General features: G+C 64.4%; 56 protein-coding genes (2 of these 56 only partly in view). 27 read left to right on the top strand and 29 right to left on the bottom strand.

Annotation, left to right across the window (positions count from 1 at the left end; translation table 11 throughout):
* Window positions 1-794, bottom strand: partial view of a hypothetical protein gene (locus tag D8896_RS05015; protein WP_121820987.1) — the 5' portion only. It extends 10 nt beyond the left edge of the window; 794 of the gene's 804 nt are visible here — the first part of the coding sequence; its start codon is at window positions 792-794; its stop codon lies beyond the left edge, outside the window.
* Between the two features lie 171 nt (window positions 795-965).
* Window positions 966-1,682 (bottom strand): hypothetical protein, encoded by a 717-nt coding sequence (locus D8896_RS05020; RefSeq protein ID WP_162991447.1) that lies wholly within the window; start codon window positions 1,680-1,682, stop codon window positions 966-968.
* Window positions 1,683-1,959: 277 nt separating this feature from the next.
* On the opposite strand from D8896_RS05020, the gene D8896_RS05025 reads away from it, so the two are divergent.
* Window positions 1,960-2,745 carry a hypothetical protein gene (locus tag D8896_RS05025; protein WP_121820989.1) on the top strand — a complete coding sequence of 262 codons (786 nt, stop codon included), beginning with the start codon at window positions 1,960-1,962 and terminating at the stop codon, window positions 2,743-2,745.
* 290 nt (window positions 2,746-3,035) lie between these two features.
* Here the strand turns inward: D8896_RS05025 and rnz are convergent, their stop codons facing one another.
* Entirely contained in the window at window positions 3,036-3,965 is a 930-nt protein-coding gene (gene rnz / locus D8896_RS05030) for a ribonuclease Z (RefSeq protein WP_121820990.1), read from the bottom strand.
* 109 nt (window positions 3,966-4,074) lie between these two features.
* On the opposite strand from rnz, the gene D8896_RS05035 reads away from it, so the two are divergent.
* Window positions 4,075-5,073, top strand: a complete 999-nt coding sequence (locus D8896_RS05035; RefSeq protein WP_121820991.1) for an AAA family ATPase — start codon at window positions 4,075-4,077, stop codon at window positions 5,071-5,073.
* 192 nt (window positions 5,074-5,265) lie between these two features.
* Here D8896_RS05035 and D8896_RS05040 read toward each other — a convergent pair whose 3' ends face one another.
* A complete protein-coding gene (locus D8896_RS05040; protein WP_121820992.1) occupies window positions 5,266-6,270 on the bottom strand; it encodes a methyltransferase domain-containing protein in 1,005 nt (334 codons plus the stop codon).
* Window positions 6,271-6,417: 147 nt separating this feature from the next.
* On the opposite strand from D8896_RS05040, the gene D8896_RS05045 reads away from it, so the two are divergent.
* Window positions 6,418-6,978: a TATA-box-binding protein gene (locus tag D8896_RS05045; protein WP_121820993.1), complete on the top strand. Its 561-nt coding sequence runs from the start codon at window positions 6,418-6,420 to the stop codon at window positions 6,976-6,978.
* Between the two features lie 11 nt (window positions 6,979-6,989).
* Here the strand turns inward: D8896_RS05045 and D8896_RS05050 are convergent, their stop codons facing one another.
* A complete protein-coding gene (locus D8896_RS05050) occupies window positions 6,990-8,216 on the bottom strand; it encodes an RNA-guided endonuclease InsQ/TnpB family protein (RefSeq protein ID WP_121820994.1) in 1,227 nt (408 codons plus the stop codon).
* Window positions 8,217-8,534: 318 nt separating this feature from the next.
* Between D8896_RS05050 and D8896_RS05055 the strand changes: the two genes are divergently transcribed.
* Both D8896_RS05055 and D8896_RS05060 read left to right on the top strand, forming a co-directional pair.
* Window positions 8,535-8,906: a DUF7473 family protein gene (locus tag D8896_RS05055; protein WP_121820995.1), complete on the top strand. Its 372-nt coding sequence runs from the start codon at window positions 8,535-8,537 to the stop codon at window positions 8,904-8,906.
* Between the two features lie 34 nt (window positions 8,907-8,940).
* On the top strand, window positions 8,941-9,264 hold the full coding sequence (locus tag D8896_RS05060) for a hypothetical protein (protein WP_121820996.1): 324 nt from the start codon (window positions 8,941-8,943) through the stop codon (window positions 9,262-9,264).
* A 28-nt stretch (window positions 9,265-9,292) separates the two neighbouring features.
* Here D8896_RS05060 and hisG read toward each other — a convergent pair whose 3' ends face one another.
* Window positions 9,293-10,150 carry an ATP phosphoribosyltransferase gene (gene hisG / locus D8896_RS05065; protein WP_121820997.1) on the bottom strand — a complete coding sequence of 286 codons (858 nt, stop codon included), beginning with the start codon at window positions 10,148-10,150 and terminating at the stop codon, window positions 9,293-9,295.
* Window positions 10,151-10,192: 42 nt separating this feature from the next.
* Window positions 10,193-10,771: a stage II sporulation protein M gene (locus tag D8896_RS05070; RefSeq protein ID WP_162991448.1), complete on the bottom strand. Its 579-nt coding sequence runs from the start codon at window positions 10,769-10,771 to the stop codon at window positions 10,193-10,195.
* A gap of 82 nt (window positions 10,772-10,853) precedes the next feature.
* Here D8896_RS05070 and D8896_RS05075 point away from each other — a divergent pair, with 82 nt between their 5' ends.
* A complete protein-coding gene (locus D8896_RS05075; RefSeq protein ID WP_121820999.1) occupies window positions 10,854-12,152 on the top strand; it encodes an amidohydrolase in 1,299 nt (432 codons plus the stop codon).
* A gap of 2 nt (window positions 12,153-12,154) precedes the next feature.
* On the opposite strand, the gene D8896_RS05080 is transcribed toward D8896_RS05075, so the two are convergent.
* The gene (locus tag D8896_RS05080) at window positions 12,155-13,117 is read right to left on the bottom strand and encodes an ABC transporter permease (protein WP_162991449.1); all 963 of its coding nucleotides are present in this window, start codon (window positions 13,115-13,117) and stop codon (window positions 12,155-12,157) included.
* A gap of 164 nt (window positions 13,118-13,281) precedes the next feature.
* Between D8896_RS05080 and D8896_RS05085 the strand changes: the two genes are divergently transcribed.
* From D8896_RS05085 to D8896_RS05105, 5 genes are all read left to right on the top strand, one after another.
* On the top strand, window positions 13,282-14,463 hold the full coding sequence (locus D8896_RS05085) for an ABC transporter permease (RefSeq protein ID WP_162991450.1): 1,182 nt from the start codon (window positions 13,282-13,284) through the stop codon (window positions 14,461-14,463).
* Window positions 14,460-15,521 carry an ABC transporter ATP-binding protein gene (locus D8896_RS05090; RefSeq protein WP_121821002.1) on the top strand — a complete coding sequence of 354 codons (1,062 nt, stop codon included), beginning with the start codon at window positions 14,460-14,462 and terminating at the stop codon, window positions 15,519-15,521. The genes D8896_RS05085 and D8896_RS05090 overlap by 4 nt, the downstream gene beginning before the upstream one ends.
* A complete protein-coding gene (locus tag D8896_RS05095; protein ID WP_121821003.1) occupies window positions 15,514-16,809 on the top strand; it encodes an ABC transporter ATP-binding protein in 1,296 nt (431 codons plus the stop codon). Before D8896_RS05090 ends, D8896_RS05095 begins: the two co-directional genes overlap by 8 nt.
* A gap of 151 nt (window positions 16,810-16,960) precedes the next feature.
* Window positions 16,961-17,647 (top strand): hypothetical protein, encoded by a 687-nt coding sequence (locus D8896_RS05100; RefSeq protein WP_121821004.1) that lies wholly within the window; start codon window positions 16,961-16,963, stop codon window positions 17,645-17,647.
* Between the two features lie 134 nt (window positions 17,648-17,781).
* On the top strand, window positions 17,782-19,068 hold the full coding sequence (locus tag D8896_RS05105) for an adenosylhomocysteinase (protein WP_121821005.1): 1,287 nt from the start codon (window positions 17,782-17,784) through the stop codon (window positions 19,066-19,068).
* 34 nt (window positions 19,069-19,102) lie between these two features.
* Here the strand turns inward: D8896_RS05105 and D8896_RS19225 are convergent, their stop codons facing one another.
* Window positions 19,103-19,264, bottom strand: a complete 162-nt coding sequence (locus D8896_RS19225) for a DUF7331 family protein (RefSeq protein ID WP_162991451.1) — start codon at window positions 19,262-19,264, stop codon at window positions 19,103-19,105.
* The gene (locus D8896_RS05110; protein ID WP_121821006.1) at window positions 19,261-19,530 is read right to left on the bottom strand and encodes a HalOD1 output domain-containing protein; all 270 of its coding nucleotides are present in this window, start codon (window positions 19,528-19,530) and stop codon (window positions 19,261-19,263) included. Before D8896_RS05110 ends, D8896_RS19225 begins: the two co-directional genes overlap by 4 nt.
* A 167-nt stretch (window positions 19,531-19,697) precedes the next feature.
* On the opposite strand from D8896_RS05110, the gene D8896_RS05115 reads away from it, so the two are divergent.
* Both D8896_RS05115 and hjc read left to right on the top strand, forming a co-directional pair.
* A complete protein-coding gene (locus D8896_RS05115; RefSeq protein ID WP_121821007.1) occupies window positions 19,698-23,111 on the top strand; it encodes a bacterio-opsin activator domain-containing protein in 3,414 nt (1,137 codons plus the stop codon).
* 74 nt (window positions 23,112-23,185) lie between these two features.
* Window positions 23,186-23,713: a Holliday junction resolvase Hjc gene (gene hjc / locus D8896_RS05120; protein ID WP_121821008.1), complete on the top strand. Its 528-nt coding sequence runs from the start codon at window positions 23,186-23,188 to the stop codon at window positions 23,711-23,713.
* Window positions 23,714-23,729: 16 nt separating this feature from the next.
* On the opposite strand, the gene D8896_RS05125 is transcribed toward hjc, so the two are convergent.
* Together D8896_RS05125 and D8896_RS05130 are read right to left on the bottom strand one after the other, a co-directional pair.
* On the bottom strand, window positions 23,730-25,577 hold the full coding sequence (locus tag D8896_RS05125) for an acyl-CoA dehydrogenase family protein (protein ID WP_121821009.1): 1,848 nt from the start codon (window positions 25,575-25,577) through the stop codon (window positions 23,730-23,732).
* A gap of 40 nt (window positions 25,578-25,617) precedes the next feature.
* A complete protein-coding gene (locus tag D8896_RS05130) occupies window positions 25,618-26,319 on the bottom strand; it encodes an SWIM zinc finger family protein (RefSeq protein ID WP_121821010.1) in 702 nt (233 codons plus the stop codon).
* Window positions 26,320-26,532: 213 nt separating this feature from the next.
* Here D8896_RS05130 and D8896_RS05135 point away from each other — a divergent pair, with 213 nt between their 5' ends.
* The 4 genes from D8896_RS05135 (at window position 26,533) to D8896_RS05150 (ending at window position 28,854) form a co-directional block, all read left to right on the top strand.
* Complete coding sequence (locus D8896_RS05135) at window positions 26,533-26,862, top strand: DUF7471 family protein (protein ID WP_121821011.1); 330 nt, start codon at window positions 26,533-26,535, stop codon at window positions 26,860-26,862.
* Window positions 26,859-27,371: a winged helix-turn-helix transcriptional regulator gene (locus D8896_RS05140; protein ID WP_121821012.1), complete on the top strand. Its 513-nt coding sequence runs from the start codon at window positions 26,859-26,861 to the stop codon at window positions 27,369-27,371. Before D8896_RS05135 ends, D8896_RS05140 begins: the two co-directional genes overlap by 4 nt.
* A 116-nt stretch (window positions 27,372-27,487) precedes the next feature.
* The gene (locus D8896_RS05145) at window positions 27,488-28,537 is read left to right on the top strand and encodes an iron transporter (RefSeq protein WP_121821013.1); all 1,050 of its coding nucleotides are present in this window, start codon (window positions 27,488-27,490) and stop codon (window positions 28,535-28,537) included.
* 68 nt (window positions 28,538-28,605) lie between these two features.
* Complete coding sequence (locus tag D8896_RS05150) at window positions 28,606-28,854, top strand: DUF7472 family protein (protein WP_121821014.1); 249 nt, start codon at window positions 28,606-28,608, stop codon at window positions 28,852-28,854.
* A gap of 20 nt (window positions 28,855-28,874) precedes the next feature.
* On the opposite strand, the gene D8896_RS05155 is transcribed toward D8896_RS05150, so the two are convergent.
* Window positions 28,875-29,888 carry a DNA primase large subunit PriL gene (locus D8896_RS05155; protein WP_121821015.1) on the bottom strand — a complete coding sequence of 338 codons (1,014 nt, stop codon included), beginning with the start codon at window positions 29,886-29,888 and terminating at the stop codon, window positions 28,875-28,877.
* 126 nt (window positions 29,889-30,014) lie between these two features.
* Here D8896_RS05155 and D8896_RS05160 point away from each other — a divergent pair, with 126 nt between their 5' ends.
* On the top strand, window positions 30,015-30,650 hold the full coding sequence (locus tag D8896_RS05160; RefSeq protein WP_121821016.1) for a DUF7474 family protein: 636 nt from the start codon (window positions 30,015-30,017) through the stop codon (window positions 30,648-30,650).
* A 33-nt stretch (window positions 30,651-30,683) separates the two neighbouring features.
* On the opposite strand, the gene D8896_RS05165 is transcribed toward D8896_RS05160, so the two are convergent.
* From D8896_RS05165 to D8896_RS05195, 7 genes are all read right to left on the bottom strand, one after another.
* Window positions 30,684-31,640 (bottom strand): C-terminal binding protein, encoded by a 957-nt coding sequence (locus D8896_RS05165; RefSeq protein WP_121821017.1) that lies wholly within the window; start codon window positions 31,638-31,640, stop codon window positions 30,684-30,686.
* Between the two features lie 74 nt (window positions 31,641-31,714).
* On the bottom strand, window positions 31,715-31,894 hold the full coding sequence (locus D8896_RS05170) for a hypothetical protein (RefSeq protein ID WP_121821018.1): 180 nt from the start codon (window positions 31,892-31,894) through the stop codon (window positions 31,715-31,717).
* A 6-nt stretch (window positions 31,895-31,900) separates the two neighbouring features.
* A complete protein-coding gene (locus tag D8896_RS05175) occupies window positions 31,901-32,644 on the bottom strand; it encodes a DNA polymerase sliding clamp (RefSeq protein WP_121821019.1) in 744 nt (247 codons plus the stop codon).
* 320 nt (window positions 32,645-32,964) lie between these two features.
* Window positions 32,965-33,315, bottom strand: coding sequence for a hypothetical protein (locus D8896_RS05180; RefSeq protein WP_121821020.1), 351 nt, complete (start codon window positions 33,313-33,315; stop codon window positions 32,965-32,967).
* A gap of 98 nt (window positions 33,316-33,413) precedes the next feature.
* A complete protein-coding gene (locus tag D8896_RS05185) occupies window positions 33,414-34,019 on the bottom strand; it encodes a hypothetical protein (RefSeq protein WP_121821021.1) in 606 nt (201 codons plus the stop codon).
* Window positions 34,020-34,118: 99 nt separating this feature from the next.
* On the bottom strand, window positions 34,119-34,298 hold the full coding sequence (locus tag D8896_RS05190) for a hypothetical protein (RefSeq protein WP_121821022.1): 180 nt from the start codon (window positions 34,296-34,298) through the stop codon (window positions 34,119-34,121).
* Between the two features lie 57 nt (window positions 34,299-34,355).
* Entirely contained in the window at window positions 34,356-35,090 is a 735-nt protein-coding gene (locus tag D8896_RS05195; RefSeq protein ID WP_121821023.1) for a hypothetical protein, read from the bottom strand.
* Between the two features lie 958 nt (window positions 35,091-36,048).
* Between D8896_RS05195 and D8896_RS05200 the strand changes: the two genes are divergently transcribed.
* A complete protein-coding gene (locus tag D8896_RS05200; protein ID WP_162991452.1) occupies window positions 36,049-36,459 on the top strand; it encodes a hypothetical protein in 411 nt (136 codons plus the stop codon).
* Between the two features lie 199 nt (window positions 36,460-36,658).
* Here D8896_RS05200 and D8896_RS05205 read toward each other — a convergent pair whose 3' ends face one another.
* A complete protein-coding gene (locus D8896_RS05205; protein ID WP_121821025.1) occupies window positions 36,659-37,129 on the bottom strand; it encodes a hypothetical protein in 471 nt (156 codons plus the stop codon).
* A gap of 418 nt (window positions 37,130-37,547) precedes the next feature.
* On the opposite strand from D8896_RS05205, the gene D8896_RS05210 reads away from it, so the two are divergent.
* On the top strand, window positions 37,548-38,213 hold the full coding sequence (locus D8896_RS05210; protein WP_162991453.1) for a hypothetical protein: 666 nt from the start codon (window positions 37,548-37,550) through the stop codon (window positions 38,211-38,213).
* 9 nt (window positions 38,214-38,222) lie between these two features.
* Here the strand turns inward: D8896_RS05210 and D8896_RS05215 are convergent, their stop codons facing one another.
* From D8896_RS05215 to rdfA, 3 genes are all read right to left on the bottom strand, one after another.
* Window positions 38,223-39,080, bottom strand: a complete 858-nt coding sequence (locus D8896_RS05215; RefSeq protein ID WP_121821027.1) for a hypothetical protein — start codon at window positions 39,078-39,080, stop codon at window positions 38,223-38,225.
* A 69-nt stretch (window positions 39,081-39,149) separates the two neighbouring features.
* On the bottom strand, window positions 39,150-39,353 hold the full coding sequence (locus D8896_RS05220) for a hypothetical protein (protein WP_121821028.1): 204 nt from the start codon (window positions 39,351-39,353) through the stop codon (window positions 39,150-39,152).
* 167 nt (window positions 39,354-39,520) lie between these two features.
* A complete protein-coding gene (gene rdfA, locus D8896_RS05225) occupies window positions 39,521-40,183 on the bottom strand; it encodes a rod-determining factor RdfA (protein ID WP_375137051.1) in 663 nt (220 codons plus the stop codon).
* 267 nt (window positions 40,184-40,450) lie between these two features.
* Here rdfA and D8896_RS05230 point away from each other — a divergent pair, with 267 nt between their 5' ends.
* On the top strand, window positions 40,451-40,666 hold the full coding sequence (locus D8896_RS05230) for a hypothetical protein (protein WP_121821030.1): 216 nt from the start codon (window positions 40,451-40,453) through the stop codon (window positions 40,664-40,666).
* A gap of 6 nt (window positions 40,667-40,672) precedes the next feature.
* Here D8896_RS05230 and D8896_RS05235 read toward each other — a convergent pair whose 3' ends face one another.
* The 3 genes from D8896_RS05235 to D8896_RS19230 form a co-directional block, all read right to left on the bottom strand.
* Entirely contained in the window at window positions 40,673-41,569 is an 897-nt protein-coding gene (locus D8896_RS05235) for a hypothetical protein (RefSeq protein WP_121821031.1), read from the bottom strand.
* Window positions 41,554-41,805, bottom strand: a complete 252-nt coding sequence (locus D8896_RS05240; protein WP_162991455.1) for a hypothetical protein — start codon at window positions 41,803-41,805, stop codon at window positions 41,554-41,556. The genes D8896_RS05235 and D8896_RS05240 overlap by 16 nt, the downstream gene beginning before the upstream one ends.
* An 80-nt stretch (window positions 41,806-41,885) precedes the next feature.
* The gene (locus D8896_RS19230; RefSeq protein ID WP_162991456.1) at window positions 41,886-42,050 is read right to left on the bottom strand and encodes a hypothetical protein; all 165 of its coding nucleotides are present in this window, start codon (window positions 42,048-42,050) and stop codon (window positions 41,886-41,888) included.
* A gap of 233 nt (window positions 42,051-42,283) precedes the next feature.
* Here D8896_RS19230 and D8896_RS05245 point away from each other — a divergent pair, with 233 nt between their 5' ends.
* The 5 genes from D8896_RS05245 to D8896_RS19235 are packed head-to-tail and all read left to right on the top strand — an operon-like array spanning window position 42,284 to window position 51,823.
* Window positions 42,284-43,051 (top strand): BrxA family protein, encoded by a 768-nt coding sequence (locus D8896_RS05245; protein WP_121821033.1) that lies wholly within the window; start codon window positions 42,284-42,286, stop codon window positions 43,049-43,051.
* A complete protein-coding gene (locus D8896_RS05250; RefSeq protein ID WP_121821034.1) occupies window positions 43,048-46,761 on the top strand; it encodes a hypothetical protein in 3,714 nt (1,237 codons plus the stop codon). Before D8896_RS05245 ends, D8896_RS05250 begins: the two co-directional genes overlap by 4 nt.
* The gene (locus D8896_RS05255; RefSeq protein WP_121821035.1) at window positions 46,758-47,339 is read left to right on the top strand and encodes a BREX protein BrxB domain-containing protein; all 582 of its coding nucleotides are present in this window, start codon (window positions 46,758-46,760) and stop codon (window positions 47,337-47,339) included. Before D8896_RS05250 ends, D8896_RS05255 begins: the two co-directional genes overlap by 4 nt.
* Window positions 47,336-51,178: a hypothetical protein gene (locus D8896_RS05260; RefSeq protein ID WP_121821036.1), complete on the top strand. Its 3,843-nt coding sequence runs from the start codon at window positions 47,336-47,338 to the stop codon at window positions 51,176-51,178. Before D8896_RS05255 ends, D8896_RS05260 begins: the two co-directional genes overlap by 4 nt.
* Window positions 51,179-51,190: 12 nt before the next feature.
* Complete coding sequence (locus tag D8896_RS19235; protein ID WP_162991457.1) at window positions 51,191-51,823, top strand: hypothetical protein; 633 nt, start codon at window positions 51,191-51,193, stop codon at window positions 51,821-51,823.
* A gap of 73 nt (window positions 51,824-51,896) precedes the next feature.
* On the opposite strand, the gene D8896_RS05265 is transcribed toward D8896_RS19235, so the two are convergent.
* Complete coding sequence (locus D8896_RS05265; protein ID WP_121821037.1) at window positions 51,897-52,907, bottom strand: Kiwa anti-phage protein KwaB-like domain-containing protein; 1,011 nt, start codon at window positions 52,905-52,907, stop codon at window positions 51,897-51,899.
* Window positions 52,907-53,476, bottom strand: a complete 570-nt coding sequence (locus D8896_RS05270; RefSeq protein WP_121821038.1) for a hypothetical protein — start codon at window positions 53,474-53,476, stop codon at window positions 52,907-52,909. Before D8896_RS05270 ends, D8896_RS05265 begins: the two co-directional genes overlap by 1 nt.
* 168 nt (window positions 53,477-53,644) lie before the next feature.
* Here D8896_RS05270 and pglX point away from each other — a divergent pair, with 168 nt between their 5' ends.
* Window positions 53,645-56,118 carry the 5' portion of a BREX-5 system adenine-specific DNA-methyltransferase PglX gene (gene pglX / locus D8896_RS05275; RefSeq protein ID WP_121821039.1) on the top strand. The gene runs 1,852 nt beyond the window's last position, so the window shows 2,474 of its 4,326 coding nt (coding positions 1-2,474); its start codon is at window positions 53,645-53,647; its stop codon lies beyond the right edge, outside the window.

The raw sequence follows: 56,118 nt of genomic DNA on the forward strand, positions 1-56,118 counted from the left end.
GCACTAAGAAGGGTATACAAACCAAACACGATGCTGGACAGTCCCGTGATGATCCAGAACGCGACCATCAGCCCCTGCCTGAGCACCCCCCGTCGTGGGGACGCATCGGCGATGAGAAACGGCGACGATTCCATGGTCCGGGTGATCACCAGCTGGTCATTGTCGTCGATGACCTGATCGGCAGTTGTGTTCAGTGGTGGCCGGAAAAACCGATAGACCGAACGTAACAGCCCGCCGCGGCGGGTCGCACGCCGGTCGTACTCCTCGGACAGAACCGCCTGTCCGAGCACCGTGACGGTCTCCTCGGGTTCGAGTGCGGCTTCGATGCGTTTGTTCCCACTCAACGTGTCACTCCGTGAGTAGTCGGAGTCCAGACTCACGTCGGCAAGTGCCGGATCGACAAGGACTCTTCCGGTCTCGTCTTCCACGTAGAAGGGCACGCAGTTCTGCTCGTTCAGGAGGTCCGGCGCGAACTGCTGTGGAACCGGTAACGTAAAGTTCCGGTCGTCGCCATCGGTTCGACGCGACTCGGTTATCACGGGATCTTCCGCACCTGTATAGAAGCCGCTCCCTGCGTTTTCGGCCGCTTTGCCGGCCGAAACAACCGTTCCCTCTATTTTGACCTGCCCCGGATCGATCGCATTGATAGGCCGTGTGTCCGTGCGGATCATCGTGAGTAACCGAGCGGCCGAACGACGCGCGAACACCGCCAGGACGCCAGCCCCGACCGCGATAAAAACGATGGCGATAAGCGGTCCGACGGACCGGAGTGCGAGCAGCGGAATCGACTCCATTACAGGCCGTCGTTTCCAGTGTGGGGGGTATAGAACAGGTGTCTAGAGACGTAGTGCCGGATACATCTGTACCAGTCGAATCAGCAGTCGCCCGTAAGATGACCGGTGGGCTGGGACCGCCATCACCGTCGTGATCGCTACTGCTCCCCTCCGGTTCGGTGTCGACGCTGCTCACACCGGCTCTTGGCTCTCGGCCAGCCGCCGGTATATTTTTTCGGAGGCAGCCTGACAGGCGATGGTCTCGTTGAGTGTGATAGCGACGCTCATCACGCCGTCGGGATGTTCGAAAACGATGTTCGTCACCAGCGGGATCGCCGAGTCGTCGCCGGCCGTCCGCTCGGAGACGAGGACGACCCCGCCATCCGGGATGTTCTCGTATTGCTCGGTCGCTCTGGACAGGTTCGCGGAGCTGTTCTCCAGCAGAAACGCGACCTCACCGTCAACAGTCGGTTCCTCAAGCCCCTCCTGTTCCGGGTCCGCATCGAACTGTGCGCCGACGTCGAAACTCGTCAGTCCACCGCTCTCCCACTCGAAGATAGCAGTGAAGCCGTTCCCGCTGACCCCCTCACCACGTCCGCGGGTTCGGGCGGATTCGGGTATCTCACACTGTCCGAGATACCCCGTCTGCCCGAACGCGGAGTACTCCTGAGTGACGTAGTTGAAGTCCGTCGGACAACCGGCACCGGAGTCGTTACTGGCGGTCCCCACGTCCGTGTTGTCCCCCGTGGAATCGTTCGCTGGCCCGGAGTCAATCACGTCGTTACTGTCCCCGTCATCACCATCGCCGGAGCTACAGCCCGCGAACCCGGACGCGACACACGCCCCCAGCCCTGCGAGCCACCGTCGACGGGTCCGTCCTTCCTCGACCGTTTTATCGTTTGCTGGCATCGGAACGTTGTTCAGTGAGATGTGTATTCAATCGTGACTCTACTCATCTAGACCGGGTGTTACACGGTAGCAAGCTGCTCGTACACGGTATCGCTGGATAGCAGAGCCGGCTGTTGCGCCGATGGTAAAGGACGACACCGATGCGGACCACGGGGATACGTCCTGACTGCTGCGATAGCCTCACGGGACCGGCGCTGACGTCTCCATCGGCGCGCGTTTGGGCGGCACTAAGCAGCTAGAGCATGGGTATATCGAGGGTGTCGCACTACTGGCCCCCATGCGACAAGATAGCGACGACGACCGAATCGAACGGAACCGAAGCGGCAGACGACGAGTACTCGTCTCGATCGGTACGGCGGCAGCGGTGGGACTGGCTGGGTGTTCGGGCGACGACGGAACGAGCGATGGCGGGCCCGGTGTCGATGCCCTCGGGACAGACGACGGTGGCACCGACTCGGGGTCGTCGGACGGCGACACCCAGTCCTTGGACGGTGGCGACGACGGCGAATCCGCCGAGGGGGTCAGCCCCGCGACCTGTTCCGACCTCACCTCGGGGTACACGGCGCTGAACCCCGGCGACCGACCGCTGACGTTCCGCTGTGAGCGCCCCGAGGCGCTGAGCGACCTGACGTACACCTCGCCGCCGGGATTCAACGTCAAGATGCGCCCGCAGAACGCGAGCGACGCCGACTACCCGAAACTGCTTGAGATCACCCAGACTGCACTTCACCAGGGGCAGAGTGAGGAGCCCTACGAGCCCGGAGCCGACGAGGAGGACGTCACCACCGTCGAGTTCGAGTACGCTGGCGAGACGCTCCAGGCCAGCGTCGGCGCGTTCGAGAACAACACCGTCAGGGCCTTGACCAGATTACCCTACGAGTTCGAGCGGGGCAAGCGATACGTCAACACGCTCATTCTGTTGCGCGTGTTCGTGGAGGCCAACGACGGGTCGCTGGGAGAGGAGTGTGCCCCAAACGCGGAGGAGGCGGTCCGACACGTCATCGGATCACTAGAGCCGAACCCAGAGACGACGGTCCAGTCAGCGACCGAGGAGTACAACTAGGTTACAGGGCCCCGGTGACAGTCCCGGTAACTCCTGTGCCTTTATTACAGTCGGTCGAGAGTCTCTCCCCCGCCGTCTGAGGAGGGTACACAGGAGCTGGGAATGATACGTGTAGTGTTACGTTCCAACACTACCGAATTAAATAGAACACGATCAGAACCAGGAGGTGACATCACTGGAGGAACGAACGCCTGACTCCCCCGACACATCCGGAGCTACACGGGCATCTACGTCACGGATACACGAATATATATCGACAATAAGTGCGACGGGGCCGGTGCCGCGGGGCGCTACGCCGCGTCGGGGAACGGCACCTCGACGACCTGCCCGTCGTCCGGGACGAACGCCTCCCCGTCGAAGACCTCGCGGGCCTCCCGCTCGTGGGCGGCCACGTCGCCGGTGTACCGCGATGAGATGTGGGTCATGGCGAGGCGCTTGGTGTTCGCCCGGCGTGCGATCTCCGCGGCCTCCCGGGCGGTCGAGTGGCCAGTCGCCCCGGCCCGCTCGGCGCGGTCGTCGGCGAACGTCGCGTCGTGGACCAGTAGGTCGGCGTCGGCGGCCACCTCGGCGGTCGTCGCGGTCGGCCGCGTGTCGCCGGTGTAGACGACTTTCCGGCCCGGGCGCGGCTCGCCGACGACCTGCTCGGGCCGGACGACGGTGCCGTCGTCGAGTTCGACCGGGTTGCCCTCGTGCAGTTCGGAGAACTTGGGGCCGACGGGGACGCCGAGTTCCTCCGCGCGCTCGCGGTCGAACCGGCCCTTGCGGTCGTCCTCGACGAGCGCGTAGCCGACCGCGTTGGTTCGGTGGTCCACGTCGAACGCGCGCACCTCGTAGTCGTCGCCCGACAGCGCTACGTCGCCGCCGCCGACCTCGTTGACACGAACCCGGAACGACGGGCGGGTGCTGGCGGCGAACAGCAGGTCCTCGACGTCCGAGCGGGTCCCCTTCGGCGCGTGGACCGCCAGCGGTTCCTCGCGGTCGTTGAAGTCCATCGTCTGGAGCAGTCCCGGGAGGCCGAGCACGTGGTCGCCGTGGAGGTGCGTGACGAACACGTGGGAGACGGCGAAGCCGGTGCCAAAGCGCATCATCTGGCGCTGGGTGCCCTCGCCGGCGTCGAACAGGAGGCGGTCACCCTCGCGGTTGACCATGAGGCTGCTGGGGTTGCGCTCGGTCGTCGGCACGGCCCCGCTGGTCCCGAGAAAGGTGACGCGCAGAGACATATCCACCCCTCGGCCGCCCACCAGTAAACCGCCTTCGGAACGCGCCGGGCCGGCGGCAGGGCCGCCGGAACCGACCGATTCTTACCGCCGCCGCGACTACCGGGTGGTGATGGACGCGCCGCTGTGGACCGACACTCACGCCCCCGACCTCGCCGACATCCCGCAGGACGACGTGCGCGAGTACCTCCAGCGCGCCGTCGACGAGCCGCTGAACCTCGTGATCCACGGGCCGAAGGGGAGCGGCAAGACCGCCGCCGTCCGGGCGCTCGCCCGCGCGGCCCACGACGACCCCGACAACGACCTCGTGGAGATCAACGTCGCGGACTTCTTCGGCCGGACGAAGACGGAGATCAAGAACGACCCGCGCTTCGAGTCCTTCCTTCAGGGCCGCAGCGACATGGCCAAGCGCGACATGATAAACCACGTCCTCAAGGAGTCGGCGAGCTACGCGCCCGTCTCGGGGACGTACAAGACGGTCGTACTCGACAACGCCGAGGACATCCGCGAGGACTTCCAGCAGGCGCTGCGGCGCGTGATGGAGCGCCACCACAAGACGACGCAGTTCGTGATAACGACCCGGCAGCCGACGAAGCTCATCCCGCCGATCCGGTCGCGCTGTTTCCCCGTCCCCATGCGGTCCCCGATGGACGACGAGATAGCGACCGTGCTCGAAGGGATCGTGGAAGAGGAAGGCGTCGAGTACGAGTCCGACGGCCTCGAATACGTCGCGGGCTACGCCGACGGCGACCTCCGCCGGGCGATCCTCGCCGCCCAGACCACGGCCGAAGCCGAGGGCGAGGTGACGATGAACGCCGCCTACGAGACGCTCGGCGAGGTCGGCGCGGACGACCAGATCAAGGAGATGCTCGACGACGCCGAGGCCGGTGAGTTCACCGATGCGCGATCGACGCTCGACGACCTGCTCGTCGACGAGGGGTTCAGCGGCGAGGAGGTGCTCGACGACGTCCTCCGGATCGCCCGGTCGCGGTACGGCGGCGACCGACTCGCCGAACTCCACCATCTCGCCGGCGAGGTGGACCTCGACCTGGCCGAGGGGACGAACGACAGACTGCACGTCTCGCACCTGCTCGCCGAGCTGGGGCGGTAAGCGGTCTGTCGTGAGTGAACGACAGACTGCACGTCTCGCACCTGTTGGCCGAACTGGGGCGGTGAGCAACCCCGAGCCACACGTTTTTATCGGAAGCCGCGGCCAGGGCCGCCATGACCTGACCAGCCGCCGCGGAGCGGTCGAGGCGGGTGTGCGACGACCCGCTCCGCGGAGCAGCCCGTCGCCTGTTCGCTACTCCAGCACCAGCACGTACCGGGTCAGCGACCGGTGGACGCGGCGCTCGAACGACGCCTCGATCTCCCAGCCGGCCTCGCGGGCGACACCGGCCCACGAGCGGTCCGCGACCATCACGGCCCGCGGCGCGACCCGCCGGGCTTCGGCCAGCGCGCCGGCGACGAGGTCGTCGAGGTCGTGACTGGCGATCTTCGACTGGCGACCGTACGGCGCGTCGAACACGACCCCGTCGACGGCGTCGTCGCGGAGCGGAAGCCGCGTCGCGTCGCCGCGGAGCACGGCGTACTCGCCGTCGGGGAGGAACTGGTCGAGGTTCTCACGGGTGCCCCGGACCATCCGTGCCTGCGCGTCGCTGCCGAGCACGCGTGCGCCGGCGAGTCCGGCCTCGATGAGCACGCCGCCGGTGCCACACATCGGGTCCAGTATCGTGCGGCCCGGCGCGGCACCGGCGACGTTCGCCAGCGCCCGGGCGAGCAGTGGGTCCATGCTCCCGGGCTGGAAGAACGCCCGGTCGGTCGGCTTGCGGTCGCCGTAGTCCCGGCGGCTCTCGGCGACTTGCCATCCGAGCACGCAGCTATCGGCGGCCTCCGCGTCGGGGCTTCCGGACGGCTCCCCCCGGGCGAACAGCGCGCGCAGTTCGTGGTCGGGGTCGTCCAGGTCCACCGCGAAGCCGCGGTCGACGAGGACCCCGCCGAGTTCGCGTTCGACGGCCTGCGTGTCGACGCCCGAACTCCCGCGAACGTCGCGCGCCCGGACGGCGACGGTGCCCTCGCGGTCGAGCGACGCGGCCGAAAGCAGCGCGCGGGCGCTCGCCACGCTCGCGTCGGTCCGTCCGACGGCCTCGCTCGCGCGGTGCGTGTAGGCGAGCGTCCGGACGGCCTCGCGGTCGACCGCCGACGCCGTCGCAAGACCGGGCGCGACGACGGTTACGTCGGCCGCGACGCTCTCGGCCTCGCGGGCGGCGAACGCGTCGTCCTCGCCGCCGAGTTCCAGCACGTACACGCGAGAGCGTGCGAGCGGGGCGCAAATCAGCGTGTTGGTCCGGTGCCGTCGGGCCGAAACCCCCGTCTGCCGGTCTGTCTCGGCGGCAACCTGTCCGGAGACGGCACCAACCTTTATAAACCTTAAATACGTCTTTTAAGTCGACTCATGACTGATCCCAAGGAAACTATCAATATCGAAAACGTGGTGGCTTCGACGGGAATCGGGCAGGAACTGGATCTACAGAGCGTGGCGATGGACCTGGAGGGTGCCGACTACGACCCCGAGCAGTTCCCCGGTCTCGTCTACCGCACGCAGGAGCCGAAATCGGCCGCGCTCATCTTCCGGTCGGGCAAGATCGTCTGTACCGGCGCGAAGTCCACCGACGACGTCCACGAGAGTCTACGGATCGTCTTCGACAAGCTCCGCGAACTGGAGATCAACGTCAACGAGGACCCGGAGATCGTCGTCCAGAACATCGTCACCAGCGCGGACCTCGGCCGCAACCTGAACCTGAACGCGATCGCCATCGGCCTCGGCCTGGAGAACATCGAGTACGAGCCCGAGCAGTTCCCCGGCCTCGTCTACCGTCTCGACGAGCCGGAGGTCGTCGCGCTCCTGTTCGGCAGCGGGAAGCTCGTCATCACCGGCGGGAAAAAGCCCGAGGACGCCGAACACGCGGTCGACAAGATCGTCTCGCGGCTGGAGGACCTGGGCCTGCTGGAGTGAACTACCCCACCCTACTCGCTCACGGCTGACGCCGTTCGCTCCTTGAGGGTAGGGCTTCCTGCTTCCACGACGCGCTTTGCAGACACGGAGGTGTCCACAGGGAGCGCAGTCTCCACAGGCGCTAATTCGGAGTGTCCCACTCCTACATCTTCGAGACCGCGAGAAAGGATGTTCCACGCCGCATTCGCGTCCCTGTCCGCCTCGAACCCGCAAGCCGGACACGAGTGTTCGCGCACCCACAGCGGCTTGTCCGTCTTGACACCACAGGACGCACATTTCTTCGTCGTATCTTTCGCGTCAACCGCGACGAAGTGCGTCCCTTCGCGCTTGCACTTGTATTCGAGCATTCGTAGGAACGTCCCCCACGCCGCCCCTGCCCGGTTTCGAGAGTTGCCTGGGAGTTCGACCAACCCTTTCGCGTCGAGGTCTTCGACCGCTACGAGGTCGTATTCTCGGGCGTAGTAGTTCGAGAGTTTGTGTAGGAAGTCGCGGCGCTTGTTCTTCAACTCGGCGTGACGTTCGGCAACAACTCGGCGCTGTTCCTCCCAATTCGCAGAGCCGTGTTCCTTCCGAGAGAGGTCACGCTGTGCGCGTTCCAACCGCTCGCGCTCGTCAGACAGATCAAGCGACCCGACCGCCGTGCCGTCGGTGTCGTGGGCGTACTTGAGAATACCCACGTCGATACCGACGCACAGCTCGGGATTCTCGGGTTTCTTCGGTGGGTTGTTGGGGGTTTCGACGCCGAGGATGGCGTACCACTTGCCGGTGGGTTCGCGTTTGACGGTGACAGTCTTGATTTCGGCGTCGTCAGGTAGGTCGCGGTGGAAGGTGAGTGGAATTTCTCCGAGTTTCGAGAGCCACAATTTTGTCCGATCGCTCGTGTTCTTGAGCTTGAAACCGGATTGACTGTAGGTGAAACTGCGGTACTCGCCCGGTGCCTTCCAGTTGAGCGTGCCGACGCGATAGCCGTTCTCTTTGCGACCCCGGAGCGTCGAGAGGTTGTCGTACAACCGCTGAACGACTTTCTGAAGAACCTTCGAGTGAACACGTTTCAGGTCGTTCCACCACTCCTTGAGACTCGGAAGGAGTTTCTGCTCGGAGTATGCTGAGGTGTCGTCGGTGCGGTTGAGTCGGTGGAGGAAGTGGTTGTAGACCTGTCTACAGGTATCAACAGTCCACGCTAACTGTTCTTCGAGAGCGTCGGACGGTCGAAGTCGATACCTGTAGTTGTAGTTCATCTACGAGCGTTCTTCGATGAGTTCGTCAAGTTTCCCGCGAACGAACGACGAGAGGTTGAGGTGATTCTCCTCGACCCACTCGGCTTGGTCTTCGCGGATGGTGATATTCTTCCGTCTCACGACATGAGCATCATGCGCATTATACATATAGTTATTGCGATTGCATGGGCCTGTGTGCTGAGCGTCGAACGTGTTTGATACTCGTGCAGCGCTGTATCCCCTACTCACTCGCTCTGCTCGTTCGTTGAGGAAGGGGTCTTAGCACCTCAATTCAGGTAAAACCGGCACGTACAACCCGGCCGCGTCCGAACCCCCGCCATGGCACTCGTCGCGCAGCTGGACCCAGCTGGCGGTACACCGATTGCTTATGTTGGGACGTTTCTGGCGTTTTGGATAGGTTACTCTCTCACCGCGCATATCGCTGCACGATACGTATTGGGTGACGTATCTGTGCGCCGGGCGTTACTGGTCGGTCCAGTTCCTGCTGCAGCGTCGATTCTGCTACAGCAGTACGGGCCTGCGATCTCAATCGCCGTCACGCTGTTCGGAGATTACCTCGCTATCCAAAGTGTCTACCGTCTGAACTATCGACTTGCAGGATTAGTTGCGATCGTTCACTACACCGTCACCGTAATTCTCGGTATCACGCTCGCTAACCTCATCGGATTACTGTCGACCGCGCCGACGTAGCTGGTTTTTTCTCCCGCCTGTGCGGAGGCATCGTATGGACCAGTCGCAGCGGACGCGGATCGCGCGAGGGGGGCTGTCGCTCGTGGTCGCGGGCGTGCTGATAGCGGTGGTCGCCGCGCTCGGCCTCAGCGCGTCGACCGAGGTGCTCGCCGCGCTGGTGGTCGGCGGCGTCGGACTCGCGGTCGCGGGGTACGCCGGCGACCGGCCGGCGCTCGCGGCGGTGTGGCCAGCACCGCTGTTTGCCGCCGCCGGGCTGTATCTCTTCGCCGCGGACGGCCGGACCGCGCTGTTCGTGGAGGCGCTCCTGTTCGTCGTCGTCGGCGTCGCACAGCTGATCTTCTCGCAGGTCTGGGACTGAGCGCTCCCCGACGCCGCCCGCGAGCGCATCACTCGACGAGCCGCTCGATCTCGGTGACGAGGATGTCGCTCGCGCCCTCCCGCTTGACCTCGGTGATCGTCTCGAACACGTCGCGCTCGTCGACGACCGCGTGGACCGCGACCTTGCCGTTCCCGTCGTCGTCGGCGATGTCCATCACCGTCGGGCCGCCCATCCCCGGGATCACGTCGCGGACGGCGTCGAGGCTCTCCTGCGGGACGTTCATCATCAGGTAACGCTTCCCGTCGGCCGACAGCACGGATTCGAGCGCCGTCTCGACCTGCTGTGCTTTCGGGTCGTCGACGGCGTCATCACGGGCGAACAGGTAGACGGAGCTCTGGAGCACCTCGTCGATGATACCGAGGTTGTTCACGCGCAGGGTGGTGCCGGTGGAGGTGATGTCGATGATGGCGTCGGCCATGTCGACGTGGGGCGTGAGTTCGGTCGCGCCCGTCACCTCGACGATGTCGGGCGAGACGCCCGTCTCGGCGAAGTAGTTCCGCGCGACGTTGGGGAACTCGGTGGCGACTTTCCCGTCGGCGAGATCCGCGACGGACTCGACCGGGCCGTCGTTGGGTGCGGCGAGGACGAGCCGACAGCGCCCGAATTCGAGGTCGAGGCGCTCGACGACGTTGCCGGGTTCAGCCTCCCGGACCTGGTCGAGCCCGGTGATGCCGAGGTCGGCCGCGCCGTCGCTGACGTACTCCGGGATGTCTGCGGCGCGGGCAAAGAGGAGCGTCACGTCGGGGTCGACGGTGTCGGCGTACAGCTTCCGGTCGGCCCCGTCGACGACGTGGAGCCCGGCGCGTTCGAGCAACTCGATCGCCGGCTCGTGCAGTCGCCCCTTGTTGGGCACGGCAATGCGCATACGCGGCGTTGGACCGCCCGGGGCAACTACCTTTCCCTCCGGCTACCCGTACAGCGCCTCGACCAGCGGGAAGGTGACGTGGATCTCGATGACGGCGGCGACTGCGAGCGCGATCCACGCGGCGGCGACGAAGCCGAGGGTCCGCCGCCACTCCGCACGGGTCTGGACGCTGTCGCGGCGGCCGGCCACGCGGAGCGCGGTCCGGGCGACGACCCGGAACGCCACGGCGCTGGCGACGAACAGCGCCGGGAGTTCGAGCACGCCGTGCGGGGCGATGGCGAGGAGGACGAAGCCGAGGCCCTGTTGGCCCCCCGCTATCGCCCCGACGTAGCCGACCAGGACGCCGTTGACGACGAGGCCGAACGCGGTGAGAAGGCCGAGCGTGAGCGCACCGAGCAGCATGATTGCGAAGGCCCGCGTGTTGTTGGCGAGCAGGGACAGGACGGTCAGCTCGCCGGGGATCACGCCGCGGATCTCGGAGAACCCGAGTTCGGCGAGCAGGTCGACGTCTTGGACGACGAGCCCCACGCCGCCGAGCGTCCCGACGAGGAAGACGCCGAGCGAGAACAGGAGGTACCGCCGGTGTTCGCGGGCGGCGAGGGCGAGCCACTGGAGGTCCATACGAACGGGTCGGCCGCCGGAGAGATAAAGCCGCCCGCTCCGTCCCGGTAGATTGACGCCGCGGGCGGGCCACGGTCCGGCCATGACGACGATGCTCGTCGAGGGCGGGCGGGTGCTCCGCCCGGACATGACGGTAGCGCGCGCCGACGTGCTGGTCGACCGCGACGCCGGCGAGATACGCGCGGTCGGCGGGGACGTCGACGCCGACCCGGACGAACGGCTGGACGCGAGCGGCGGCCTCGTGATCCCGGGGCTTGTCAACGCCCACACGCACGTCGCGATGACGCTCCTGCGTGGCTACGCCGACGACAAGCCGCTGGACGCGTGGCTCCGCGAGGACGTGTGGCCGGTGGAGGGTGCGATGACCGCCGACGACGTGCGGGCCGGCGCGGAACTCGGGCTGGTCGAGATGATCAAGTCCGGAACGACGGCGTTCGCGGACATGTACTTTGACGTGGGGGAGGTCGTTGACGCCGTCGCCGACGCTGGCGTGCGCGCTCGCGTCGGGCACGGCGTCGTCACGGTCGCGAAGGACGAGGACGCCGGCCGTGCGGACTTCGAGGAGAGCCTCCGGGTCGCCCGGGAGTACGACGGCGCGGCCGATGGCCGCGTTGCGACGGCGGTGATGCCCCACAGCCTCACGACGGTCGGCGACGAGTTCCTTCGCGAGTACGTCGCCGAGGCCCGCGAGGCGGGCGTCCCGCTCCACTACCACGCCAACGAGACGGTCGACGAGGTCGACCCCATCGTCTCCGAGCGCGGGGAGCGCCCGCTCGAATACGCCGCCGATCGGGACATGCTCGGCGCGGACGACTTCGTGGCCCACGGCGTCCACGTCGACGGGACGGAGATCGACCTGCTGGCCGAGCGTGGAACCGCCGTCGTCCACTGCCCCGCGTCGAACATGAAACTGGCAAGCGGGATGGCCCCGGTCCAGCGCCTGCGCGAGGCGGGCGTCACGGTCGCGCTCGGGACGGACGGCGCGGCGTCGAACAACGACCTCGACCTGTTCGACGAACTGCGCGACGCCGCGATGCTCGGCAAACTGGCGGCCGACGACGCGAGCGCCGTGCCCGCCGAGGCGGCTGTCGAGATGGCGACCGCCGGCGGCGCGTCGGCACTCGGTATCGACGCCGGTCGGATCGAACCCGGAGCGAGGGCGGACCTCGCGGTGGTCGACCTCGAGGCGGTGCACCTGACACCGCAGCACGACCCCGTGAGCCACCTCGCGTACGCCGCCCGCGGGAGCGACGTGCGCCACACGGTCTGCGACGGCGCGGTGCTGATGCGGGACCGCGAGGTCCTGACGCTGGACGAGGACGCGGTCCGGGAGCGCGCGGAGCGCCGGGCGCGGGACCTGGTCGAGCGCGCGGAGGGGTAGCGTTAGCCGTCGACGCGCGGGTCCAGCGACAGGTGCGCCAGGTCCTGAATCAGACTGCCGACGATGCCGGCCGTGGCGGTGACGATCGCGATCCCGATCACCAGCGGGATGTCCCGGTCGTGGATCGCCTGCAGGCCGACCCGCCCGATCCCCTGGATCGGGAGTATCTGCTCCAGCACGAACACGTTCACGACGAGGACGCCGAGCAGTTCGACGAAAAACAGCGAGAACAGCGGGAGCGCGGCGTTTCGCAGCACGTGGCGGGCGACGCGGCGGTTCGACGCGCCCTTCGCGCGGACCAGTTTCACGAAGTCGGTGTTGACGTACTCGCTGGACTCTGCGCGGGCGTAGCGTAGCTGGCCGGCGATGAGGCTGGTCCCGAGGACGGCCGCCGGCAGGACGACCGTCTTGAAGTTCGGGATCGCCGCGATGAGGTCGGGGACGTGTTCGGCCCCGACGAGCGGGATGACGATCACCCACCAGACGTTCGGGACGCCGTAGCTCACCGAGAACGCCGCGGTCGAGAGCCGTTCGGTCAGGCTCCCGTCGTTCATCGCCGAGAACACGCCGAGCCCGACGCCGCCGATGACCGCAAACGCTATCGCCGGCACGACGTACGCGAGCGTCGCCGGCAGCGTGCGCGAAAGCACCTCGGTTACCGGCGCGTTCTGGCTGTACGACTCCCCCCAGTCCAGCGTCGCGATGCCGACGACCCACCGGAGGTAGCGCTCGTGAATCGGGTCGTCGAGGTTGCGCGACTCCCGGTACTCCCGGATCGCTTCCTCGACGATGGCTTTCCGTTCATCGCGGGGTTCGTCGACGGCGGACATCGCGGCCCCGTGGGCGACGAGGCCCTCGTTGGGGTCCTCGGTCAGCGCGACGAAGGCGAACGTGACCGAGACGACCAGATACAGTGCGAACACCGCGAACAGCACCCGCTTCGTGACGTGCTTCCAGGGCGGCATGGTGGAGGGTTGCCTCGAAGGTGACGGGACGATCATAAAAATTTAATGAACGTTGTCGACACATGTGGCAACGTACCACTGCGGTCCCCGCGGTGATCGCCCAACAATGACCCTCTGCTCTCCCGAGCGGTCACCTCCGCTCACCGAACGAGGTGTACAGCGACGTGAGTAACGACGACGAAACGGCTCCGATAGCCCCGGTTGACTGGGACCGGGTTGAGGGGTCCCGGTCCGTGCCCTGGCGGCTCGTCGCCCTGGTCGCCGGGCTGGGGGTGCTGGCGGCTGCGCGACTCCACTACGGCGAACACGGCGACCTGCTCATCGACTTCCCGTCCCGGCTCACCTGGGTGTACCGCGCGAGCCTCGTGGTGCTTGCGGTCATCGTCGTCCCGCCGCTCGTCCGCAGCCCGGAGCGGACGCGCCGCCGGTGGGAGCGGTTCAAGTCGAACCGCTTTGCCGTCGTCTGTCTCGCGTACCTCGCCGTGTACGTCCTGTTCGTGTTGCTCGGCCCGGTCTACGTCGAGCGTGTCCAGCTCGCGCTCGGGTACGGCCATCAGCCGCCGGCGTTCTTCACTGCGCCGTTTACCGGCGACTGCCTCGGCCCCGTCGTGGAGACGGGCGGGGGGCAGGTGTGCCGCGGGACGCTCAACTTCCCGCTCGGGTCGGCGCATATGGGGTACGACATGCGGGCGATCCTGTTCTGGGGGATGCGGACGACGTTCCAGGTGGCGGCGATCACCACGGTTATCATGGTGCCGCTCGCGACCGCGGTCGGCGTCGTCAGCGGCTACGTCGGCGGCCGGGTCGATACGTTCCTGATGGGCTACGTCGACATTCAGCAGTCCGTCCCTGCGTTTGTCGTCTACATCATCCTCACGTTCGTCTACGGGCCGAACCTCCTGCTGCTGGTCGTCGTGTTCGGCCTGCTCTCCTGGGGGAGCATGGCCCGGCTCGTCCGGAGCGAGACGCTCCAGCGAACCGAGGAGTCGTACGTCGAGGCCGCCCGCGCCGCGGGCGTGAGCCACCTGACCGTCCTGCGGCGGCACGTCCTGCCGAACGTCTCGAACACGGTGCTGGTCGGGGCGACCCAGAAGATCCCGCAGATCGTCCTGATCGAGGCCGGCGTGACGTTCATCGCGCTCGGCGACACCGGGCGGTGGTACCCCTCCTTCGGGCAGACGCTCCGGGCCGGGCTCGACCCGGGCTTCTACTACTCCTCGCCCGGCGTGATGGACATGTGGTGGGTGTGGCTGTTCCCGGCGGTCATCCTGGCGGTGACCGTGATATCGATCAACGTCGTCGGCGACGCGCTGCGGGACGCGATCGACCCGCGGGGTGACGCATGACGCTGCTCTCCGTCTCGGACCTGACGGTGACGTTCGAGTCCGACCGCGGGACGGTCCGCGCCCTCGACGGCGTCGACTTCGAGGTCGAGCGCGGCGAGACGGTGTGTCTCGTCGGCGAGAGCGGATCCGGCAAGACCGTCGCCTGCGAGACGCTGACCCGCCTGCTGCCGTCGACGGCCGAAACCGACGGGACCGTGGCGTTCGACGGGCGGGACCTGCTGTCGGCCTCCGAGCGCGAGATCCGGTCGGTCCGCGGCGACCGGATCGCCCACGTCTTCCAGAACCCGCAGGGGGCGCTCGACCCCGTCTACACCGTCGGCGAACAGATCGCCGAGGCGATCCGGATCCACCGCGACGAATCGAGGTCGGCGGCGCGCAAGCGCGCCGTCTCCCTGCTGGACCGCGTCGGGATCCCCGACCCGGCCGAGCGCGTCGACGAGTACCCCCACGAGTTCTCCGGCGGGATGAAACAGCGGGCCGTCATCGCGATGGCGCTGGCGACCGACCCGGACGTGCTCGTCGCCGACGAGCCGACGACCGCCGTCGACGTGACGACGCAGGCCGGCATTCTGGAACTGCTCCGCGAACTCCAGGCCGAGCGCGGGATGGCCGTCGTGTTCGTCACGCACGACCTCGGCGTCGTCGCGCAGGTGGCCGACCGCGTCGTCGTCCTCTACGCCGGGAAGGTGATGGAACGCGGGTCCGTCGGCGACCTGTTCGACGACCCGGCCCACCCCTACACCGATGCGCTGCTCGACTGCCTCCCGCGCCGCGGTCGGACCCCGGACCCGATCCCGGGCGACTTCCCGGACCCGACGGAGCCGCCGGACGGCTGCCGGTTCCACCCGCGCTGTCCGCACGCCGTCGACGAGTGCCGCGCCGGCGACCAGCCGCCGATCGTCGCCGCGGACGCACCCGATCACGTCGCCTCCTGCGTCCACTACGGCGAGGGTGGCGACCCGAGCGTGCTCGACGGCGACCACACGGCCCCCGCCGGCGACGCACCCGCGGATGGCGACGCACCCGACGCAGCCAGCGGGGTGAGCGACGATGAGTGACCCCCTGCTGTCGGTTCGGAACCTGAAGCGACACTACCCGATCCGGTCCGGGTGGCTGAACCGGGTGACAGGCCACGTCCGGGCTGTCGACGGCGTCGACTTCGACCTCCGGCGCGGCGAGACGCTGGGCGTGGTCGGCGAGTCCGGCTGCGGCAAGTCGACGGTCGCGCGCTCGGTGCTCGGGCTGGAACCGCCGACCGAGGGAACCGTCGCGTTCGACGGACTGGACCTCGCCGACCACTCCCGCGGGGAGCGGTCGGAGTTCCGCCGGCGAGCCGGGATCGTGTTCCAGGACCCCACGTCGAGTTTCGACCCGCGGATGACGGTCGGCGAGTCCGTTGCCGAGCCGATGGCCGCCCACGGCCTCGGCGAGGAGCGACGGGCGGAGCGCGTCGACACGCTGCTCGAAACCGTCGGACTCGCCCCGGCGGACGGCGACCGCTACCCCCACGAACTCTCGGGCGGGCAGAAACAGCGGGCGGCGCTGGCGCGGGCGCTGTCGCTCTCGCCCGACCTGCTCGTGCTGGACGAGCCGGTGAGCGCGCTCGACGTGTCGGTGCAGGCGGAGATCCTCGCGCTCGTCGCGGAACTGCAGGAGGCGTTCGACCTGGCGGTCCTGCTCGTCAGCCACGACATGAGCGTCGTCTCGCAGCTCTGTGACCGCGTCGCGGTGATGTACCTCGGCGAGATCGTCGAGCGCGGCCCGGCCGACGCGCTGTTCGACGACCCGGCCCACCCCTACACCGAGGCGCTGCTGTCGGCCGTCCCCTCGCCGGATCCGAACGACCGGCTCGACGACGCCGCGCTCGACGGCGAGGTCCCCGACCCCTCGGACCCGCCGAGCGGCTGCCGGTTCCACACGCGCTGCCCGTCGGTGATCCCGCCGGACGACGCCGCGGTCGACGACGACGTGTTCCGCGCCGCGTTCTCCCTCCGCGTCGCGCTCCGGGACGGCAACGTCGGCGCGCGGTCGGTCCGGGAGCGCCTCGCCGGCGACGGCGACCCCGACGACGTGGCCGATTCGGCCGTTCGCGAGGCGCTCCGCGAGGCGTACGACCTCCCGCCGGAACTCGACGCTGACCCGGCGGAACGCGCCCTCGCCGAGGCGCTCGACGCGGCGGCCTCCGGCGACGCCGACGCGGCCGCCGAGCGGCTCGCCGACCGGTTCCACAGCGTCTGCGAGCGCGAGTCGCCCGGCCAGCACGACGTCGACGGCCACGCCGTCGCCTGCCACCTCCACCGGGCGGAGCGCGGCGCTGAGCCGGTGTCCGGGAACGCCCGTCACTGACGAGGCCTCCGCGTCTGCACCCTGTTTCGGATTCACGGCCTTAGAACTGCTTTTGAACTTTCTAAGCGAGTTTGAAATCCCGCTAAATCCGGGGCAACCATCTTAAGCACCGGGGCGGTTTATGTATCGAGGGCCCGACCTATCGCCTGTCATGCACCGTAGCAAGCTGTTCGCACTGGTTGGCGTCGCCGTGTTGATACTGTCGGCCGTCGGGCCGGCGGCGGCCGCGACGGGCGGGTCGGCCGATGTCGCGACGACATCCGATGCCGTGTCGGTGTCCACGTTCGCGGACGACAACGAGACGGACGACGACAACGAGACGATCGATGAGAACGAGACGATCGATGGGAACGAAACCGCCGAAGACAACGAGACGGACGACGACAACGAGACCGTCGAGAACGACACCGACGGGAACGTCAGCGAGTCGTTCGGGGCGGAGGTGTCCGCCTTTATCGCGAGCCTCGACGACACCAACTCGTCCGAGCCGCGAGGGCTCCTGATCGCCGAGTTCGTCCTGGCGAACAACCCGGGCAACGCGCCGGACCACGCCGGCCCGCCGCCCCACGCGGGGCCGGGCGGCGATGACGACGGCAACGAGACGGACGACGAACGCGGCCCGCCGGAGCACGCGGGCGGCGACGATGACGAGGAAGAAGAGGAAGAGGAAGCTGACGACGAGGAAGAAGAGGACGAAGAGGAAGAGGAAGAGGAAGAGGAAGAGGAAGAGGAAGCTGACGACGACGAGGAAGAGGAAGAAGAGGAAGAAGACGAGGAGGACGACGATGACGACGACGGCGGACCGGGCAACGGGAACGGCAACGGTCCCGACAACTGACGACGGGTAGCGCGGTAGCGACTCGCTTTTTCGCCCCGTTTCGACGACAGCCACGGCGTCGTCCGCCGCGGGCGGCGTCGTGTCCGGCGGCGCGCTTCGGTAGCGTTTTCCCGCCGGTCGACCACGTGTTCACCATGACAGACGGCTATCCGCCCATCACCGAGCAGCTGTCCGACGCGGACGCTGCCCGGGAGGAGGGCCGCCGGAAGATGGACTGGGCGCGCCAGCACATGCCGATCCTCGCCGAACTGCGCGAGTCGTTCGTCGACGAGCAGCCGCTCGCGGGCCAGCGGATCGGGATGGCGATGCACGTCGAGGCCAAGACCGCCTGCCTCGTCGAACTGCTCGCCGACGGCGGCGCGGAGGTGGCCATCACCGGCTGCAACCCGCTGTCGACCCACGACGACGTGAGCGCGGCGCTGGACGCCCACGACTCGATCACCAGCTACGCGAAGCGGGAGGTCGACGACGAGGAGTACTACGCCGCCATCGAGGCCGTCATCGACCACGAGCCGACGCTGACCGTCGACGACGGGATGGACATGGTCGCGGCGATCCACGACGACTACCCCGAGCTGATCGACTCCATCGTCGGCGGCTGCGAGGAGACGACGACGGGCGTCCACCGGCTGCGCGCGATGGACGAGGACGGGGCGCTGGAGTACCCCGTCTTCGCCGTCAACGACACGCCGATGAAGCGGCTGTTCGACAACGTCCACGGCACCGGCGAGTCGTCGCTGGCGAACATCGCCATGACGACGAACCTCTCGTGGGCCGGCAAGAACGTCGTCGTCGCGGGCTACGGCGACTGCGGCCGCGGCGTCGCCAAGAAGGCGTCGGGCCAGAACGCGAACGTCATCGTCACCGAGGTCGAACCCCGCCGCGCGCTGGAGGCGCACATGGAGGGGTACGACGTGATGCCGATGGCCGAGGCCGCCGAAATCGGGGACGTGTTCCTCACGACGACGGGCAACCGCGACGTGGTCACCGAGGAGCACTTCCCGGAGATGAAAGACGGCGTCCTGCTGGCCAACGCCGGCCACTTCGACGTGGAGGTCGACCTCGATGCGCTGTCGGATCTCGCCGTCGCCGAGCGCGAGGCCCGCGACGGCGTCCGCGAGTACGAGATGGCCGACGGCCGCCGCCTCAACGTGCTCGCCGAGGGTCGCCTCGTCAACCTCGCCGGCCCAATCGCGCTCGGTCACCCCGTCGAAGTGATGGACCAGAGCTTCGGCGTGCAGGCGGTCTGCGTCCGCGAACTGATCGAGAACCCCGACGCCTACGACGCCGGCGTCCACGAGGTGCCCGACGAACTCGACCGCGAGGTCGCCGAGGTGAAACTCGCGGCCGAGGGCGTCGAGTACGACGACCTCACCGACGACCAGCGCGAGTACATGGACTCCTGGCAGCACGGCACGTAGCTCGCCAGAAGTTCGGACGCGCCAGGCCTCGTTTTCACCGCTGCACGTCGACCGTCAGGTCGGACTGCACCCAGGCGTGTTCGTTCTCGGGGTCGGCGATCATGCTGACCCGGGTGTCGTCGAGGTCGTACTCCTCGTAGGTGGCTCTGACGCGCGGCTGGGAGACCGGTGCGGAAGTGGACTCGCCGCCGGTCATGCTTCGATGGCGACCTCGCCGCCGTCGTAGCTGGTCCCGTCGACGGTGACCGTCCCGTCGGCGTGGACGACGATGCGCCGCCCGTCGTGTTCGAACTCGACGTACGTCGTGGCCGTGCTTTCGACGAGCGTGTCGAGCGCCTCCGGGTCGATGACGGTGTACAGCGGCGGGTCGAGCGTCCGTGGGTCGGTCCCCGCGGCCCGTGCGAGCGCCGCGACCACGCGCTTGCTGACGGCCTCGGACTCGGTTGGTGCCTCTGACACCATACGCATACGACGCCGCCGACCGGTATCCGTCTAACCGGTATACTGGTTAATCGGATCATTCATCCGACACAATACGTATAGCCCTCGTCGGTATCCGGTCGGCCGTCCCCGTGGCTTCCGGCCGCGAAACCTTTGTGGATCGGTACCAATGATCAACTAACTAAGCAATGACCGGGGGTGCATCCGGGACCGACCGTGTCCAGCGGGCGCTCGAACGGCTCGCCGACGGGGAGACGGCCGTCGACCTTCCGGACGACGCCGAGGGGGAACGGGGGGAGCTGTTCGCGGCCGTCGACGCGGTCGCGGCCCGACTCCGCGAGGCGGACCGCGCCCGCCGCATCGCAGCGGACCGGGCAGCTGCGCTGTTCGAACGCGGCTCCGACCCCGTAGCGCGCGTGGCCGTCGACGATGGTCCGCGAGTCGCCGCGGGCAACGAGGCGTTCGCCGAGGTGTTCGGCGAGGCGGCCGGCGCGCCGCTCGGCGACTGTCTGGCCGAGCGCGCGGACGACGTCGCGGAGCGCGTCGTCGGGGGTGAGCCGGTCGAACGCGACCTTCAGGTGGCGACTGCGGCCGGCGTCGCCGAGGCCCGGTTCGAGTTCGTGCCGGCCGGCGACGACGAGGGGTACGCCGTCTTCGCTGACCTCGTCGACCCCGGCGAGCGCGCGGGAAGCGAGCGCCGCCGAACGCTGTACGAGGTGACCTCCGACCCGTCGCTGTCGAGCACGGAGAAGATAGACCGCTTGCTGACGCTCGGCTGTGAGTGGTTCGACGTGGACAACGCCTACCTCAGCCGGATCGACGCGGACACCGGGCAGTACCGGGTCGAGCGCGCGGTCGGCGACGAGTTCGTCGACGTGGGCTCCGAGATCAGCCTCTCGAAGACGTTCTGCCGGCGTGCGATCGACTCGGCGGACATCCTCGGTATCTACGACGCCGTCGCGGAGGGGTTCTCGGACGACCGGGGCTACGCCGAGAGCGGCATCGCGTGTTACATCGGCGGCCGCGTGACCGTCGACGACGAGCTGTACGGGACGTTCTGCTTCTTCGACGACGACCCCAAGGGGACGCCGTTCACGGCCGTGGAGCGGACGCTCGTCGACCTGATGGCCCGCTGGGTGAGCTACGAACTGGAGCGCCGGGAGCGCGAGCGCGAACTCGGGCTCCAGGACCGCGCGATGGCGGCGGCACCGGTCGGTATCACCATCGCGGACGCGACCGACCCCGACCACCCCGTCGTGTACGCGAACGAGCGGTTCGAGACCATCACCGGCTACGACGCCGCGGAGATCCGTGAGGAGAGTCAGGACCGGCTCTACGGCCCGGACCCGGACCCCGCCGCGGCGGAACTGCTCGACGCCCGCGGCACGCCGGCGTCGACCGACGCGACGGTGCGACATTACCGGCGGGACGGCGAGGCGTTCTGGGCACACGTCCGGCAGGCGCCGGTTCTGGACGAGGACGGCGCGGTCACGCACGTCGTCACGTTCCGCGAGGACGTGACCGAGCGCGTGCGCGACGAGCGCCGGCTGGAGGCGCTCGTCGAGAACACGGACAACCCCATCTACATCAAGGACCGGGACGGCGTCTACCAGTGGGCCAACGAGGCGACCGCGCGCGTGTTCGGCCTCGACCGGGAGGCGGTGGTCGGGGCGACGGACGCGGACCTGTTCGACGCGGCGAGCGCCGAGACCATCCGCGAGGTCGACCGGCGCGTCGTCGAGACCGGCGAGCACGTCACGCGGGAGACGGAGACGACTATCGACGGCGAGCGCCGGGTCTGGCTGAACAACAAGTACCCCTACCGGAACGAGGCCGGCGAGGTGGTCGGGATTATGGGGATCAGCCAGGACATCACCGAGCGCCACCGGCGGGAGCGCGCGCTCGCGACCCTCCACGACGCCACCCGGGAACTGCTCACCGTCGAGACGGAGTCCGGGGCCGCCGACCTCGTCGTCTCGGCGACCGGCGACGTGCTCGGGGACGCCGCCCTGGCGTTCCACCGGTTCGACCCGGCCGGGAACGAACTCGTCCCGACCGCGGCGACCGACGGCTTCGCGGACGGCGACCCACCGGCGCTCGTCGTCGGGGGCGACGCCGCGCCGTGGTCGTGTTTCCTCGACGGGGACCCCCGAGAGTTCGACGACCCGGCTGCGGTCGCGGCGGGGTGGACGCCGCCGAACGACGCCGACGGGGGGCTGCTCGTGCCGGTCGGGGAGCACGGCCTGTTCGTCGTGGCGACGCCGGACGCCCCGCTCGCCGAATCCCGGCGGCGACTGGTCGAAACCGCGGCGGCCAGCGCGGAGGCCGCCTTCGACCGGCTGGACAGCGAGGCCGACCTCCGCGAGCGCGAGGCGCAACTGGCCGAGCGCAACGAGCGCCTCGAACGGCAGGCGCAGGTGACCGACATCATGCGCACCATCAACCAGTCGCTGGTCGCCGCGGAGAGCCAGGACGCCGTCGAGACCGCCGTCTGCGAGGGGCTGGCGGGGGCGGCCGGCCTTCGCTTTGCCTGGATCGGCGGCTGGGACGCCGACGACGGTCGGCTCGTCCCCCGGACGTGGGCGGGCGACGGCGGGGGCTATCTCGACGCCGTGTCGCTACGCGCCGACCGGCAGGAGCCGGCCGTCGTCACCGCCCGCGAGGCGGAACCGACGGCGGTGGAGACGGTCGCGGACCGCGTCACCGCCGAGGAGTGGCGCGAGCACGCCGCCGGGAGCGGCTTCGCCGCGGCGCTCGCGGTGCCGCTCGCCGTCGACGACCACGGGCACGGCGTCCTCGCGGTGTACGCCGACGACCCCGGCGCGTTCGGGGAGCTCGAGGTGGACGTGTTCCGGGAACTCGGCGAGACCATCGCCGACGCCCTCGAAGCCGTCGCCGTCCGGGAGGCGCTCCACGCCGACACGTACGTCGAACTGGAGCTGTCGGTGACGGCGGACGAGTCGGTCCTCGCGCGACTGCAGGCGGCGACCGGTGGCCGGGTCGCGTACGAGGGGTCGTCCGGCCGCGCCGGCGACGCCTCGGAGCTGTTCGTCTCGGTGGCCGACGCCGAGCCGGACGCCGTCGCGGACGCGCTCGACGACCTCGTGGCGGTCACCGACCACCGACACGTGGCGAGTTCGGAGGCGGGCCACGCGTTCGAGGTGACGGTCGCGGACGACAGCCTCCCGGCGGCGCTCGCCCGGGCCGGCGGTAGCCCGCGGTCGGCCGTCGCCGCCGGCGGCCCGCTCTCGGTCGTCGTCGACGTGCCGGCGGGCACGGACGTCCGGGAGTACGTCGACCGGCTCCGGGAACGGTACGACGCCGTCGAGCTTCGCGGCCGGCGCAACGTCGAACGCGGCGTACACACCCGCGAGGCGGTGATCCGGGACCTGTTCGACGCGCTCACCGAGCGCCAGCTCGAAGTGCTGCGGACGGCGTTTCTCGCCGGCTTCTTCGAGTGGCCCCGCGAGACCACCGGCGAGGGCGTCGCCGAACTGCTGGACGTGTCACAGCCGACCGTGAACCGCCACCTCCGGGTCGCCCAGCAGCGGCTGCTCGCCGAGCTGTTCGCCGTCGAACCGCCGGCGGCCGTCCGGGACTGACTGCGCCGCTGTCGCAAGCCTCCTAATCCCCCGCTCCGTACGCCCGTCCATGACCGCCGGCACGGGGGACGACGATGTCTAACGCGAAGGGCGACCGCCGCGAGCGCGAACTGGTGAACGAACTCGACGACGCCGGCTTCGCGGTGATGCGCGCGCCGGCCAGCGGGAGCGCCACCGAGCGCGAACTACCGGACGTGCTGGCGGGCGACGGCGAGACGTTCTACGCGGTCGAGGCGAAATCGAGCGCCGGCGACCCCATCTACCTCGACGGCGAGGAGGTCGAGGCGCTCGTCTACTTCTCGCGGAACTTCGGCGCGAAACCCCGTGTCGGCGTCCGGTTCGACCGCGAGGACTGGTACTTCTTTCACCCCGGCGACCTCCACCGGACCGACGGCGGCAACTACCGCGTCAAGAAGGAGACGGCGCTGTCCGACGGCACCGACTTCGCGGAGTTCACCGGCCAGTCGGAGAAGGTGACGCTCGACGAGGTGGGCGACGGCGGCGGGGGCGACGGCCCGGACGAGCGCGTCGTGAACGTGCTCGAAGCCGTCGAGCGCGGCGACGTGTCGGTCGAGGAGGCGGCGGCGATGCTCGACGAGTAGCGGACCGGCGGCCAACTCACTCCAGCATTGCCGCGGCTTCGTCGGGGTCGACCGTCGCGTACCGCACGACGCCGTCGAACGCCTCGACGGGGAGGCGGTCGCCGCCGGGGACGCCCCGGCCGTCCCGGTCCCGCAGGTGGCGGTCGACGAACCGCCGGGCGACGAGCGCCCTCCGGGCGTCGTCCCCACCTTCGATGTCCTCGCGGGCCTGCTCCAGCAGCAGCGCGGCGGTGAACACGTCGAAGACGTAGTGCAGGACGCGCTTGGCGGACAGTTCGGCGTACGCCTCGCCCTCCGTCGCCAGCGTCGCCAGCGCGCTCGCCAGGGCGTTCGTCTCGGCCCGGACCGTCTCCACGTCCGCCGACAGGACCCCGCCGTCCGCGGCGTCGAGGCGCTCGGTGACGGTCGACAGCAGCGGCTCGTGGGCCGCCTCGCGGTCCAGCGCCCGGAGCACGTCCAGCGAGAGCACGTTCTCGGTCCCCTCCCAGATCGGCAGCACCTGCGCGTCCCGGAGCAGGCGGTGGGTCGGGAAGTCGCTGACGTAGCCGTTCCCACCCTGTATCTCCATCGCGTAGGAGGCCGTGTCGACGGCCATGCGGCCCGTCCGGGCCTTCGCGATGGGGACGAGCAGGCGCATCAGCCGGTACGCCTCGCCGCTATCGGGGTCCGTCGTCGGCTCGCCCGGCAGGTCGCCGCGGGCGCGCCGGGCCGCGCGCTCGCGCTCCGAGAACAGCCGGGCCGCCTCGAACGTGAAGGCGGTCGCGGCCTCGTGGTCGACGGCCATGTCGACCAGGTCCGCGGCCATCAGGGGGTGCTCGTCGAGGCGCTTGCCGAAGGCCTCGCGGTCGGCGGCGTGGACCTTGCTCTCCAGCAGCGCCCGCCCCATCAGCCCGCAGGCGGCGGCCGCGTTCGACAGGCGTTCGAGGTTCAGCATCTCGGCCATCTGCTTGAAGCCGCGCTCGCGGTCGCCGACGAGATGCGCGCCCGCGCCGTGCAGTTCGACCTCGCCGGTCGGCACCGAGATGGTCCCGAGTTTGTCCTTCAGCCGCCGGTACGTCTGGTCGTTCAGCTCGCCGGTGGCGGGGTCGTCCGCCCCCTTCGTCGCCGGGCCGCCCTCGGGTGTCGTGTGGGGAACGAGAAACAGGGAGAGGCCCTCGGTGCCGTCCGGTGCGCCCTCGGGGCGGCCGAGCGCGAGCGTGCCCTCGGCGTCGATGTTCGAGCAGAACCACTTCTCGCCGTCCAGCCGCCAGCGGCCGGCGTCTGCGTCGTACCGCGCGGTCGTCTCGGTCGCGCCCACGTCGCTGCCGCCCTGACGCTCGGTGAGGAACATCGCGCCCTCGATCAGGTCGTCGTAGTCCCGGCTAACCAGCGCCTCGTAGTACGGCCACGCGGGCCCGTCGCGGTCCGCGAACTTCTCCAGCACCAGCGCGACGCCGGTCGTCATCGCCACCGGGCAGTCGAAGCCGGGGTCGGCGTACGACAGCAGATACTGCATCGCGAGGTTGTGCGTGAACGGCAGCGGCTCGTCCCGCCCCGGCGGCGCGCGAAAGCAGTCGGCGACGATCCCGGACTCGTAGACCAGACGCTCGTTCTCGTGCTGTGCCGGGTGGTAGCGCACGTCGTTCGCGGGGTCGCCGTACGCGTCGTAGGTCCGCAGTTCCGGGCCGTGTTCCTCGACGACCGCCGAGTTCTCGACGACGGTCGTGCCGACGAGGTCGCCGAACTCGGCCAGCCGCGGTGCCGCCCAGTCGAGCGCGTCGTCGTCGTAGACCCGTCGTACGGTCGACTGGAGCGTCCGGTCCACGTCCCAGTAGCTGACGTCCCGGCCGCCGTCGAGGGTAGCGTAATCTATCGGCGTCTCCATACCGGACGTGCGTGACAGGTTCACATAATACGCCGGGGGATCAACGGGTCGCGGGTTGCGCGCGGTTGATCCGGCCGACGCGCGTCCCGCCACCGTGGCCGTCCCCCGCCATCCGCTCCAGCCGGGTGCGCGGGAACGAGTACACGCGGAGCGTCTCCCGCGTCGGGCCGTCCGCGCCGATCCGGACCGACTGCGGGTAGACGACGCCGACGACGGGGTCGTCCGCCGGGTAGTCGCGGTTGGTCGGGTAGTCGGCGACGGTGTGGACGGAGCGGTCGATCGCGACCTCGTCGGCGCGCCGGTCGGAGACGGCGACGACCTGCAGGCGGTCGCCGGTCTCGCGGTCGCGCACGCGGTCGCCGACGCGGATCCGGTGGTCGGCACAGAAGTGCGGGCCGGGGGCGTCCGTCGGCACGAACGTCGTCGCGCCGCAGGTCGCACAGGCCGCGGCGACGGTCCCGGGCGGCGGCACCCGCCCCTCGTTGACCTCGATGGCGACGCGGCGGACGTGCTTGCACCGTGCGCCGCGGAACGCGTGGTCCGGGCAGGTACAGCGCCCGGCGGGCAGGTTCACGTGGTACGTCTCGCCGCTGGCGCTCTCGACCTCGTAGAGGTCGGTGCCGTAGGCAGTCACGGACATCGGTTCGGTGCGCGCGCGGCGCGACCGCTCGTCGAGTTCGGTCCCGCGCGGGACCGGAAGCGTCGTCTTCGATGACGCGGCTGTGAGTTCTGATTGCGTCATAGTGATGCGGGCCGGTCAACCGCCGATATCGGTCGGTTCGACCGTGTCCCCGTACGGATCCTTGGTGCCCGAGACGGGTAAGTCTTGTACGTGGACGGGCCGATATGACGGACCGCTGTCCGGATGTGGGGCCTGCGGCGATCGCCTGGATCCGTTCGCCGTCCTCGGCGGCCGTTCCGACAGTCTAAGATGGCCGGAGCCGCTACTGCGGGTATGAACGCGCTCCACGCATCCCCCGCGGCCGGCGACACGGTGCTGGTCGTCGTCGTCGGTCTCGCCGCCGTCGCCTCCGCCGTGGTTCTGGGACTCGCGCTCGCGGCGCTGCTCCGGCGGCGGTCGCGGTCGTACCTGCTGGTCGCGCTGGCGCTCGCCACGCTCGTCGCCCGAACCGGCATCGTCGCGCTGACGATGGCTGGCGTCGTCGCCGACCCGACCCACCACCTGATCGAACACGTCCTCGACGTGGTCATGGCGGGACTGGTCATCGCCGCCGTGTACGCAGCGCGGGAGCCGACCCCCGAGGTCGCGGAGGGTGACCTATGAGCGACGTCCGGAGCCGGATCGCGGACCGGATCGCCGACGACCCGGGCATCCACTTCAACGAACTCGTCCGGTCGCTCGACCTCGCCCCGGGGCAGGTCCAGCACCACGTGAAGCGCCTGCTCGATACGGACCGCATCGTCCGGGCGCATCTGTACGGCCGGACCCACTACTACCCGCCGGCGGTCGACGAGTGGGAGCGACGGGCGCTGGCGCTGTGTCGACGCGAGACCGCGCGGGACACCCTCGCGGCGCTCGTCGTGGACGGCCCGCAGCGCCCGGCCGACGTGGCGGAGGACCTCGGGATCGCCCGGAGTACGCTGGAGTACCACCTCGACCGCCTCGTCGAGGCGGGGCTCGTTCGGAAGGAGCGCGACGAGCGCGGCCGGGTGACGCTGGTGCTCGACGACCCCGAGCGGACCGTCCACCTGCTGGAGACCGTCGAGCCGTCGGTGTCGGACCGCCTCGTCGACCGCTTTACCCGGCTCGTCGACAACCTGCTCGCCGAGTAGCCGGGGTGTCGGCGGCGGCCTCGTCCCCGTCCCCGCTCCGATTCAGTCCCCGAACCGACCTCCGTTTCGAGGGGTGGACCAGAACGCGTTTTCACGCGGAGTCCCCAGACGACCGTATGCAACGACGCGACGTGTTACGCGCCGGGGGCGCGCTCTCCCTTGCGGGCGTGGCCGGTTGCCTCGGCAGTATCCTCGAAACCGAGTCGACCGGGATGCCGCCCGTGCTCGACGACCGGCCCGACGCCGTCTACCTCCCGACGCACGTGGAGGGGATGAACATGGTCGGGAGCGCCGCGAACGGCGACTACAAGTTCGCGCTCACCTACAGCTACGCCCACCGCTTCTGGACGGTCGCCGGGACGGAGGCGTCGCGCCACGCCATCGATGACGAGGACGACGTGCACCTGATGGCGACCGTGTGGGACCCGGAGACCCGGACCGTCCTCCCCGACACCGGCCTCTCGATCGAGATCCGTGACGCCGACGGGAACCTCGTCACCGAGGAGGTCATCTACCCGATGCTCTCCCAGCGCATGGGCTTTCACTACGGCGCGAACTTCGGCCTCGACGGCGACGGCACATACGAGGTGGAGGTGAGCGTCGGCGGCATGGACACGCGCCGGACGCGCGGGTTCGAGGGGCGCTTTGCCGACCCCACGAGCGTGACGATAGCGTGGGACTACAGCCAGGAGGACCGCGAGTCGATCGGCTACCGCGAACTCGACAACGCCGGCGACCGGAACGCGGTCGCGCCGATGGGGATGTCGTTCCCGAACGCCGTCGCGCCCGACTCGCTTCCCGGCGACTCCCTCGGCAGCGCCGCGAGCGGCGACGTGCAGTTCGCCGCGACGGCGCTCGACGCCGCGCCCTTCGGCGGCGACGGCACCTACCTCGCGCTGTCGGCGCACACGCCGTACAACCGGATGCTGCTCCCGGAGATGGCGGTGTCGGGGACGCTCACTCGCGACGGCGAGACGGTGTACGAGGGCGCGTTCGAGCGGACGCTCGACCCCGAACTCGACTACCACTACGGCGCGGTCGTCGACGGTATCGAGTCCGGCGACGAACTCGAGGTCCGGGTCGACACGCCGTCCCAGACCGCCCGCCACGAGGGGTACGAGACCGCGTTCCTCGACACGCCGCCGGCGACGCTCACGGTCGAGTGAGAGCAACCACTCCCGGGCCCGAGACCCCTTTCGAAGCGCTTTTCGCCGGCGGCGCAGTTGGCCGAGGTATGGACCGACAGACGCTGACCGAGATCGCCGTCTCCGTGGGGGCGGTCGGAACGATGATCGGCGCGATGATGTTCGTCGGGTCGAGTTACACGACGAACAACGAGCTAACGACCGAGGGCGGACAGGTGCTCGTCGGCGTCATCTTCCTGTTCATCCTGCTGATGTTCGCCGTCGGCTTCGCCCTCTCGAAGGCCGACTTCGAGTCCGACGCCGAACAGGCCAGCCACGACGGCGCGAACGGCAGTTAATCCCGCCGACTCGCGTCCAGCTACTCGCGCCAGTCGACCGTCGCCTCGGCCGCGTCCAGTCGCTTCTCGTAGTACTTCAGGGGGTGGGGGACGGTCTCGCAGACCTCGTCCTTGTTCACGCAGAGCCCGTACGCTTCCATCGTCTCACAGGACGGCGGCGGGTACTCCGTCCCCCCGTCGGCCGTCGCGATCCTGTCGGCGCGGTAGTCGTCGCCGTCGGCACAGAACGCGTCGACCTCCGCGTCGTCCATCCCGATCGCCGTCAGGAACGACGTGAGGGCGAACCGGTCGGGTTCCGGTAGCTCGCCGTCGCGCTCGCGCTCGACCAGTTGCTGGAGACAGGGCGGGAACAGGTCGGGCACGACCGCGTCGATGTCGCCGGACAGTTCGAGGTCCGCGAGGAGGTCCTCGACGGCCTCGACCGCGTCCCCCAGTTCGGCAGCGATGGTCTCGGGGACGGCGAGCGGCAGACCGGCGCTCACGCGACGCTCGACGGCCTGCCGGAGCAGCAGGTGGAGCTCCTCCTCGTCGACCGGGACGCCGCCGTCCGCGAGCGACCGGCTCGCCAGCCGCCAGCGGTCGCCCGGCAGGTCGCCGGCGAGCGTCAGGTAGTCGCCGACGGGCACGCGGAACCCGTCGCCGTCGGTCGTCGCGTCGAGGTCGAACTCCCGGAGCAGGCGCTCGCGGCTCATCCGCTCGCCGCTGGCGCTGCGCAGTTCGTCGGCGTCGAAGTCCGCGGTGAACCGCCGGTGGGCGGTGACCGCCTCGGCGCGGGCGTACTTCCGGGTCAACACGGGGTCGTCGACGAGCGAGACGAGGACGCGCGCGACCGGGTAGGAGAGCAGTTCGACCCGGGGCTGGCGGGCCGGGTCGCCGGTGGTGTCCCCCGACAGCGCCGCCTCGACGCGGCCGACGGCGCGCTCGACTGCAGCGGGGTCGTCCCGCGCCACGAGGTCGGCCAGGTCGACGGCCGCCTCGTCGACCGCCTCCCGGGCGGCGTCGAGGAACGGGTACCGGGCGTGGAACCGTTGCATCGCCGATTCGTTACGTCCGACACCCGATAAATAACTCGGTCGACCGGTCAGCCGCGTGGCCGGTTTCGACGGCGCTCGTCACCGACCGGACGAACTAAGTCCGCTCGCTCGCCTACCAGCGTGCGAGTGCCGTACTTCGACTACCCCTGTCCCGACTGCCGGACCACCAACAACCTCCACGAGACGGACTGCCGGTTCGCGGGCACGTCGTGGGCGACGGTCGAGAAGGCGTACGTCGACATCGTCGCGGCGCTGTCGGCCGAGCCGCGGCCGGAGGCCGCGCTCCGCGACGCCGTCGACGGCGACTGGGGCGCACTCCACGCGGCGGCGCTGTCGCTGCTGCGCGACGAGTACCGCGTCTTCGAGGTGGGCAGCGGCGACGAGGCCGACGAGGCCGCCAACCGCGTCCGGGGGTCGGACGGCGACCTGGCGCTGACAAGCCCCGAACAGCGCCGCGAGCACCTGAGCCAGCCCGACCGCGAACCGCTGCGGACCATCTACCGCGAGGGGTCGGTGCCGGGCTGTCACGACAACGCCGTCTTCGCGATGATCGCCTACTACGAGATGGTCGGCTTCTCCTGGCGCGAGACCAAGGAGAAGGTGATCGAGTGGCTCCACGACAGCGGGACGTGGGCACGCGGCGGGTTCGAGGAGGCCTCGCCCGAGGAGCTCGTCGCGAGCAAGCGCCACGTGTACGAGGAGGGGTACGGCTGGAAGGAGAAGGCGACCGCCGCGAAGCGCGTCATCGACCGCCGGGGGTAGCCCCGGCGAGCCGCGACGCACGTCCGCGCTCCCTCAGCGCCAGTCCGCGTCCGGGTCGACGACGTGCTCCGGGTCGTCGCCCGAACGCACCGCCTGCACATCCGCGATCAGCGTCTCGTTCAGCGTCGCCAGCGACCGCTCCGAGTAGAACCCCGCGTGCGGCGTGACGAGGACGTTCTCTAGGTCGAACAGCGGCGACCCGTCGGGCGGCTCCTCGGCGAGCACGTCCAGCCCCGCGGCGGCCAGTTCGCCGCCCGTCAGCGCGTCGTACAGGGCGTCCTCGTCGATGATCCCGCCGCGACCGACGTTGACCAGCACCGCGTCGTCGGCCATCGCCTCGAACGCCTCGGCGTCGAACATGCCGCGCGTCTCGTCGGTCAGCGGCGCGTGGACCGAGACGGCGTCGGCCTCGTCCAGTAGCGTCCCGAAGTCGACGCGGCGCGCGCCGTACTCGGTGACCGTTTCCTCGTCGACGTAGGGGTCGTACACCGCAACGTCGAGGGCCAGCCCCTCCGCGAGTTCGACCAGCCGGCGTGCGATCGCGCCGAAGGAGACGACGCCGAGCGTCGACCCGACGACCGGGGAGAGCGGCCGCCCGGCTTCCCAGGCCCAGTCGCCGTCCCGTACCTCCGCGTCGTACTGCCGCAGGCGGCGCTTGCAGGCGAGCAGGAGCGACAGCGCGTGGGTCGCCACCTCGTCGGTGGAGTAGTCGGGCACGTTCGTCACCGTCACGCCGTGCTCGGCGGCCGCCGCCACGTCCACGTTGTCGACGCCCGTCCCGGCGCGTGCGACCAGTTCGAGCGACTCGCACGCCTCGAACACCGCGGCGGTGACCGGCGTGTTCACGTCGACCACCAGCGCGTCGGCGGTTTCGGCGGCCGCCGAGACGGCCGCCTCGGTGCTCGTGTCCGCGACGGTCACGTCGGCGTCTAACCGCTCGCGGAACAGTTCGTCGTCGACGAACGGGGTGTCGCTGAGGACGACTTCCATTGACGGGTCGACGTTGGCGCGGCGGGCTAAAAGGGATTAGACACCGTTCCCGCGGCACGGGAACGATCGATCGGTCAGCCGCCCGTTCGACGCTTCCCCCACTCGTGGCCGAGCACGGCGACCGCGGCGAACAGCCCGGCGAGCAGTCCGGCGTGGACGGCCGACCCGACGATGCCGGCACCGACCGCGCCGCCGACGCCGCCAGCGACGCCGGCGTACGCGGCACCGCGGTCGGTCTCGGACCCGAACGGCATCCGTCCTCAGTCGCTCTGGATCCGGGGCGCGAGCATGAACGTGACCTGCCCGTTGCCCTCTGCGATGTCGAAGTGGATCTTGACTGGGAACTCCTCGCCCAGTTCGAGGGTCACCTCGGCGTCCTTGTCGATCGCCTTGTTCATGTCCTTCAGGTAGTCGAGGCTAAAGAGGGAGTAGGCGGGGCCTGCCTGCAGGTCGATGAGGTCGTCGCGGTCGAGTTCGAGATGGACGTCGTCCGTGTCGCCCTCCGCGTCGACGTAGAACTGCTCGTCGGTCTCGTCGACGCCCAGCGCGATGTGGTCCGACACCATGTCGGCGGCGGTGACCGCGCGGTCGATGTCCGCGCCCTCGATGACGATCTCCGAGGCCAGGTCCAGATCGGGGATGTCCGGCTCCTGGCGGATCGAGTCGGGGTCGATGAGCGCGAGCGTGTACTCCAGCCCGTCGATCTGGATGTGGAGCTTGCGGGTCTCCTCGTCGAGTTCGAGCTCGACGAGCTGGCCGGAGTCGGCCATGCCGACGATGTCCTCCAGCCGCGAGAGGTTGACGCCGATGAGGCCGCCGTCCGCTTCGTAGGACTCGAACGCGTCGGCCGACAGCGAGAGGTCGACCATGCCGACGTTGGCGGGGTCGACCGCCCGGATCTCGATCCCGTCCTCGTTCAGGTGGATCTTGCACTCGTCGACCAACACGCTCACGGAGTCGAGCGCGGTTCCGAGCGTCTCCGCGCTCACTATCGCCTTGAACATTCTTGCGTCGAGATTTGGCGGCCCCACATAAAAAACCGCGCGTTCCGCGTGCGCGCGGGAACTGCGACGGGCGGTCGCGGGACCGTTCCCCATCCACGGCCGCGTCCCGCTACCCCTATCTGTATCGGACGGGTAGGGTCCGCTAACTGACCATGGGACGCAAGGACCACTACTACAACTAATCCGCTTAGACTGTTATGCCCTGTAACTCGACGCACTCCGATACAACCCCTTTGTTTCGTGTAGAATCTACTCCTGCCGACAGGAAATAGGAACAAAATCGCCGGGGGTTAGAGCCGCCCAATGCCAACTACCCTCCCCTATTCGAGAAGCTCAAAGTCCTCGTACTGGACGTTGAAGTCGTTGCCCGCATCGGCACACGTCACGTGCCACGTCGTCTCGTAGTACTCATCCACCACCCCCTCAACAACGACAGTCACCGCGGAGTTGTCGCCGCTGAACTCGTCCACGTCAACCGTGATAGTCCGATAACCCGACTCGACGTCACCCCGATCAGCCACGACTTCACCCGTCACCTCAAACACCTCATCATCCAACCCGCCAACCAGTTCCTCGTCAATCACATCGCGCTTCTCCCCGTCACTAACTCGTAGATTCAGCCGAACTTCGGCACCTTCCGAGATGTCGGTGAGGAAGGGATCGATGACCATACCAATGCAATCACACGATGACAGGAAAAGAAGAACGATGGGGACGCGCAGCCACCCCACAGGTGGCCGATGAGCTGTGACGTGAGACCGGTCGGGAGTTAAGCCCGCTCCACCCAGTCCACGTCGCCCTGCAACTGATACTCCGTGCCAACGGGATCAGCGGTCATATACGCCGGATGATACACCCCGGACTTCTTCATGTGCCGCTGATTCACGCCGAGGTACTCGAATCCCTCCACGTCAATGCTGATCGTGACCATCTCCACATCTGCGTTGCCCATCTCATCCACCGACTCAACCTCACCCCTGAACTCACGCCGTAAATCAACATCCACGTCAACAGCGTCCTCATCACCGTGGATGTTCCCCACCACAGACTTCACGTCCACCTCGTCACCAACCTCAACACGACTCATCACCTCAAACACATCCTCGTGACCCACCCCCGTGCTGATGATGGAAACATCCGATACATCGCCCATCAGCTCGCCGTCCGCCGGCGCGTGACCGCGCCACAACTTGTGGGCGTCGAAACCGCTGCGAAACTCCATCACATCATCAACGACGGGCGACTCAAGCACCATTACTCCGTCATCTGGCATCACGTCACGAACGCTCGCCTGTAACTCTCTGCCATCTTCCAAAGTAATGTCCGCGACATCTCCACCGTCGGCACTGCCCAGTTCAGAGACGCTCACCGACATACACGGTGGATTATGGAGCCTTCCCAGTTAAAAGTGAATCAACCGACAACGAGGGAGCGCAGCCACCCCAAAGCGCCGCCGAAGCGGCCCGGAGCGAATCTACGCGGTCACGGGACTGGCACGCTTCTCCTCGTCCTCTACAGGTACCCACTCGTCCACCTCGACAACCCCCCGTTCCACGTACATCACCTTGCAGATGCAGCTGAGAACAACCTCACCGTCCACCTCACCGCGGACGACGCGCCCGTGACAGTCGGTACACCGCATATCTGTCTCCATCTTACCTAACAGTACGCTGTCAAAACGTTTAAAACAATCGACAGAAGGAGTGGTGATTCAGTCGAGACTCTTCTCCAACTTCCGAACCATCTCCTCAACCCGCTCCGCATCCTCTCCATCCAGATACGGTATCACACGCTCACCTTTCTCGATCTTATTCCGAAGCGCAACAGAAGACGCATCAACGAGAATCATCTCCTCAACATCCTCTACGTAGCCGTCAACACTCCACCCGTCACGCCGAATCGGAACGATGTTGTCGGGAGGATCAATCGGATCGTTCGAGTACCGATCATCAGCCATCGACTTGTACTTCTTTCTCGTCCTGCTATCGAGCGATCCGAACGCTGTCATTGCACTATCCCAGAACCCCTTCCGCTCCGATGTCCAGCTTCCACACGTCTCGCCGCTTCGATTGAACACATCCCACCGCTGAACAGCCGCAAGCACGTTCACCTTGAAGTTCACGCTCTTGCCGCTGAACTCCTCGTACTCGACGTGCTCCGGGGCGATGGCGGGCTGATCGTACTTCTCCATTACCTTCTCCAACATCGACTTACGAAGAACGAAGTCGTCCTCGTAGTCGTGAGGATCATACAGCTCTTCCTCGTAGCCGTCATCCTCGCCGTCATTACCGATGAGCGACAGTTCACGGCGCTGGAACTCGTTCTCGATGATATCCTCGACGGTGGCCTTGATTTTGCCGTGTCCCTCGTGTGGACTGTCCTCGACGATCTTCCTCAGCTTGGCTTCAGTCTTGTCGTCAAGGTCTGCACGCAGACTGTAAGTCACTCCACCCGATGTTTTACTACTCTGACACTTATACTTTGTTCAAAACAAAATGTATGTGTGCGGTGTGGATTGAATCCCCGGAGACTATTCCGACCATCTTGTTCAAAAACAAAAGAAAAGAACGCGTCTGGTAATACCTTGTCTGACACTTAGCCTATGTCGCTCGCACACGTTGCCGCTGGATTGACGGTTGCTTCGCGTTGTCGGAGTCAGACCGTTGCATCGGACGCACATCTGAAGCGACGTTTTCGACGTGCCTGCTCTGACGGGCGTTGCTCGTGGTGGCCAGAGAGGCTCGGTGGGGACGGCAGCCTAGGCCAACCATCTCATCCTAAACTTTCCCATAATACACACTTTAAATTACTTTTACTAGAAAGAGTATAGTAGGTAGGTAAGGTTGGTGTTGGTTTGTTCAAAGGGATAACATAATGCTCACGCCCCCCGACTCATCTTCACGACGACTGACTCAGACTCCCACCCCCACTCCTCACGTTACACACACATACTTTGTTTTGAACAAAGTTTGGAGGACGTGAGGAACAGCCAACGACTCTCTCCACGGCTGTCGCTCTGGACTGCTGGCCGTCGCACTCGTGTCCGTCGTTTCTGGCGCTTCCGCCATTCCGCACATTTCTCTCGTCCCGCACGTTTGAAACGTCGATCTCGTCTCCAACGTCAACTCGCGGCCGACGCTAACGCGCACAGGCACGTGCAGACGCGCATAGGCGCACCTGTTCGACTCTTTCCACTCCGCGCCCTATCCGTCGCGTCGGAGATTGATTCGAAATTCGGCCTTCTATGACCCTCTCTGAGAGTCGCGTGCTTGTAGTGATGTTCACGAGGGAACAGTATCACTTCGGATCGGGGCCCACGGCAATTTGATATTCCGAACTTTCTAATACCGGAAGGTGGTCAGACGACGGGGTTTTCCGCGGGACGGCCGTACACACGTGTGCAGATGAGCAGTGTAGGCAGGAGGGAGCGTCCGTCGCTCCCCGACTGCATCTCAGCGGTAGAGCAGGATCAGATGGTAGTCGTCGAAACCGATGCGGGAATCGAGTTTCAGGTGTACGTGACCGTGATGGATTGGAATCCCGATCCGTTCGCGTTCCGCGATGGAGTGAGGGAGTGGCGGTTGGATGTTGGCATCGAGGTGTACGACGAGGAATGTGATCTGGGAGCGGTTGAGCACCCTGTTGGTGACATCAGGACGACGTGGGATCACCGTGATGGATGGGGTGATGCGGTGGCTCGTGTTGCCGAGTTGCCTGATGAGTTTGATATCGATGATTTCGAGGATTACGGTGAGTATGAGAGCGAGATGGTTTACGAGGAAGTCGGTGAAGTCGTTGACGTGCGTCGGAGTTGAAGCCAGCGCGGTTTTCCTTTTTATTTTTCACTTCGGTGGAGAGTGCGAGTCGCCGCGCTCAGACGCTTTTCCCGGACGAGTTCAATAGGCATACTGACTAAAGAAACCGGATTATCAACTACCGATAGGATACCAGTCCTTCGCCGAAGCAAATGAACGGGCTAGATCTGTGTTTGAGCGGATGGTTGCGGAGTGAGACCTAGATCCCCAGCTCGGTGATTCCGGCGGCGATGAACGCGGCACCGTAGTTTTTCCCGTCGATGTGTCGGCGGACGATGGCACCTTCCGGCAGACAGTCGTGGATGGTGAACTCGTCGATGCTGTACCTTCCCTTCCCATTCAGCGCCCTGACGCCTCCTTCGAGGATCACTGGAGTGAGCGTGGTTTCGCGCCCTTGCTCGTCACTCGGCCCTGTGGGTGCTTCGAGGTCGCTGAAGTCCTTGTAGTAGTCCGGGACGGCGATCTTGCCCCGGGAGTGTCGCTCGATGAAGTTGTCGACGCGGGTCGGCGGTGACGTCACCAGTCCGATGGTGCGCGGCTTGTCGGTGGCCTCGGTCTCGCCACCGGTGTTCATTCTGACTGTCAGCGCCGGCGTGAGATTGTCCAGCGTTGTCGGTTCTGACCAGTCGATGTTGTCGTGGGGCAGTTCATCGCTCCACGCGGTGTGCATATCCGGGTGCTGTTCCGCGGTTTTGATAGGTTCTGTGCTCCCCTCGGTCGTTGGTAAGTCCTTCACGGGGTGCTGACCCCTTTCCATCACGGGGCCACTCGGCCCGAGACTTTCACTTCGATAACGGGGTGTCTCCCCCGATTGCGAACCCGCTGTGATCCCACCCGGGGGATGTCCTATTGGGCTTCTAGTCGATTCCGCCGCTGGCCGCCAACCCCCCGGCAATAATCCCGTATATTTGTGGCCATAGCCGGCAGTTGCCGAGTGTTCTGCCGAGTGATTTATTCACCGTCGTGAGTGAGTTATTAATGTAGTGCGTGCTACATATTCTGAGCCAGAGAGGTGCGATGATCTCAGTCAGATGGTGCTGTCTGCGCTGCACAAGCGGGGTCGAGCCAGCACCTCGCAGTTGAGGAGGATGACCGGCGGCGACAGCAGTAGCATCAGGTATCGCATCGACGAGTACCTGTCCCCCGCGGGACTCGTCCGCGAGGTTGACCGCAAGGAACACGCCGGCAACGACGTGCGCGTGTTTGAGTTGACGAACGAGGGGCAGATGTACGTCAGCGATATGTGGAGTGACCTGACCCACTACGCACGCCGCCACGAGGTGCTTGACGCCGCCGAGGAGACGCACGACCGTCTTGATCTGCTTCACGACCGCATCGATGATTTCGAGCGACGACTGGACGAGATGGACGAGGACATCGAGGGCATAGCGGACGAGCTGTTCAGCGAGTGGCAGCAGTTCCGGGGCGGGATGGAGGGCAACTTCTCACAGTTGCGCGAGCAGGTCGCCTCGATGGAGGAACAGTTGGAAGCCGAGCAACGCGAGCGCGAGAAGCTCGAAGAGCGCGTGGACGAGTTGGAGCAGCTGGTGGGGAGCGAGACCGATATGGCCACGCGCCGCGACGAGACGCTCGTTGAGGCTGTCGTTCGGAACCGCCGGCTGGTTGAGGAGGCGTGGGCACGCGTGATGGAGTTTGAGATAGAGACCGGTGTAGCGAACTACCTCAGCGTGGGGAAGGCGAAGGAACTCGTGTCGGGGTACGGGCCGCGAGAGCTGCGGGACTGGCGGCGGTGACGTGGTGGTTCAGTTGATTTCTTGAAACAGTGTGATAGCTTCCGCCTTGAAGCGGTTGTACAGTCTTCTTTCGGCCCATTCATCCGCCTCGTGGATACGGTAGTCGTTGCGCCCCGCACGGACGATCACGGCGCTGTTGATGTCGAGCGAGTCGAGTTGATGCAAGGCAACTGTCTGCATTTTCGAGGCGTTAGTAACTCTTTTTGAGGTCTTGATCTCAACGAGAATCACTTCCTCGGTGTCAGGATGTAGGAGCAGCAGATCGATTCGACCGGCATAGCCGGCGTCGCCGTGTTTGTGTTCCTCGTTGAGGAAGTTGGTTGTCTCGGCGTGTTCGCACCTGATGACCTGCATTTTCGCGGCCGCGTACGTTTCGGCATCGATCAGGTCGCAAAGCGCGTCCTTGACCCGGGACGTGATGTCGCGAGCATCCGACTGGGCTTGCTTGGCGAGATCGTCGAAGATGAACCGGTCGGGGTAGTAGTCCTTGAGCGTGGAGACCACCTCGGCCTCTGTGCCGGTGTTGGGGTCGAGAAGTTGGACTTTGATGTCGTCTCGCTTGTGGGTGGATCGGTAGTCGTCTTCCAGACTCTCCTGCAGGTTCAAGTGTGCGGTGCGCCCGACCAGTCCCGCGTATTCCCGGACGCGTTCCGGGTTCTCGACGCTCCGATCGTAGTTTTCCAGCGGGAACAGAGGTTCGTGTAGTTCTCCCTCCATGGGGTGATTGAAAGGCACTCTCTGCACGATCTCGTTGACGCTGGGATAGTATGTCTCGCCCCGCTTGAAGCACCATACACCGTCTTTCTGGACTGCCCGGAGGTCGGAATCCGGAAAGTTCACCTCGCGGTGGAACTCGACGCTGGCCATATCCCGTGGAACGCCCCGGGAAAATATATCATTTTCCTGAACAGAATTCGCCCCCCCACACTTGGTACTTCAGGTATCCACGGTTTGGAGATGACCATCACGGGTCTCGATCTCCACGGTTTGCTCGCCCCGGGTGTCGATTTTGACCGTGGTTTCACTCTCCCGGGCGTGGATTCGGATGTTGAGGTCGTTCGCGCCGAGTGAAAGGAGATCGAGGTCATCGTCCGAGTACCGTCCGCCGTTGGTAATCCGATCGAGCGGGTCGAGGAACATTCTGTCATCGAGTGCGCTGTTCCTGAGTTAAATGGATGTGCCCCGGGCAGCATCCGGGGCAGAAGCAGAGACCAAGTCAAAGGCTGGGGCCGATACCGTCGAGATGAAAACCTCATCCAATAGTATTGTATTTCTCGTTTGTATCACTCGAGTAGGCGCGTGCAGATTCACGGGTTGGACTCTGCTGACTCGGCTTCTTGGCAGGGACAGACGGGGTTTTCGGAGAGAAAATCAAGGACGTTGTGTCTTCGATCGCACTCTCCGCATCGAACGTGAAAGGAGATGCTGGCCCTTGGATCGTCGATGCTGGCCGCTCCATTACGAACAAGTCGTTCCAACGTTCCTTCCACGACGTTGGTAAATCTGGTCTGCATCTTGCTGATCTGCTTCCGGTCGTGGCTGATGTCCGGTGAGTAGTCCCGGCTGGTGTCGATGTCGAGACAGTCCTTGAGGTGGCTCAGCAGAGTCCTGTAGCTGATGAAATCGGTGTTCACGGTGTCAACATCCACGCCCTGTTCACGAAGTTCCGTTTCGGCGCGGCGTCTCTCCGAGTCCAGCACATCATCGTCGGTGAGCAAGCGATAGTAGTTCTCCGCGTCACCATCCAGCACCGTCATCCCTGCTTTCTCCATCGCTCGCTCCAGCACGAGTTGGTTGAACCAGTCTTCGAGGGTTCTGACGCCCTTATCTTCTTCGTTGTACTTGTGGAGGAGTCGTTCGTCGAGATTGTACATCGAGTAATCGTCCCGGACGCGCCCCACCTTGCAGCACGAGGTTTTGGTCATCGTCTTGGGCCCGGTTGCGCAGCCCTGTCCACTTGAAGGCTGCATCGGATTGCTGCGTCTTCTTCAAGTTCTGGCTGAACTCACAGGTATCTCATCCCATTTACGACGAGCAGGGCGAGTTGTACGGGAGTATGGAGACTCGAGGAGCAGGCTCGTCACGCTGTACGATAACAAGTTCGACAGTCTCGGTACGCGGTAGATCAGCCAGTTCCTCTACTCGTCGGAGGTGGTTGAATTGAATGAGATCGAGCAGAAGGTGTAGCAGCTGCGGTTTTACATTTATAAGTAAACGATGAATAATAGGAAGTGCGGATGGTCGAGTACGTCAGAGCGTTGCATCCGAATCCAGAACAGGATGGTATGGCAGACGACATCCCCGACGAGAAGGTGCCGGGTTGCGGCGACACGGTGCTGTTGGAGTATGACGAGGCTCCGCCGGTTGAGGAAGGCGACGTGTTCCGCGACTCATGTCCGTCCTGTAAGCGTCACGACGCCCGGTTGGAAGTTGTCGAGATTCGAGCCGAGTAACCGCGTTCATTCTCCCCCCATCTCGGGGTACGATGTGACCTCGCGATACTCATCAACCCGTTCCTCGTACTCCTCTTCCGCGACTTCGAGCATCGTATCGACGAGGTTCTCGGCAGCCTCGTAGTGACGGTTGACACGATCCATAACGTCGATGTGGTCTCCATCGACTGGCTCGAAGGATGCCTCGGGATCGCCGGGTCTGAAGTCATCCAAGTCATCTATCGGGACGGTTATCGTTATCTCGGTGTCGTCGGTGGTGGGGCCGAGGAAGTGGACGAGTGAGGACGGAAGGGTGAGGTGGTGTTGGCCATAGGTTCGCAGGGCCTTGATGACCTCGTTTTCTCTCTTGAACTTGTTCTTGGCGTCCTCGATGGAGCCATCCGATGGGAGGTGCGGTTCGACGTTCTTCCCGAGTATTTCCTCGAAGCTGTATGCGGCGGCGGTGTAGTTGTGGACGTCCGCTCTCACTCGGCGGTGGAAGTCGCCGTCCTGATCGATGCCCTCGTCCTCGATTGTGTCGTGTGCTTCCTGCAGGCGTTGCTGGTTGTGGTGGAGGATGGCGATGGCGTTGGTGAGTTCGGCTGCGGCGTCGGTGAGCTTACGGACGGGGTGTGACTCCTTTTGCAGGGGCTCCTTTCGGGATGTCTTGGATATGTCTGCCGGTCTTTCAGGTCTGTCTGTGCCGCGCTCGTTCGCGTCGAATAGGAGAGCCAAGTCCCTGTTCTCGACTCGCACGTCGTACTCGATGTTGCAGTTGTCCCCGGGGCAGTCGTGGCGGGCAGTGTAGACCTGTTGAGACTTGCGCTCCAGTTCGTTGGCTTGGATGTCAAGCTCGGTGTTGCAGGAGAAACATTCGACGTCATCGAGGAGTGTGTTTATCAGACGTTTCAGCTCGTCGTCCATATTGGCTGAACCGGCGGTATGACCAAGTTAATTGGGCTGGAGAAGTTGATGCATACAGAGAACGGTGAAGACATCCTCTGGAGCGATTCGAGTGTGACATCTTTGGCGTGCCACGCCAGCCGCGTCACGGCGTCGATGCCGTAGATGGCGCCCTCGTCGTTGAGGAGAGTTGGCCACTTGTCGAGACGCTTCGCAACTCCAGTCTTGCGGATGAGATGGAGGTATTGATCGTCCATCTTGTGCTCGTGATTGCCGACCATGCCGTAGAAAGGATGTCGGCGGTATTGAGTGGCTGGAGAATATCGATACAGCGATTCTAGTCTGGAAGGCGAGGATAGCGAGCTTCGAAGCTGTCATCCACACAGATGACCTCTTCGACATCTTTGTCGATTGCGTACTCGATAGCCTGCTCGAAGGTGTTAGCGAAGTCCTCTCGGCTGTATAGCTCCCATATTGGAATTTCCCGGGGGGTATCGCTCACGTGGAGGAGCCGTGTAGTCCTGTGAGATCGTATGTGATGGTGGCTGACAGACATATCTGGGTCAACCGACGTGAAAGAGGAACAGATTCATACCATGAGTTGGAGAGCAGAAATCTTCACCATATCAAATAAGTGTCCCCGACGGGTCGTATCGTTGTATGAGCACTCGCGGAGATGGGGGTACGAATCTGCTCCCCTCCCTTAATTCGTCCTTTTCGCATGACGATGTCTCGATGGATCTCACGATGTGCGGCCTCCTCGTGGAGAAAGCTGAGGAGATGGCGAAGCTCTACGCTAAACACAGGGATTGGACAACGGTTGAGGATCGTTGGTTCGAGGAGAGACGTGATGGTCGGAGCACTCGTGGGAGTTCGCGCAAGATTTATCGGGTATTGAGTTCCCGTTTCAAAACCGCAGACAGGTCACTGCCAGCGATTTCCCGACTGCCGTCGATCTTCGATCTCTGTGGAGGGAAGCGGGACAAGGCACAGGTACTGTATTTTTATCTCATCGAGGATGACCCGCTCGTCAAATTCGTCGTTCACGAGTACGTCCGCCGACTGCAGGAACGCGGTGTGGGGGGACTTGATTTTGAACAGGATACCGTCGAGTCGCTTCTCAACGAGTTCCACTATTCGGACGGGGAGCAGTTCGACTACGCAGACTCGACCACCGCTCGCTGGGGCGAAGGACTTCGAAGCGTGATGCGAGAGATCGGTGTTATCGAAACGCAGCAAACGTTACAAGGCCAAACTCCGAACATCAGCGAGATTCCGCTCCTCGTCGCGGCGGGCTACTCTTGGGAGAATGCTGGAGACGAGTGGCTTTCCCAACCTCGCGGTTGGCTCTATCTCTTCCAGCCGGAGCAGTACTGGGAATCGCTGGCTGAACGTGTCGGCAACCATCCCGGCTGGGAGGCAAGTGGCATCCACGGAGAGTTGCGCCTTGAGCCGGTTGACGACACGTACGGTTGGGCCGAACCGATGGAGGAGGATATATGACGAACGAATCGTGGTTCACCGCCGATGTCGGCGCCGACTTTGAGGAGTCCGTGCGGATCGACCGGGAAGACGATGGCCGCGACCATCGGCTGGACTCCATTGACACCTACCATGTGACCGACGAGGCCGAGGACTTCATGTCCGACTTCCTCGCACGGTTGCTCGGTCGTTCGGAGGACATGCGGTCGGGAGCAAACTACTGGCTCTACGGATACTACGGTAGCGGGAAGAGTCACCTCCTCAGCGTGCTTCGCGGCCTGATGGACAGCGAGTGGCTTCGCCGGCGAGACGACATCTGGGGACAACTGACTGACGGGCGCGATCTGTCGACGCTGCAGACGACGTGGGACTCCATTCACGACGAGTACGAGGTCATCCCGATCTCGGTGAATCTCCTGAAGCACCAAGGGCAGAAGGAACTCAGCTTCAGTGAAATCGTCCTGCAGGCCGCCCACACGTCGGAACGCCTCACCGGCGTCGAAGGCGGGCTCTCCCCCCAGCTTGACGTGGCATACTTCGAGGACTGGTATCGGACGACCGACGCGTGGCCCGACCGTACGACCCACGCTCGAGCTGCGCTTCGCGATACCGTCGCCAACCCGGACAAGTACGACTGGGAGGACGTCCAGCAGTACAACGCGCTGGCCGACGTGGTTCTGCCGACGCTCTTTGAGAAGGAGACCGGAACGGCTGATGGATTGGACGACCTGACTCCCTCGGATCTCGATCCCGAGGCGATGGTCAGCCGGCTCGAACAGCTGCGAAGCGACCGGGAGGACGAACTCGGGCGGCCAGTCAAGCTCGTCCTGTTGCTCGACGAGGTGAGCCTGTTCATCGGAACCGACTTCGACCGCCTGACCGAACTGCAGACGCTCGCGGAGAGCGTCGACGAGGTCGGCGACGGCGACATCCAGTTGGTGGCGACCGCACAGGCCAAGATCGAGGACGTCCAGCCGCAGTTCGCGGCTCGCGGTGCCGACTTCAGCATCGTCAAGGATCGGTTCCCCCACCGGTTCGGACTCCCGAGCAGACACGTCGGGGAGATCTCGACCCAGCGGCTGCTCAAGAAGACCGAGGACGGCAGACGGGCAACGGAACGCGTCCTCGAACGCACCAGCAACGAGCCGGAGACGCTGCTCGTGTATTCGGGCATCGAGCAGAACACCGAACCGCCGCTGGACGACATCGACCGTGAGCGACTACTCGACTTCTACCCGTTCCTGCCGTATCAGCCAGCGCTCTTCCTCGAGATTCTCTCGAACCTCCGGCAAGAGGCCCGCGATCCCGCCAAGTCGATCTTCTCGGGGACGGCACGGGCCATTCTGGCCCTCGTCCACGGCCTTCTGCAGGAGTGGATGGAGGCCGGCGAGGAGGCACACCTCGTGTCGCTGGTTGATTTCTACGACCTCATCGAACCGGAACTCGAAGACATCACGCCGCAGGATGTCGCGGTCATCGAGGAGATCGAGGAGCAACACCGGCAGGGCGAGCTGGAGAAGATCGACGTGGACGTCGCGAAGGCCGTTCTGCTCCTCCAGCACGTTCCCGAGACGATTCCGATGTCCGAGCGGAACCTCGCGGTGGCCATACTGAGCGACCTCGACGGCCCGACCCAGTTCCAGATGGAGAACCGGGTCGAGGACTCGCTCCAACGTCTCCGGAAGTTCATCCGGCCGACGCACGACGAGACCGGGCCGAAGTACGCCTTCACCCACCCGGAGGAGCGGGAGATCATCGAGGCCGCCGAGCAGAACCTCGACGATCCCGACTGGGATGCCATCATCGAGTCCGTCGACAGCTACCTCTGGGACGATGTCGTCCGCGATCTCTCGCTTCCGACATCTGTCGAGTACGCCGACACCGGCGAGCAGTACCCCGTTCGCTACGAGTTCAGCGTTGACGGCATCGCGTTCGACACGACCGTCGAGGCCGACGACGCACTCGATGTCGAGGTCGCCATCGAGGGGCTGTCACCCGAGGTGTCAGAGGTCGACTATGATGGGAACCCACTCGAATGGACGATCAGCGAGGACGGTCTCAACGATCTCCGCGACACCCTCATCGAGTGGTGGTCGCTCAGGGCCGCCGTCGGCGACCACACGCTCCCGCAGTCCGTGGAGCGCGACCTCTCCGAGCGGGCAACTCGTGTCCGAAGCAAGCTCGTCGAGGCACTCAAGAGCGGCTCGTTTGCCGTCAAGGATCGGACTGACCTTCGTGTACTGGCCTCGGCGGTCGAAGAGTTCGTCGATGTTCGCTATCCCGACGACTTCCACCCCGTGATGCTGCAGATCGGCGATGAACACCTACAGGAACTCCGAGGACTCTCGGCCCAAGACCCGCTGCCCGCGTGGGCCCAACAGATCGAGGTTGCCACCGAGGATCCGGAGACTCACGGCGGTTCCATCCAGAACAACGTGCGGGCATTCACCGGCCAGCAATTGAAGCAGAGCGACGGTAGTCTCGCGATGAGTACTGTCCTTGACGGGATCGTAGAGAAAGAAGAACAGCAACGCGAGAAGACCTCCGAACTCGCAGTGTACGACGATGCCCGCCCAGCGTTGTGCGCCATCATCTGGGGACTTTGTCGCAAGGGCGACTTCCTCCCAGTCGACGAGACTGGAGACTCACTCGAACTCGATACCATCATCGATCTCAGTAAGCTGACGACTACACGTCTTGCTCTTGGAGGTGAGGGTGAAGGTCTACGGCAGATACTTGAGTCAGGTGGGTTCCTCGACTCAACCGAGACAATCCCCGACGGGCTGGTAAGGCTTCAGTCAGCGAACGACACGCTGGCCAGCCGCCTCGGAAGCCTCATCGAGGACGTGCAACTGGTCGCAGAAAGCGACGTCCAGACGCAGCACGTTCAGGGTCTGCTCGACTCGTTCGTCGACGCTCTCGAAGACAAACAACAGGACGCTAACGACCGCCACGAGGCCGTCAAGTCTCGCGACACCGACTGGCAGCGGGTCGTCGAAGCCACCAACGATGCCCAAGAGTGGTACGACGATGCCAAGGAGGTGTGGAATCTCCGCCTGCCGGCACTTGCACAACTCGACGCCCAGCTCACTCTCGCTCGACAGTCCTTCGACTGGCTGACCGACGAGTGCGAAACTGCCAGCCGGAAACTTCGGGATAATATCGCGGAGTACGACGACGAGTGGTGGACACACGACGGATGGGACATGTTCAACGATTCCCGTACTGTCTCGCCGTCCTTGGACGACGCCATCGAGGACGCATGGCAGACGTTCCAGAACTCGACTGACATAAATACACTCGTTCGCGAATTCGATGACCACCCGTGGATACGACCGCCGAGCGAGTTCGGATCGAACGTCCGCCCTGCCTTCGAAAACGAATACATCACGCCGCTTCGCCGTGCTGTGTCGTGGTACGAGGACATCTCGGAGGCCGTCAGCACCGTGACTGGCGGTACGACGGGGACTGAGGCGGATGCCTTCATTCGTGCGACGGACACGCTGGTCGACACGGAGCCACTCCGCGTGGTCACGGGCAGTGAGATCAGCGAACTGCGGGCCACGTTCGAAGAGTTGCAGACGGTCGTCGGCGACCAACAGCCGTCGGAAGTCACTGCAGTCGGTGTCCTCCCGTCGGATCGGGAGTCGCTGGACGCTGAACTCGAGCGATTAGCCGAACGGCGCGATCTCAGTATCGAGCGGACGGAGACGGGGGTGATCGTCCGATGACGAGCAAGCGGCCGCTCCACGACTTCAAGGAGCGGCTCGCACGATTCGCAGACGGGCGTCGCGGCATTCGGAATCCGTTCGTGATCGTCCCCGTTCAGCCGAAATACGAGCGACGCGTCGCTGACCGCCTCGTCGAGTGGGCGGACAACCCACACGAAACCGAGGGTTTCCCGACGGACGGAACCGTGCAAGTCCTCCGGCTTGACGAGTTGCTCGTGGAGACCGATGTGTTCGACCTCGCGGTTGACCTCGGTGAGGAGGCCGAGCCAGCGACGATCGAAGACACGATGCAAGACCGACTCGCTGAAGAGTTGGTCGAGGTCATGGTCGAAGAAATCGCCTCTCCCGACCAGCAGCGACACGTGGTCATCCTGACCCATCTCGGCAGTCTCTATCCGTTCACGCGGGCCTCGGAGTTGCTCGACGAACTCGACCGCCGCAACGTCCAGTCGACGATCGGCATCCCGTTCCCCGGGGACATCGTCGGCGGGAAGCTGAGCTTCTTCGGCGAGGAATCGCGCAACTACTACCCGGCTCACCAGATCGACGGCCGCATCGAGGAGGTGCATCTCCAATGAGCGACCACCGAATTCACGACATCTTCCAGCAGTCACCGACCCGCGAACTCGAGGAAGTCCAGAAGGTTAACGCCAGAGCGCAGGCCGAGAACGACGTTCGCGAGTTCTACGAGACCGACAGCGCACGGAGCGTCCTCACTACGCTCGGCAACCTCATCGACAAGTACCCTCAGGAAGAGTCGCGCTTCCTCTACATCTCCGCGACGTTCGGATCGGGGAAGACCCACCTCCTGAAGCTCGCCGGATTCGCCGCCGACACCGAGTCGGAGTTCGCTGACCTCGGTGAGGAACTGGCGAGTCGGTGGCCGGGGTTCCAGTCGTTTAGACAGAGCATCGCCGACTCCCACGTCGACCGCCTGAAGCCGGTCTTCCTCAACCTCCTCAACAGAGACGCGTCACAGGAGCCGCCACTCCCCTACCTCATTTACGAGGCCATCGGCCGCGAACTCGGGTATCCGACTGATCCGAACTGGCTGCTCGAATGGGCGTGGCAGCTGGACATGAACCACGGCGACTGCTGGGAGCAACTGCAGGAGATCGAATACGACGGGCGAACGTTTGACGAGGTGTACGACGAGCGGGCCTCGCTGCGGAGCTGGCTCTATGGGGCCGTTCCGACACTCGACGACTCGCCGTATCGCTCCAGCGACGAGGTGAAGCAGTCGATCGATACTGCGATTGAGGAGGTCGATCCGGACGAATTCGACCCGGACGAACTCGTCGATCGGGTCGAATCGGCACAAGAGGCCCTGAGTACGCCCGAGACAGAGACGGAGCTGCTGATCGGCCTCGACGAAGTGGCGCTGTTCATCGGCGACGGCCGCCACCGCTATCGGGAGTTCCAAGAGACGATGGAGGCCCTGACCAACCCCGCGACGGGGCCGAACCCACCCATCGTCGGGACGGGCCAGTATCCCTTCGATCGCATCCACGGGGAGTTCGAGGACTCTGACGTCACCGACGAACCATGGTGGGGCGAGCAGGAGCCGCTGGAGGGGGCCGATACCGAGATCATCGTCCGCAAACGATGGCTCCAGAAGGACGGCGACGGCGAGCAGGCGGTTGACGCGGCGATTCAGGCGCTTCCCGACCTCACGCTCGATACGTACGCGGACATCACGGGCGCGGATCCCGATGCAATCGAGTCGTACCCGTTCCGCGAGTACGACCTCGGACTGTTGCGCACGGTGATCCAGCAGCTGATGCCGCGTGGCCGCGTGACCGAGGAGGAGTACGTGCAGGGGCGAGCCCTGCTCATCCTCGTGCGGTCGCTGTTCACGCGGTTCGAGTGGGGCGAGAAGTCAGTCGGCGCCCTCGTCACGTGGGACGAGTTGTACGACCTGCTGGTCGAGGAGACGACGTACGTCCCGCTGTGGGTGCAAGAGATGGTCGAGAACAAGCTCGTCCCATCCGCGGGCGGGGATAAAGATGCGTTCTCGGTGCGGGTCGCGAAGGCGCTGTACCTCCTGAATCAGGTGCGCTCGGAGGTGCCATCCACGCCGGCGAACCTCGCCCGACTGATGGTGGAATCGACCGACGCATCACTCGAAGAAGTCCAAGACGATGTCGAGTCGGCGCTGGCCGACCTCGTCGAGGACAGGAAGGTGCTGACCGAGACGAGCGACCGAGGTGACGAGGAGTACCTGCTCGTCTCCGAGGAACAGGAAGACATCCTCACGCGGGCAAAGACGCGTGCCCAACAGATTTCGTCGCACCGGCTGTCGGCCAAGCTGGAGACGTACCTGCAGGAGGGGAGTGACCACCTCCTCTCGGCAGGCAGTCGACACGAGGTCGACCTCGACGGCGAGCGCCGGGTGCCGCTCCGGTTCGATTACTCCGTCCTCGATCCGATCGAGCAGGCTCCCACGCCGGAGTTCGATGCAATTCGCGTCCGGCTGGTCGCCGACCGCCCCGACACGGTGGCCGATCAGGTGGATGCGTGGCAGTCGACCAACGAGGGACAGGACGGGGGCGAACACGTCCTCGTGGCCGTGGAGATCTCGGAGTCCACTGTCGAGCGTCTGCGGGACGTGATGGGGATGCAGGAAGTCCTGTCGGAGGAGACAGAGACGTATCCGGACTTGGAGTCCGACCACCGCGACGATCAGCGTGCGCTCGAATCGACGGTACGCGACCAGCTCGACGAGGCCGACATCTACGTCCGAACCGGAGACACGAGGGGTCGTTACGGCGACGTGTTCGAGCAGGTCGTGACGAATCAGGTGCAGTCTGTGTTCGGCCAGACGAGGCACGCTTTGACGAACGGGATCACCGAGGTCGACGATGCGAAGCAGATGGCGCGGTTCTTCCGCGGTGTTGACGACTGGCCGCTGTCGAGTGAGGATGCCGTCACGCTCGGCGTGGATACCGACCGGGGGGAACTCGCGGACGGGTGGTGTCAGGAGTTCCTCGATGACTACGAGAACACGCAATCGCTCCGCGGTGAGGACTTGCTCGCTCAGACCGTCCAGCGCGGGGGCAAATACCGCGGGACACCACGGGAGTCCATCGCGGCGCTGCTGATCACGCTCGCCACGGCCAACGAAATCGCTCTCCGCCGCGACGACGAGTACATCACCGAGCCCGAGGAGATCGGACGGGCGGTCAGGAACAAGACGAATCTGACTAGCCTACAGATTCGATTCGAGTCGCTGGACGGTATCGATCCCGACCAGATACGGGAGATCGTCCGGACGCTCATGAGCGAGTCACCGGAGGGTAGTGATCCGGACGCGTGGCTCTCGGAGTTGGCAGACTGGGTCGAGGAGAACAGCGTCCTCGTGAAACGCATCCTTCGGGGCGTGAGCAGAGAGTTCGGCGAGGGTGCGTCGCTGGACGAGCTTGAGGACGCCCTTGAGCCGGCACTCGGCGGAGAAGGGCTTGAGACCGAGGACTTCGCGACCGATGCAGTCGAGCGACAGGCCGAACGGTTCGCTCGTGCCAGAGGGCTATTCCGCCCAGATGAAGACGATCAGACGCTGTGGGAACGGTTCAGCGATCGGACGGCCGAGATGCAGCGACTCCACCCCGGAGCAGATGTCACCGGCGATATGCAGAGCATCGCTGGCGGTAACGAAGTGCCCGACGCTGAGCGACTGCGGACGTTGATCGACGAGGCAGACGCCCACAGGCAGCGCGTTGTCCGCGAGCAGTACGAGCGCATCACCGGCGAGGTGCCAGCCGACGAGGGGCCGGAGAGTGTCGTCTCCAGTCTCGTTACGTGGCTCTACGCCCACGACGGGAGCAGCAAGGAGATCGCCGACCGCGTCTCCGTCGAATTCGAGGGTGTGACGATCGACGACCTATACGATCTCTTCGAGACGGCGTGGGAGGGCGGGTCGTTCTCAGAGGAAGAACTCGTCGACCCATCGGTCGTCCAGCAAGCCGAGCGATACAAGAAGGCACGACGCCTCCTCGAAGCGGCTGGGGGTGAAGCCAGTCTCTGGTCGCAGCTCCGTGACGCTTCGAGTCAGCTTGAAGAGGAGTATCCGAACCACCCGGTCACGAGCGACGTGGAGGAGACGCTGTCTCGATCACAGCCGCCGAGCGTGGACGAGGTGAAGCAACTACTTGAGGAAGCCGATGATCCATTCAAGGTCGATGAGCGGCTGGCTGAACTCGCCGATGAACTGCAGGCCGAGTACCCCGGTCACGAACTGACAACGGAAATTGTCGACGCCGTCGAAGGAACCAGTCCACCGAGTGACGAACGTGAGAGGGAGTTGATTGAGGATGCCGAACAGTTGCTTGAGGGCGTTGATGAGCAGTTGCGGCGGATTCGAGAGACGATGAACGAACTCGAAGACGGCTCGGTCGTATTAGTGGAGTCTATGGACTGAAACTGGCTGTTTATGGCTGGGAACCTGATCACTTGGAATCTTGTTGGTTCCCTCGCCACCGGTAGTCTCACAGCTATTGTGACTGTATTTCTGACATTCCTTTTCTATAAAAGACGGGATAAAATACGGTCGTTACGGGCAGTTCAAAGTGAGATTGAGCAGAATAGAGAGATAGCTAAGGATTTGAAACCATATCTATCTCAAGATATTAAATGGTCTGTATCGAATTCTGAAAGAACGGATAGTCTCGGGCGGTTCCACACCTCTGCATTTCGATCAGCATTGAATAATGGTGTGTTGATGACTATTCAAGAGGAGACTCGGGATTCGATTCTAAACCATTATCAAGATATTGAGAAAATTAATGATCAAATCGACTATCGAGAACAATTGCGGGCTGGTTCCGGGCGATCGATGGGGAGCTACCGGGATAGACGAGTTAGTTTGAATGTCCTCATACTACAATTACTACAGAAGCAACTCTCGGAAGATCTGCGAGACCAGTTAGAAGAAGCTCTTGAAGATGTAGAGGATTCTCCAACAGCGGAATTCGTCTCACCGGGGGATACAGTTACTTTCGACGAATTAGAAACGCAGATTGATGGTGAACTCCAGTCTCACCGGTTTCTAAGAAAAGTTATCTGATCCTAAGTTTTGGTCGCTTGTACCCCCGTGTTGATCATCAGATTCCCATAAAACGTAGGAGGGGAACGACCTCTTATCCAGCGTCTTGCTTTGAGAGTGAGATATACTGCTCGTCTGTGAGCGGCGAGTCAAGATGATCATCGTTGAAGAAGCGGAGTACAGCCCACACATCCCGCTTATCGTCCATTTTAATCGCCATTTCACCGTCGTCGTTCTCCTCGAATTTCACATCCGTGTCGAAGTTGTCACGGATGTACGTCGCATCGTCCGAATCCAGCTCCTCGTACGTTCCACGCTCGTGGACTTTGTACATCAATCGGAGAACGCGATTGTTCCCGTAGACGGCGTTCTTGAACATCTCGAAGTCGTGGAAGGGGATATCCGTCTCATCGATAGCATCGATAACCTCGTCTGCACAACGCTCGTATTCAGCGAGATAGTCGAAGACCTTCTCGAACTTCGACTGGTTGAAAATATACATCAACTCGTCGTAATAGATAGCGTCAACTCGGTCAGGAATCGAGATTAGGGATTCATCGACCTTTCTGTGCTTTTCGCTCCCGACCTTCATACGGGCCCAAGACGTCCGTCCCATAATCTGTCGACGGCTGTAGTGAAGGAACGCGATCGCCATCTCATCGTTGTCCTCGTCTCGAAGGCGGATCGCTTGGAACTCTGGCTTCGGTGGTTCAGTATACGTGGTGTGGCTAAACCGTTGTCCCTCAAGCAACCGCTCGAAATTGTCGAATTGAGGGATGTTTTCGCTGGATTCGTACTGAACGAACGTCTGATCTCGATCTCGATTTTCGAGGCTATACTCCGAGAAGCGGATGCTATCGTTTTCTAGTGCAGATTGCTTGTTTTCCACCTTGTCGCGCAACAGCTCCTCCAGCTCCTCAGGAATTTCTTGATCTAACGAGATACGTTCGAAGTTATAGTCGTATTCCTCGTCGCTGCTCTCGTCTAAACGAGCCAGCAGGAGATCAATCCCGAGTTCGCTTGTATCGATATCCTCAATCCGTTGCAGAAAGTCAACCAGTCTATCGAATTGATCTCGAGCTTCGCTCCGGCTCGCCGAACTCATTATCTTGTAGTGATATACACGTCGCTACTTATTCTTGCGGTGTTGATTGTTATGTCATTACCATCCAGACGGTCTTTAGTGAGCAGAATTCGCCTCTCGTGTTCCGTCTCAACCTCGTACACTCGATAGCGGAAGGCGACCAGTACAGGATTGACGAAGAGGCGGTTCGACCGGATCACGATTGCTGCGACTGTGACGAACAAGACCAGAAACGCCGCTACGTCGAACACGTTAGAGAACTCGAATACGATGAACGGGAATATGTAGACCAGTAGGTATTCTGTGAACATATCTGACCGGTTTCTATACTGTTCTATCTCACTCAGTTGGCCCTGCCGCGTACGATTCATCCGTATCATCAGGGCCAAGAAGACGACGCTGACGACGGTGAGAATGACAGAGCCAATCGAGAGATAAGACAACTCGACAGGGCCAACTCCGACTGGTTCGAGTCGGTACCCCAAAATCGAGTGGACAGCGTCGTGGGCGCGAAGGGCGACGATGATGTAGAGCGGGCTATAGGAACTTAGGAATAGGACGATCTTGGCCCAGCTCGGTATGCGCCCCATTAGGTGCTATAGATTCTATTCGGAAGTCAAAGTCAGTTTTGTATCAGCTATGTAACCCAATTCGGCGAGAGAAGTAGATCTTGGTTCGATTACCGGTATGTGGGGTGATTAATGGACAATCTTCAAGGCATCTCCGAGGGTCTGAACCAAACATCGACTGACTCTCATATGGAAGGGAATTCTACAGCTCAACGCAAGGCCCAGCTCGACAAGGAAGAGCGCGAGCATCTCGAAGATGTCGTCACCGAGATGCGCGACCGCGTCGAGGCGAACGTTCGCTACCAACTCGAAGAGTACGATCTCGAAGAGCGTCCCGACGAGGATGCGTCCCTGAGTGACGGGGAGGAAGACCTCGTTGAGGCCATCGAACTCGAAGCCGTCGACGGAAACGACTGGAATGACGGCTACGAGCAGTACATCACCGGCGTCGGCTACACCATCGTCAATCGGCTCGCTGCCCTTCGCTGTATGGAGGTTCGTGACTTTATCGACGACGAGGTGACGCGATTCCGTGAGGATGGACTCACGCCGGCGGCCGACCGGCTGGTCACCGAGGAGTTTATGCTTGAAGAAGAGGCTGTCCTCGAGGCCTACCGGAACGCGTGCGACGACCTTGCCGAGGAAATAGAGATTCTCTTCGACCGCTCATCTGCCTACAGCCTAATCGACCCCGACGACGACACCTACGAAGACCTCTGTGGGATGCTCGACGAGGTTTCCGACGAGGTCTGGCGGGCTGACGACGTGCTCGGCTGGGTCTACGAATACTACAACGTCAAGCTCCTCGACGATCTTCGACGGAAGGGCGACCGCGAGGGGCTGGAGCCCGAAGACGTGCCGGCGGCGAACCAGTTCTACACGCCGCACTGGGTCGTGCGGATGCTCACCGACAACTCCCTCGGCAAACTCTATCTCGAAGATCGAGGGGAGCTACAGGATACCGTCGAGAGACAGGACTCGATGTCTCCCGACGAGCGCAAGAACCGCCCGCTCTCCCCTGACGAATCCCCAGACATCGCGGACTTCTGCACCTATCTCGTTCCATCTGAAGAGGAAGGGGAGCCACCGGAGTTCGACGGCCCCGAGGACATTCGCGTCATCGATCCGGCTTGTGGTAGCGGGCACTTCCTACTGTACGCGTTCGACGTGCTGGAGCGCATCTACCGAGCCGAGACCGACCTCGACCACGCGGAGATTCCCCGGGAAATTCTGCGGAACAACCTCTACGGCGTCGACCTCGACATGCGGGCCTGCCAACTCGCCGCGTTCAACCTCTATCTGAAGGGCCGAACGCGTGCCGAGGCCGAGGGCGCCAACGGCTTCGATATGCCGGAGGTCGGCATCGTCTGTGCCGACGCGAAGGTGGCCGACATCGAGGGCGTTGAGGAGGTATTCGACGAGGTTGCCGATGGAAAGTCCGACGTGGAGGATGCTCTCCGTCGTATTCTCGATGCATTCGAGGAAGTTCACGGCCTCGGGAGTCTACTGGATGTTCGTGGGACATTGGGCGATCTCTTTGAGGACGAAGTTGATGAGGGGAGTGTTCAGATCAAGTTGGACGACGATCCTCGCGAAGATCACACTCTTGGCCAGATACTCCACAGTCTACGTGGGGCCGTAGACCAGCACCGGGAGGGAGACTCGTTCTTGGCGCAGGACTTGCGGAGCTTCGTGCGGCTGCTGGACGTGCTGGCGCAGGACTACGATGTGGCGTTAATGAATCCGCCGTATGGCTCTGATAACCGTATGCCTGCTTCCGTGACTGAATATGTCGAAAGTCACTACGGGTACAGCTCCGAGTTCTACATCAACTTCTTCGAAGTATGCGACCGTATTACCCTTGATAACGGACGTGTTGGAATGCTAGTTCCCCGTTCGTTCATGTTCAAACAACGCTATCAAGATTTCCGAACTGACTTTATTGGGGATAGGGGGAGTTTTGATTTCCTGTCTGAATTTGGCATCGGCGTATTAGATAATGCTACTGTCCGGACGGTCGGAACGGTTGTACGGACGGGCGTCAGTCAGGCGGATAGTGGTACATTTATCCGATTACACGATGTTGAAACGTCAAACAAAGAATCCCAATTCTTGGAGACGCTCTGCGATAGAACTGGGGATATTACCAGATATTTCGAGATAGAATTGTCAGAGTTTGCCAAAGTTCCCGGTAATCCGATTTCCTACTATACACCCGGTGAGGTTCGAGAGTTACATAACCGAAATCTGAAGATTGATGCAGAGCAAGCCGAAACTGGAGGTACTTCTGTATGCAAGGCACGACAAGGACTTACTACTGCTGACGACTTTCGATTTATTCGATCCCACTGGGAAGCCAGCAATCTTGAACTCTTCAAGCCAATCTCCAAAGGTGGGTCTAAGGCATGGGTCATACCCCAGATTACTGAGACAGTCGAGTGGGGAGAGAGAGGAGAGACGATTAGGCGCTCTCCGGGCGAATATCGGACAAGGAACGAAGAATTATATGGAAAAGAGGGACTGACGTGGACTTATATAAAAGAAACTGGGAGAAGATTTGGTTACTTCCCTTCAGATGGGCTGTACAGTAATACTGGTTATATGTTAATCCCAGACCGGGATATATCAATCGACCGTTTGCTGTCCTCGATCAATTCAAGCCT

The sequence above is a fragment of the Halostella salina genome (genome assembly GCF_003675855.1).
In the GTDB taxonomy this organism is placed as follows: Archaea; Halobacteriota; Halobacteria; order Halobacteriales; family Natronoarchaeaceae; genus Halostella; species Halostella salina.

Bases quoted from the DNA above. Each gene is read 5' to 3' on its own strand.
- D8896_RS05125 (WP_121821009.1), bottom strand. From the start codon at position 25,577: ATGGAGACGCCGATAGATTACGCTACCCTCGACGGCGGCCGGGACGTC.
- D8896_RS05035 (WP_121820991.1), top strand. From the start codon at position 4,075: ATGGACGCGCCGCTGTGGACCGACACTCACGCCCCCGACCTCGCCGAC.
- D8896_RS05265 (WP_121821037.1), bottom strand. From the start codon at position 52,907: ATGAGTTCGGCGAGCCGGAGCGAAGCTCGAGATCAATTCGATAGACTG.
- D8896_RS05170 (WP_121821018.1), bottom strand. From the start codon at position 31,894: ATGCCGTTCGGGTCCGAGACCGACCGCGGTGCCGCGTACGCCGGCGTC.
- D8896_RS05025 (WP_121820989.1), top strand. From the start codon at position 1,960: ATGCGACAAGATAGCGACGACGACCGAATCGAACGGAACCGAAGCGGC.
- D8896_RS05255 (WP_121821035.1), top strand. From the start codon at position 46,758: ATGACGAGCAAGCGGCCGCTCCACGACTTCAAGGAGCGGCTCGCACGA.
- D8896_RS05135 (WP_121821011.1), top strand. From the start codon at position 26,533: ATGAACGCGCTCCACGCATCCCCCGCGGCCGGCGACACGGTGCTGGTC.
- D8896_RS05150 (WP_121821014.1), top strand. From the start codon at position 28,606: ATGGACCGACAGACGCTGACCGAGATCGCCGTCTCCGTGGGGGCGGTC.
- D8896_RS05090 (WP_121821002.1), top strand. From the start codon at position 14,460: ATGACGCTGCTCTCCGTCTCGGACCTGACGGTGACGTTCGAGTCCGAC.
- D8896_RS05050 (WP_121820994.1), bottom strand. From the start codon at position 8,216: ATGAACTACAACTACAGGTATCGACTTCGACCGTCCGACGCTCTCGAA.
- D8896_RS05230 (WP_121821030.1), top strand. From the start codon at position 40,451: ATGGTCGAGTACGTCAGAGCGTTGCATCCGAATCCAGAACAGGATGGT.
- D8896_RS05200 (WP_162991452.1), top strand. From the start codon at position 36,049: ATGAGCAGTGTAGGCAGGAGGGAGCGTCCGTCGCTCCCCGACTGCATC.
- D8896_RS05140 (WP_121821012.1), top strand. From the start codon at position 26,859: ATGAGCGACGTCCGGAGCCGGATCGCGGACCGGATCGCCGACGACCCG.
- D8896_RS05270 (WP_121821038.1), bottom strand. From the start codon at position 53,476: ATGGGGCGCATACCGAGCTGGGCCAAGATCGTCCTATTCCTAAGTTCC.
- D8896_RS05165 (WP_121821017.1), bottom strand. From the start codon at position 31,640: ATGGAAGTCGTCCTCAGCGACACCCCGTTCGTCGACGACGAACTGTTC.
- D8896_RS05215 (WP_121821027.1), bottom strand. From the start codon at position 39,080: ATGGCCAGCGTCGAGTTCCACCGCGAGGTGAACTTTCCGGATTCCGAC.
- D8896_RS05145 (WP_121821013.1), top strand. From the start codon at position 27,488: ATGCAACGACGCGACGTGTTACGCGCCGGGGGCGCGCTCTCCCTTGCG.
- D8896_RS05240 (WP_162991455.1), bottom strand. From the start codon at position 41,805: ATGGACGATCAATACCTCCATCTCATCCGCAAGACTGGAGTTGCGAAG.
- D8896_RS05205 (WP_121821025.1), bottom strand. From the start codon at position 37,129: ATGCACACCGCGTGGAGCGATGAACTGCCCCACGACAACATCGACTGG.
- D8896_RS05180 (WP_121821020.1), bottom strand. From the start codon at position 33,315: ATGGTCATCGATCCCTTCCTCACCGACATCTCGGAAGGTGCCGAAGTT.
- rdfA (WP_375137051.1), bottom strand. From the start codon at position 40,183: ATGCAGCCTTCAAGTGGACAGGGCTGCGCAACCGGGCCCAAGACGATG.
- D8896_RS05075 (WP_121820999.1), top strand. From the start codon at position 10,854: ATGACGACGATGCTCGTCGAGGGCGGGCGGGTGCTCCGCCCGGACATG.
- D8896_RS05100 (WP_121821004.1), top strand. From the start codon at position 16,961: ATGCACCGTAGCAAGCTGTTCGCACTGGTTGGCGTCGCCGTGTTGATA.
- hisG (WP_121820997.1), bottom strand. From the start codon at position 10,150: ATGCGCATTGCCGTGCCCAACAAGGGGCGACTGCACGAGCCGGCGATC.
- D8896_RS05250 (WP_121821034.1), top strand. From the start codon at position 43,048: ATGACGAACGAATCGTGGTTCACCGCCGATGTCGGCGCCGACTTTGAG.
- D8896_RS05245 (WP_121821033.1), top strand. From the start codon at position 42,284: ATGGATCTCACGATGTGCGGCCTCCTCGTGGAGAAAGCTGAGGAGATG.
- D8896_RS05055 (WP_121820995.1), top strand. From the start codon at position 8,535: ATGGCACTCGTCGCGCAGCTGGACCCAGCTGGCGGTACACCGATTGCT.
- D8896_RS19225 (WP_162991451.1), bottom strand. From the start codon at position 19,264: ATGACCGGCGGCGAGTCCACTTCCGCACCGGTCTCCCAGCCGCGCGTC.
- D8896_RS05070 (WP_162991448.1), bottom strand. From the start codon at position 10,771: ATGGACCTCCAGTGGCTCGCCCTCGCCGCCCGCGAACACCGGCGGTAC.
- rnz (WP_121820990.1), bottom strand. From the start codon at position 3,965: ATGTCTCTGCGCGTCACCTTTCTCGGGACCAGCGGGGCCGTGCCGACG.
- D8896_RS05185 (WP_121821021.1), bottom strand. From the start codon at position 34,019: ATGTCGGTGAGCGTCTCTGAACTGGGCAGTGCCGACGGTGGAGATGTC.
- D8896_RS05060 (WP_121820996.1), top strand. From the start codon at position 8,941: ATGGACCAGTCGCAGCGGACGCGGATCGCGCGAGGGGGGCTGTCGCTC.
- D8896_RS19235 (WP_162991457.1), top strand. From the start codon at position 51,191: ATGGCTGGGAACCTGATCACTTGGAATCTTGTTGGTTCCCTCGCCACC.
- D8896_RS05045 (WP_121820993.1), top strand. From the start codon at position 6,418: ATGACTGATCCCAAGGAAACTATCAATATCGAAAACGTGGTGGCTTCG.
- hjc (WP_121821008.1), top strand. From the start codon at position 23,186: ATGTCTAACGCGAAGGGCGACCGCCGCGAGCGCGAACTGGTGAACGAA.
- D8896_RS05260 (WP_121821036.1), top strand. From the start codon at position 47,336: ATGAGCGACCACCGAATTCACGACATCTTCCAGCAGTCACCGACCCGC.
- D8896_RS05175 (WP_121821019.1), bottom strand. From the start codon at position 32,644: ATGTTCAAGGCGATAGTGAGCGCGGAGACGCTCGGAACCGCGCTCGAC.
- D8896_RS05020 (WP_162991447.1), bottom strand. From the start codon at position 1,682: ATGCCAGCAAACGATAAAACGGTCGAGGAAGGACGGACCCGTCGACGG.
- D8896_RS05235 (WP_121821031.1), bottom strand. From the start codon at position 41,569: ATGGACGACGAGCTGAAACGTCTGATAAACACACTCCTCGATGACGTC.
- D8896_RS05110 (WP_121821006.1), bottom strand. From the start codon at position 19,530: ATGGTGTCAGAGGCACCAACCGAGTCCGAGGCCGTCAGCAAGCGCGTG.
- D8896_RS05220 (WP_121821028.1), bottom strand. From the start codon at position 39,353: ATGTTCCTCGACCCGCTCGATCGGATTACCAACGGCGGACGGTACTCG.
- D8896_RS05155 (WP_121821015.1), bottom strand. From the start codon at position 29,888: ATGCAACGGTTCCACGCCCGGTACCCGTTCCTCGACGCCGCCCGGGAG.
- D8896_RS05105 (WP_121821005.1), top strand. From the start codon at position 17,782: ATGACAGACGGCTATCCGCCCATCACCGAGCAGCTGTCCGACGCGGAC.
- D8896_RS05190 (WP_121821022.1), bottom strand. From the start codon at position 34,298: ATGGAGACAGATATGCGGTGTACCGACTGTCACGGGCGCGTCGTCCGC.
- D8896_RS05210 (WP_162991453.1), top strand. From the start codon at position 37,548: ATGACCGGCGGCGACAGCAGTAGCATCAGGTATCGCATCGACGAGTAC.
- D8896_RS05080 (WP_162991449.1), bottom strand. From the start codon at position 13,117: ATGCCGCCCTGGAAGCACGTCACGAAGCGGGTGCTGTTCGCGGTGTTC.
- D8896_RS05115 (WP_121821007.1), top strand. From the start codon at position 19,698: ATGACCGGGGGTGCATCCGGGACCGACCGTGTCCAGCGGGCGCTCGAA.
- D8896_RS05095 (WP_121821003.1), top strand. From the start codon at position 15,514: ATGAGTGACCCCCTGCTGTCGGTTCGGAACCTGAAGCGACACTACCCG.
- D8896_RS05130 (WP_121821010.1), bottom strand. From the start codon at position 26,319: ATGACGCAATCAGAACTCACAGCCGCGTCATCGAAGACGACGCTTCCG.